The sequence below is a fragment of the Bradyrhizobium sp. Leo78 genome, assembly GCF_059512425.1.
In genome coordinates, this window is record NZ_JCAMOT010000033.1 from 1 (window position 1) to 56,519 (window position 56,519).

The window sequence follows — 56,519 nt, forward strand, 5'->3', positions numbered from 1 at the left end:
GCTCCTCCTTGCCGATCAGTTGACCTGTTACCCATGTCGCCGGTCTATTCTGTTACCTATGTAGCCGGTTAGGACCGTTTGCCCACCTCTCCCATAGGGAGAGGTCGCGCGAAGCGCGGGTGAGGGGTCGCGGTCCATCGTTAGAGCCGCGGCCCCTCACCCGATTTGCTGCGCAAATCGACCTCTCCCCGACGGGGAGAGGTAAGGCACCTCCGACGTGGCGCCAACGCGACCTGATCTCATCATGCTCTACACCTTCGCCTTCGCGGTATCGGGCACGACGCCGAACAATTGCGCCTGCTCGGCGCGCGCGTCCTCGACGATGCGGTCGGTGGCGCCCTCGATCGACTCGCGCAGCCGCGTCATGAACTCGTCGCGCCGCAAACCCGCCGGCAGCGGATCAAGGAATTCGACAACCAGCGTCCCAGGATAGCGCATGAAGGTGCGGCGCGGCCAGAACAGGCCGGAGTTGAGCGCGACCGGCAGGCACGGCACGCCGCTCTCGGCATAGATCTGCGCGACGCCAGTCTTGTAGCTCGGCGGCGCGCCAACCGGTCGCCGCGTGCCTTCCGGAAAGATCACGAGCTGGCGGCCGCGCTTCACTTCAGCCGCCGCGCGGCGCAGCGTCTTCACCAGCGAGCGCGGTCCGCCGCCGCGATCGATCGCGATCATGCCCGCCTTGATCAGGAACTGGCCGAACACCGGGATCCAGGTCAGCTCGCGCTTGAGCATGTAGAGCGGGTGGTCGAAGAAGCGCAAAAGCTGGAACGTCTCCCACATCGACTGGTGCTTGGCGGCCACGATCAAGGGCCCTTTCGGAATCTTCTCCACCCCTCGGAATTCGACCCGGATGTTGCAGACGACGCGCATCAGGAACAGCGTCGCGCTCGCCCACCATGCGGCCAGCGTCATCATCGCCCGGCGCGGCAACACGACGGTCGGGATCGCGATGATGCTTAAGCTCACCAGCACGAGATAGAACAGCACGTTGAAGATGAGCGAGCGCACGAAGATCGAAGACATCGAATTCCCGAACACGAGTTGGTCTGGTCAGTTCACCTGCGCGGTCGCGGGCCGGCGCGGCGCCTGCGCGCCGCCGGGTTGATCCAGGAATTCCGGCGTCAGGTCGAGACCGATTCTGGCCAGCCGCACCCGCACCTCCGCCGCGACATATTTGACGTATTCCGATAGCAGGAGGCGCAGCGTTCCGCCACTCATCCACCAGGGTTCGTCGCGCCATTTATCGCCGATCACCACGAACGGGATCAGCTCGACATCCGGCATCGCGTGCGACAGTTCGACGATCGCACGCGGCATGTGATAGTTCGAGGTGACCACGATCAGCGACTTGAAGCCGCGCTCACGCGCCCAGCGCCGCGTCTCCGCGGCATTGCTCCTGGTATTGACCGCGGAGCGGTCGAGATCGACGCAGCACCTGAGCAGTGCCTGATTGCTCTCGGGCAGCGAGCGGGAAATATCGCTCGCCGCATTGGTCGGGTGAACGCCTGAGATCAGCAGCCGCTTGCCGTAGCCGGCCGCCAGCAATTCCACGGCGTCGGAGATCCGCGAGGAACCGCCGGTCAACACCACGATGCCGTCGGCGTTATGCTCGGGCTGGGTTTCGACGCCGCGCAATTGCGACAGGAACGCGACGAAGCCGAACCCCGCGGCGACGAACAGCACCGCCAGCGGCGCGACGATCAGCGCGCGCAGCCATCCGCGCGGCCGCGCTGGCCGGCGCTCTTGCGATCGGTCGTCGAGTTCAGAGCTCATCGGATAATGGCTGTCCTTCCCCGGACGCAATTTTAGTGCGTTTTCGGGCGAAGTGGAGTCCGGCCGTTCCATCAGTCGACATCATCGAGCGTGGCGAACAGCGTCCGCCGTGAGGCCCAGGCCGTGATCGCGGCGATCAATACCGCCTGCAGCGCCAGCACCAGATAGCCGGACGGCCGCAGCGAGAAGGTGCCGAGCAGGGCTGCGAACTGGTCGCCGACCGGAGTGCCCGAGAACCAGCTCGCGATCGATTCAGAGAAGCCGAAGAACAGCATCGCGACGCCGCCGCCGATCAGCCCGCCCTCGAGGCCCAGCATCAGGAAGTGCCGCAGGAAACGGTTGGCAATGTAGCTGTCGGAGGCGCCGACGAAATGCAGCACCTCGACGATCGGCCGGTTGGCGGCCATCGCGCCGCGCGTGGCGAAGGAGACCGAGATGATCGTCGCGATGATCACGAGGGCCAGAATGCCGATGCCGGCGAACACGGTGGCGCCGCTCATCGAGCGCATGCGCTCGATCCAGGCGCGATGATCGTCGACGCTGGCGCCGGGGGCGGCCTGCGTGACCCGCGCTCGGAGCGCTGTGAGGTCGGGCGTGCCGCCGGGCTGCACCCGCGCCACGATGACGCGCGGCACCGGCAATTGCTCGATCGACAATCCGCTGCCGAGCCAAGGCTCGAGCAGTTTTGCGGATTCCTCCTTGCTGAACGGGCGGACTTCGACGATCCCACCTTGCGTCCGCATCGCCTCCGCCGCCGCTGATGTGTCGCGATCGAGATCGCGGCCGGGAGCCGGGCGGATCTGGATCGTGATCTCGCTTGCGACCTCCGACTGCCACTCGGCTGCGGATGCGCTGACCAGGAGCACCGTGCCCGTGGTCATCGAGGCGAGGAAGGTCATGATCGCCACGACAGCGACCAGCGCGCGGCCGGAGATCGAGGCGCGCGGCACGATCGGCGACATGTTGCGCGCGTTCGCCGACACCTGCGGGCGTTCATGCCCGAGGTCGACGAGCGGCACATGCTCTCGGCCGATCTTATTCATAGATGTGCAGCCGTCCCTGGTGCAGCACCAATCGCCGCGCCTCGTACTGGTCCATCAGCGTGATGTCGTGGGTGGCGATGATCACGGCAGTGCCGGACTTGTTCAACTCGATGAACAGGCGAAGCAGCCGCCGCCCGAGCGTCGGATCGACGCTGCCGGTCGGCTCGTCCGCCAGCAACAATTGCGGCCGCGAGATCACCGCGCGCGCGATCGCGGCGCGCTGCTTCTCGCCGCCCGACAGGATCGGCGGCAGCGCATCCATCCTTTCGCCGAGACCGACCCATTTCAAGAGATCGATCACCTCGCGCCGGTAGCTGGATTCGTCGCGGCCCATCACGCGGAACGGCAGCGCGACGTTCTCATAGGTCGTCATGTGGTCGAGCAGGCGAAAGTCCTGCAGCACGATACCGATGCGCTTGCGCAGGTTTGCGATCTGGTCCTTGCTCAGCAGCGAAACATCCTTGCCGAACAGATTCACCAATCCGCGCGTCGGCCGCAGCGACAGGAACAAGAGCCTGAGCAACGAGGTCTTGCCGGCGCCCGACGGGCCGGTGAGGAACTGGAAGGAATGAGCGGGGACGGCGAAGCTGAGGTCGCGCAGAATCTCCGGGCCCAGTCCGTAACGCAATCCGACATTTTCGAACCGAACCAAGCTCTAGCTCCGCTCGACATTGGGTTGGACGTTGGGTTCAACTGGGGCGGCGGCCGGGAACCTCGAACCTTGGCTCAATCCTCGCGCCCGCTTCCGGCTGGGCCGACGGGCCGAACAAAGCGTTTGTGCTTCGGTTATGGTTTCCGATTCGTTAACGGTCGCCTTGTAGCATCCCGGCGCATCCATAGTGGGGATTGGGCTCCATGCATATCGTTTGCCCGCATTGTACAACATCCTATGCGATCAAGCTGGAGACGTTAGGTCCGGCCGGGCGTACGGTGCGTTGTTCCCGCTGCAGGGAGGTCTGGCTGGCGCAGCCGGAGGATGCCGTCGACATCACGGCGCCGATGCCGGCGATGGCGGCGGCGAACAGGTCCGCCGCGTCCGATGCCGCCGCGGAATGGGAGGCGATGGCGCGGCAGGAGGAGGACGAGCGCACGCCTGTCGTCAACAGCCCCTCGATCTCGGCCGACTGGCCGGCGGACGATGCAGTCCGGCAGGACTGGCCGTCGGTCGCGCGGGAAGACGCCGAGGCTCACGTAGATGCCGAAGCCAAACCCCGCCGCCGGCTGCCAGGACTGTTCAAGCTGCCCACCCTGCCGCGCATCCGCATGCCCGCAACGAGCCTGCCCACCGCCTGCGCGGCGATGGCGGCGCTGATCGTGGCGCTGGTGGTGTGGCGCGGCGACGTCGTGCGCCTGTTACCGCAGACCGCGCTGTTCTACCGGCTGGCCGGGCTCGAGGTGAATCTGCGCGGGGTGGCGTTCAAGGACGTCAAAGTCAGTCACGAGACAGTGGACGGCAAGCCGGTGCTGGTGATCGAAGGCATGATCGTCGGCGAGACCCGAAAGCCGGTGGAACTGCCGCGGTTGCGCTTTGCGGTCCGGGACCCGCAGGGCGCGGAGATTTATGCGTGGAATGCGGTGCTGGAGCAGCCGGTGCTGAAGCCGGGCGAACGCGCCTTTTTCAAGTCCCGCCTTGCCTCGCCGCCCCCGGAAGGCCGCGACATCGATATCCGCTTCTTCAACAAGCGGGATCTGGCGGCCGGCGGCAAGGCTTAGAATACGAGACGTGTCTTGCGAAGGAGGTTAGCTCGATGCCGCGGGTGTTGATCGCCGACGACGAAGATTCGATGCGCTCGCTGGTGGCGCGCGCCATCGCCATGGACGGCCATGAGACCGTCACCGCGCAGGACGGCGCCGCCGCGCTCGAAATACTGGCGCGGGAGCAAGGCGCCTTCGATCTGCTGCTCACGGATATCCAGATGCCTGTCATGGACGGCATTGCACTGGCGCTCGCCAGCGCGCGCGACTTTCCGGAGTTGAAGATCCTGTTGATGACCGGCTTTGCCCATCAGCGCGAGCGCGCCTCCGGCCTCAATGCGATCGTGCACGACGTGGTGACCAAGCCGTTCTCGGTCGCCGATATCCGCACGGCGGTGGCGGATGCGCTCTCCGCGCGGAAGGTGGCGTAGGGTACGCTCTCCGTCATACCCCGCGCAGGCGGGGGTATCCAGTAAAGAGCAGTCTCTCGATTGAACTCGGGCGTCTCTGGAATACTGGATCGTCCGCCTTCGCGGACGATGACGACGGAGCGCGAGGCTCCCCCTCAATAATCCTTCAACAACCGCTCGATGTAGTCGAGTTCGAGCTGCGGCCGCGACGGGTCGGCGAGGCGGCGGCGGAGTTCTTCCAGGATTCGCCGCACGCGCTGCACGTCGATCTCGCCGGGGATCTTGACGGTGTAGTCGTCACCGAACTCGCGGCCGTGCAAGGGGCGCCCGAGCGGATCGGTCTGGTTGCCGCCGCTCTGCTGCCGGCCGACGCGGTTGCCGGGGCCGTCGCCCGCCTGCTCGCCCTCACCCTGCTGCATCGCCTCGGCGAGGCTCTGCGCGCCCTTGCGCAGCGCATCCAGCGCGCGGCCCTGCGAGTCCACCGCACCATCGGCATTGCCTTCGCCAAGCCGGCCGCTGGCATCGCCCATCGCGGAATCGGCCTGATCGAGCCCGTCCTCGCCGTCGCCCTGATCGCCCTCCTGGCCGCCCTGACCTTGCTGACCTTGCTGGCCCTGCTGTCCTTGTTGGCCGCGCTGGCCCTTCTCGCCACGCTGGCCGGGACCCATGCCGCGCTTGGCGAGCTCTTCCTGCAACTTCTGCAGCCGGTCGCGCAGCGCCTGCTGATCCTGCTGCAGGTCGCCCATGGACTGATCGCCCTGCTTGCCGCGCATGCGGTCGCGCCGCGAATCCTGGCCCTGCTTGAAGGTCTTGTCGCGCAACTGCTGCTGCTTGCGGATCATGTCGCCGAGTTCGTTCAGCGCCTGCTCCATGTCGTTGTCGCCGCTCTGGCCGGGCTGCGCCATCTGCAGGTTCTCCAGCATCTGCTGGAGCTGATCGAGCAACTGCCTTGCCGCGTCCTTGTCGCCGGAACGCGACAGCCGCTCCATGCGGTCGAGCATGTTCTTCAGGTCCTGCTGGCTCAGGACCTTGGCGTTGGGATCGAGCGGGCGCGCCAATTGCTGCGGGTTGTTGCGGAACTGCTCGGCGAGCTGGCGCATGAAATTGTCCAGCGCCGCGCGCAGATTGTCGGTGAGCTTCTTGATCTCCTCGTCGCTCGCGCCACGCTCCAGCGCCTGTTTCAAGGCGTCCTGCGCCGCGCGCAGCGCCTTGTCGATGTCGGTGATGTTGCCGTCCTCGATGGTGACGGCAAGCGCCCACAGGCTGGCGACGACCTCGCGCAGCGCGTTGTCGGTATGGGCGGCCTCGAGCTGCCGCGCCACGCTGTGCAGCCCGAGATAGGTGCCGGCCTCGGGCGTGAACATTTCCGGCGCGATCAACAGCGCGTCCAGCGCAGCGTAGACATCGGCGTTCTTGTTGGCGTTGAGCGCGAGAATGCGGCGCTGCTCGATCAACGCCCGCGCCAGCGGTTTCGTGAACAACCGCTCCGGCAGGCGCATGTTGAACGGTTCGCTCTTGGCCTCATTGCCGGCCTCGTCCTTTGCCGTCAGCGTCAGCGTCACATCCGCGCCGGCATAGGGGTCTTCGCTCAAATCCTTGACGGTCTGGCCGACGCCATTGCGGGTGCGCGCGTTCGGCAGCACGAGCGGGAATTGCGGCGGCTCGAACAGCGGCCGCACCTCTGCCGTCCTGGTTCCGGCATTCCCGGGGTCCTTCGGCGCATCGCCCGGACGCGCGACGAACTGCGCGCGCGCTTCGGTGATGCCGTAATCGTCCTCGAGCCGGTAGGACAATTGCAGCGAGCCGCGCGCCTGGCGCTCGGGATCCTTGGCCAGGGCGATCGACGGCGGACGGTCAGGCGTTGCGGTAAAACGCCACAGCGGCTGGCCGGCCGGCGCGCGGACATGCGCGGTGCCGTCGCCAGCAATCTTGAAATGCCGCTCGTTGGTGCCCTTCGGCGCCTCGCCGCTCGGGGCAACCTCGGTCACGCCGCCGCCGACCACGACGTCGATATTGCCGCCGCTGGAACGCACGAGCAGCGTGCTGCCGGCGGGAACCGCCAATGGCCCGCTCTCGGCGGCAGCCGCTTCCCGGTTCGCCGACGACAGGATGATCGGCGGCTTGCCGGTATAGTTCGGCGGCGTCACCCAGGCATCGACCCGGATATTGGTCGGCGCGAGCACGCCATTCCAATCGAAGGCGGAGGCGAAACGGAGAGAACGCTCATCGCCTGCGGCGATATAGGTGCCGACCAGCATCACGATCACCAGCGCCCGCAGGGCCCAGGGATCATGGATCGGAAGCCGCGGCGACGGCAGGCCGGCACGAATGCGCTTGAGCGAGGCCAGCGTGCGCTCGCGCTGTGCCTGCCACAGCGCCTGCGAGACCGGGTCCTGGCTCGTGAGCGTGTCGCTCAGCGCGGTCGCCGGGCGATGGCGGATGCCGGTGCCGCGATCGAGCCGGCTCAAGCCCTCCTCGCGCGTCGGCCAGCGGAAGCGAACCAGCGGAAACAGCGCGGAGAGCGCCAGCACCGCGAACAGGCCCACACCGACGAGGCGCACCGCAAGCGGCAGCGCCAGCCAGAGTCCCGCCCAGGAGACGACCAGGAACAATCCGATGACGGTCAGAAACCGGGCCAGATACGGCCATACGCGCTCCCACGCGATCGCGTATTGTGCCCGCTGCAGGGCTTCGTTCAATTTTAGCCGCGCGACGGCGTTATGCTCGCGCGCGGGTTCAGTGGGGTCGCCGCTCAATAAAATCTCCGGGTTGCCCGACACGTCACCTTACCACAAGGGCGGCAATGAGGCACCCGTTCCGTTCCGGCAACCCACACGTGGAATTACGCATAACACGAAGGCGTGACTGCGCGTGAGCGACCCCGTAACGTCGCCGCCACAACCCCAGATCATGATCCGAAATCGGGCCATGATCTCATTTTTGTTCGGGCATGGACAACCGGTTTCCATCTTTCCGGATCATGCTCTCTGAACTGCATGAGGAAACGTTATGGACCAAAAGACGCACGACAAAGGCCTGGAAATCCGCAAGGCCGTGCTCGGCGAGGCCTATGTCTCCAACGCGCTCAAGAACGTCGACAGCTTCAATAAGCCGTTCCAGGACCTGCTCAACGAATATTGCTGGGGCTCGGTATGGGGCCGCGAGGAATTGCCGCGCAAGACCCGCAGCATGCTCAACATCGCCATGATCTCGATCCTGAACCGGCCGCACGAATTGCGCGCGCACCTGAAGGGCGCGCTGACCAACGGCGTCACCCACGAAGAGATCCGCGAGATCCTGATGCAGGTCGCGATCTATGGCGGCATGCCCGCCGCCGTCGACAGCTTTCGTATCGCGCGCGAAGTGTTCGCCGAGATCGATAAGGGCTGACGTAGTTAGCTCCTCATGGTGAGGAGGCGCTCTTGCGCCGTCTCGAACCATGAGGCCCCGTCTGTGGCCTCATCCTTCGAGACGCGCGCGTTGCGCGCTCCTCAGGATGAGGAGCATCTCCAGAAATCCGGAGCAAAATCACCATGGAAATTGGATTCATCGGCCTCGGGAACATGGGTTTTCCGATGGCGCGCCGGCTGGTCGAGGCCGGGCATCAACTTACCGTGTTCGATACGCGCAAGGAGGCCGTCGAGCGGTTGACCGCGCGCGGCGCGCTAGCCGCGTCCTCGCCGAAGGCGATCGCCGACCGGGTCGAGACCGTGATGGCGAGCCTGCCCTCGCTGCAGGCCTCGCTCGAGGTCGCAACCGGCGCCGGCGGCGTGATCGAGGGCGAGCGCGTCAAGCGCTTCGTCGATCTCTCAACGGTCGGCTCGCAGATGGCGGTGCGCATCCATGACCTGTTGGCGAAGCGCGATATCGTGCAGATCGACAGCCCCGTCAGCGGCGGCGTCGGCGGCGCCGAGAAGGGAACGCTTGCAGTGATGGTCTCCGGTCCGCGCGCGGACTACGAGGTGCTGAAACCGGCGCTCGACGTGATCGGCAAGGTGTTCTTCATCGGCGAGAAGCCGGGCTCGGGGCAGACGATGAAGCTCGCCAACAATTTCCTGTCGGCGACTGCGATGGTTGCGACCTCGGAAGCGGTGGTGATGGGCGTGAAGTCCGGGCTCGATCCGGCCGTGATGATCGATGTCATCAATGCGGGCTCTGGCATGAATACGGCGAGCCGCGACAAGTTTCCGCGCTCGGTGCTGCCGCGCACGTTCGATTTCGGCTTCGCCACCGGCTTGATGGTGAAGGATGTGCGGCTGTGCCTGGACGAGATGAAGTCGCTCGGCCTGTCGATGGAAGTCGCCGAGGCCGTCGGCCGCCTCTGGGAAACCGTGATCCGCGAGACGGGACCGGACTCCGATTTCACCTCCGCGATCAAGCAGATTGAGAAGGCGGCGGGCGTCGTGGTCGGTGGCGCGCGAGCAAGCGGTTGAAGCGGAGCACACCCCAAACGCCTGTGGTTATGGATCCCCGCTTTCGCGGGACGACGCTGAACAAGGTGATGCTTGAATCAAAAGAAAGACCGCCTCTCGGCGGTCTTTCTGCATTTCAACGAAAGTGTTTTGTGTCGGTCGCTTTTGTGGCGCTAAGAGCGCAAGCGCTATTTTGAGTTGCGACGGCGCCTGACGTACCAATAGACGCCTGCAGCGACGAGGAAGGGAAGGCCAGCGCCAGCGGCCGGGCCCGGCGCGCCACGATACGTTCCCTGGCCGACATAGGTGTAGACTTGGTCGGGAGGGAAGAACAGCGTGGCCGTGAAGTACACACCGGCGGGCACCGCCGCCGCCATCAAGAGGAAAATCGCGAGAACCCAGCCTGGCAATGACATTGTTACACCCCGCTCAGCCGCATTTGATAATATTAATCTCACTCGAATTTAAATATCTGTCAATGAAGATTTAATATTTAAATGGCAGACATGCGAAAATGACGCAGGCATCTGAGGCAGAAAGTGAAAATACTACGCCCTCTCCGAGACTTATCAGTCACACCGACAAGCAGCGGGCACCGCTCCGCGGCTGTGAGATGGTGTGATCACCGTTCTGTTAAGGCAAAAGCTGCGCGGCGCGCCCGTCAGAGCCCAAAACGGTTCCCCCAAGCCTCCGCACTGCACCGGGAATTCGTCCGGGAGGCCCGGTTCTTGAAAACTTCCGCTGTCGCGCGGATTTTTCAATCGTTAGGCTGAATTATAAAGGCGTTAAATCGCGACGGGAATTTAAATGAATTAATTCCCGATCGCCACTCACAGCCACGGGGCGGGCTTGTCCATCGCGATCAGCGCCTCGACGTCGACGCGGGGGCGCACGATGGCATACTGATCGTCCTTGACCAGCACTTCCGGCACCAGGGGCCTGGTGTTGTAGCTGCCGGACTGCACCGCGCCATAGGCGCCGGCGGTCATGATCGCCAGGAGATCGCCGGGCTTGGGCTCGGGCAGCGAACGGTCGAGCGCGAGATAGTCGCCGCTTTCGCAGACCGGGCCGACCACGTCGGCAACCATCATCGGCGCGTCTTTCTTGGCCTGCCGCACCGGCAGGATGTCGTGATGCGCTTCGTACAGCGTCGGCCGGATCAGGTCGTTCATCGCGGCATCGATGATGACGAAGTTCTTGGCATCGCCATGCTTCACATAGATCACGCGGGTGAGGAGGATGCCGGCATTGCCGACGATCATCCGCCCCGGCTCGAACATCAGCGTGCAGCCAAGGTTATGCGTCACGCGCCTCACCATCGCGGCATAGGCGTCGGGTGCCGGCGGCGCCTCGCAGTCCATGTAATAGGGAATGCCAAGGCCGCCGCCGAAATCGATATGCGAGATGTTGTGGCCGTCGGCGCGCAAGGTCTGGACGAATTCGGCGAGGATCCGGAACGCCGTCTCCATCTTGCTGAGATCGGTGATCTGGCTGCCGATATGCATGTCGGCCCCGCGCACCTCGATGCCCGGCAGCTTCGCCGCGCGGGCATAGACGTCTCTCGCACGGGAGATCGGGATGCCGAACTTGTTCTCGGACTTGCCGGTCGAGATCTTGGCATGCGTCCCGGCATCGACGTCAGGATTGACGCGCACCGAAATGCGCGCGGTCTTGCCCATCTCGGCCGCAAGCCGCGACAGCAGTTCAAGCTCAGGCTCGGATTCGATATTGATGCAGAGGATGTCGGCGGAAAGCGCGGCGCGCAGCTCGGCCTCGGTCTTGCCGACGCCGGAGAAGACGATCTTCGAGGGTGGAATGCCCGCGGCAAGGGCTCGCTTCAATTCGCCGCCCGAGACCACGTCGGCGCCGGCGCCAAGCTTTGCCAAGGTGCGCAGGACCGACTGGTTGGAATTCGCCTTCATCGCGTAGCAGACGAGCACCTTCTCGCCGGCGAAGGCTTCGGTGAACACCCGGTAATGGCGCTCCAAGGTCGCGGTCGAATAGCAATAGAATGGCGTGCCCACGGTGTCGGCAAGCCTGGACAGGTCAACGGCTTCGGCGTGCAGCACGCCGTCGCGATAGTCGAAATGATTCATGGCGCGCTCAGTCGAGAAGCGGGTCGAGGACGAAGGATCGCTGACGACCCTTGGCCGCAGCCGGCGGCGCATCCGTTCCGTAGTTCGGATTGAACAGGCTGGGCTGGGCTGCCCGCTGGGTCTCGGTATCTTGCGGCGCGGCCGGCGTCTGCGCCGAGCTCGCGGTCGGCGGCAGGTCGAGCGGTCCCTTGCGTCCGCAGCCGCCAAGCGTCAGCGCGGCAACGCCGACAAGGATGAGAGCCCATCCCGACCGGGTCAGGCGGTGGTTACTGGTCACGACGAAATCCCCAATGCGGGCCGCACCATACAAACATTGATTTGCTCTGGCGAGCCCCCGGATAACCATGAGATTGCAGCGAAATTTGTCGTTCAGCCCAATTTTCGCTCTTTTTCCAGCCGCTTCGCCCAGGCCTTCGCCTGGGAAAGCACGTTCTTCGGCGCGGTGCCGCCGTAACTGATGCGGCTTTTCACCGATGATTCGACCGAGAGCACCTTCAGCGCGTCGGCAGTGATCTTTGGCTCGACCTCCTGCATCGCCTTCAGCGGCAGTTCGTGCAGGGCGACGGCCTGCTGCGAAGCCAGCGCCACGATGCGGCCGGTGACGTGATGGGCCTCGCGGAACGGCATTTTCAGGGTCCGCACCAGCCAGTCGGCGAGGTCGGTGGCGGTGGCATAGCCCTCGCCGGCCGCGGCTTTCATCCGCCCCTCGTCGGGCACGAGGTCTTCGACCATGCCGGTCATGGCGCGGATCGCGAGCGAGAGCGCGGCAAAGGCCTCCATCGCGCCCTGCTTGTCCTCCTGCATGTCCTTCTGATAGGCGAGCGGCAGGCCCTTCATCACTATCAGGAGCGCGGTGAGCGCGCCGATCACGCGGCCGGTCTTGGCGCGCACCAGTTCCGCCGCATCCGGGTTGCGCTTCTGCGGCATGATGGAGGAGCCGGTGGTGAACTTGTCGCTGAGGCGGACCAGGCCCACCAGCGGCGAGGTCCAGACCACGATCTCTTCCGCAAAACGCGACAGGTGCACAGCCGTGATCGCGGCAGCCGACAGGGTTTCCAGGACGAAATCGCGGTCGGAGACGGCGTCGAGCGAATTGGCCATCGGGCGGTCGAAGCCGAGCGCTTTTGCCGTCGCGGCCCGGTCGATCGGAAACGAGGTGCCGGCGAGCGCCGCGGCGCCGAGCGGCGATTCGTTCAGCCGCTTGCGAGCATCAGCGAAGCGGCCGCGGTCGCGCGCGGCCATCTCGACATAGGCGAGAAGATGATGCCCGAAGGTCACGGGCTGGGCGGTCTGCAGGTGGGTGAAGCCCGGCATGACCGTTCCGGCATGTTCCAGCGCGCGCTCGACCAACGCTTGTTGGAACGCGGCCAGCGCCGCGTCGGTCTCATCTATCGTGTCGCGGACATAGAGGCGGAAGTCGGTCGCAACCTGGTCGTTGCGGGAGCGCGCGGTGTGCAGCCGTCCGGCGGCCGGGCCGATTAGCTCGGACAGGCGGCTCTCGACGTTCATATGGATATCTTCGAGCGCGCGCTTGAAATCGAACGATCCCTTGTCGATTTCTGACAAAATCGTGTCTAGACCTTTGCCGATATTTTTCGCATCAGACGCGGTGATGATGCCTTGCGCGGCGAGCATCGCGGCGTGGGCCTTGGACGCAGCAATGTCCTGGGCGTAAAGGTGACGATCGACGTCGATGGAGACGTTGATTTCCTCCATGATCGCGTCGGGACGTTCGGAGAACCGACCGCCCCACATCTTGTTGCTCATGATTGCTCGCTCACGACTTCTTAAAACTTCAGGCCTGCCCTTGATCGCCCGACCGTCAAAACCGAACCGGCCACCGGCGCGGGCCCTGCTTAGCCATATCTGACGCGGAATGACAAACGATATGCCCGAAACTCCCCCGTCCCGTGGCGCAACGCGCCGGATCCCGCTCGTGATCGGCGCGGTGCTGGTGGGTGCGCTGATCGGCTATGCCGGCGTCTCCGGATTTGGCGGGCTGATGGGCCGCGGCCCGGCCGGCGATCCGGCCTGCAATGGCGCGGTCGATCTGGCGAAGAAGCTCGGCCCGCTGGCACACGGCGAGCTCGCCGCGCTGACGATGGCGACGAAACCCTTGCGGGTCCCGGACCTCGCCTTCGAGGACGCCGAGGGCAGGCCGAGGAAGCTGTCGGACTGGCGCGGCAAGACCGTGCTGGTGAACCTCTGGGCCACCTGGTGCGTACCCTGCCGCAAGGAGATGCCGGCGCTGGACGCGCTGCAGGCCAAGCTCGGCGGCAAGGATTTCGAGGTGGTGGCGATCAACATCGACACCCGCGACTTCGACAAGCCTAAGAATTTCCTGAAAGACGCCAATCTGACCCGGCTCGGCTATTTCAGTGATGCGAAAGCCAAGGTTTTCCAGGACCTTAAGAGCATAGGCAAGGCGCTTGGGATGCCCACCTCGATGCTCATCGACGGCAACGGCTGCGAGATCGCGACCATTGCGGGTCCGGCCGAATGGGCCAGCGATGACGCCGTGAAGCTGATCACGGCCGCCGTACAGCCGGCCGCGGCAGGAATCTAGGCGACGACGTTCAGATTGCCGCCGACGCCGGCGGCCAGGTTGGCCGTCGACGGGGCACCCAGGAGCGTCTGGACCGCGGATTTCTCGGCGTCCGCATTGGATTTGATGATCGAGGTCTGAATCTGCGACTGCAGGCCGCCGGCCTGCATGGCCAGAATGCCCGAGACCATGCTCATCATATCCATACGCGGTACTCCCCAATTCGGGCGCACCATAGGCGGCGGGGGTTAATGAAAGCTGGATTGAGGATGGATTGCCGGGTCAAGCCCGGCAATAACGACAAGTTAGCGCGTCGGGACCGGCTTCTCGCCGCGGTAGTCGTAGAAACCGCGCTGGGTCTTGCGGCCGAGCCAGCCGGCCTCGACATATTTCACCAAGAGCGGGCACGGCCGGTATTTTGAATCGGCGAGCCCCTCATGCAGCACCTGCATGATCGACAGACAGGTGTCCAGTCCGATGAAATCGGCGAGCTCCAGCGGGCCCATCGGATGGTGGGCACCGAGCTTCATCGCCGCGTCGATCGCCTCGACATTCCCGACGCCCTCGTAGAGCGTGTAGATCGCCTCGTTGATCATCGGCAGCAGGATGCGGTTGACGATGAAGGCCGGAAAATCCTCCGATACCGCGACCTGCTTGCCGAGCTTGCCGACGAACGTCTTGGCAGCGTCGAAGGTCGCATCATCAGTGGCGATGCCGCGGATCAGCTCGACCAACTCCATCAGCGGCACCGGATTCATGAAATGAATACCGATGAAACGCTCGGGGCGGTCGGTGGAGGCAGCGAGCCGCGTGATCGAGATCGAGGAGGAGTTGGAGGCGACGATCGCCTCCGGCTTCAGGACCGCGCAGAGATCGTGGAAGATCTTCCGCTTGGTCTCTTCCTTCTCGACCGCGGTCTCGATCACAAGATCGCAATCCGCCAGTTCGTCGAGGCTGTCAGTCGCGACGATCCGGGACAGCGCCTGCTTGCGCTGCTCCTCGGTGATGGACTTCTTGGCCACCTGGCGCGACAAATTGCCGTTGATGGTTGCGAGCGCCGATTTCACGCGATCGGCGGAAATGTCGTTGAGCAGCACGTCGAAGCCCGCAAGCGCCGCCACATGGGCAATGCCGTTACCCATCTGGCCCGAGCCGATTACGCCGACCTTCTTGATTGCGACCGTCATGTTGTCACCACCGGGACAGCGCGTCCATCGCGCCTCGCCCAAGTCCCCTACTACGTCCCCAATATCCGACAAGTCTTACGTTTGCGCATGATCTTTTTCGTAAACCGGCGCCCACTTAGCGCCGACGCGGCGCTCCGGGTACGGATCATGCTACGGGCGAAAGGTACCTGCTTCGCCGAAAAACGCCATTCAAAAACAAGAACACCGGCCGGGGCCGTACCATCCGGCCGGTGTTCTCTTTGCTTATTTTCCGAGCTTGCCGAGCGCTTCGGTCAGCTCCGGAACCGCCTGGTAGAGGTCGGCGACCAGGCCGTAATCGGCGACCTGGAAGATCGGCGCGTCCTCGTCCTTGTTGATCGCGACGATCACCTTGGAATCCTTCATGCCAGCCAGATGCTGGATCGCGCCGGAGATGCCGACCGCGACATAAAGTTCCGGCGCCACCACCTTGCCGGTCTGGCCAACCTGCCAGTCGTTCGGGGCATAGCCGGCGTCGACCGCCGCGCGCGAGGCGCCGACACCGGCACCGAGCTTGTCGGCCAGCGGTTCGATGTACTTGGCGAAATTTTCCCGGCTCTGCATGGCGCGGCCACCGGAAACGATGATCTTGGCCGAGGTCAGCTCCGGACGATCGCTCTTGGCGACCTCCTCGCCGAGGAAGCTGGAGAGACCGGGATCGGCCGCAGCCGCCACGGACTCGACCGAGGCGCTGCCGCCCTCGCCCGCCGCGGCGAAGGTTGAGGTGCGGACCGTGATCACCTTCTTGGCGTCCTTGGACTTCACTGTCTGGATCGCGTTACCGGCGTAGATCGGACGCTCGAAGGTATCAGGCGCGACCACCTTGATGATCTCGGAGACCTGCATGACGTCGAGCAGGGCCGCGACGCGCGGCATCACGTTCTTGAAGCGCGAGGTCGCGGGCGCAACGATCGCGTCATAGGACGGCGCCAGCGAGACGATCAGCGCGGCAAGCGGCTCGGCGAGATCGTGCGCATAGGCCTCGCCTTCGGCCACCAGCACCTTCTTGACGCCGGCGAGCTTCGCCGCCGCTTCGGCCGCAGCCTTGGTGCCCGCCCCGCCGCCGGCGACCAGCACATGCACGTCGCCGCCCAACTGGGTCGCCGCGGTCAGCGCCTTGTTGGTGACGTCCTTCAGCTTCTCGTGTTCGTGTTCGGCAATCAGCAATGTCGTCATTTAGAGAACCCCGGCTTCGGTCTTGAGCTTCGACACCAGTTCGGCGACGTCCTTGACCTTGACGCCCGCCTTGCGGCCTGCCGGTTCCGAAGTCTTGAGGATTTCGAGATGCGGTGTGAGATCGACGCCGTAATCGGCGGCGTTCTTCTCGTCGATCGGCTTCTTCTTCGCCTTCATGATGTTGGGCAACGAAGCATAGCGCGGCTCGTTGAGGCGAAGGTCGGTGGTGACGATCGCCGGGCCCTTCAGCTTCACGGTCTGCAGGCCGCCGTCGACCTCGCGCGTCACCTTGAAGTCAGAACCTTCGACCTCGAGCTTGGAGGCGAACGTCGCCTGCGACCAGCCGAGCAGCGCGGCCAGCATCTGGCCGGTCTGGTTGCTATCGTCGTCGATCGCCTGCTTGCCGAGGATGACGAGGCCGGGCTTCTCAGCCTCGACCACCGACTTCAGGAGCTTGGCGACTGCGAGCGGCTCCACCGTGCCCTCGGCCTTGACCAGGATGCCGCGATCGGCGCCCATCGCAAGGCCGGTGCGGATGGTCTCGGAGGCCTGCGCCGGGCCGATCGACACCACCACAACCTCGGTCGCCTTGCCGGCTTCCTTCAGCCGCAACGCTTCCTCGACCGCGATCTCGTCGAACGGGTTCATCGACATCTTGACGTTGGCGAGCTCCACGCCCGATCCATCGCTCTTGACGCGGACCTTGACGTTGTAGTCGACGACCCGCTTTACCGGCACAAGAACCTTCATCGATCCTCTTTCGCTTTGAAATTAGGGGGTTGATTGGCTTGGGCGCGGAACCTAAAGGTCCCGCTATCGGCGGTCAACGCGCGAAAGCCAAAAATCGGCCCCGTGGATCTCAGACCCATTCTAGCGGTTCTGGCCCGGCACCCACAACACATCACCGGCACCCTTGTCGTTCTGGAAACGGCTGGCGACAAACAGGAAATCCGACAGGCGGTTCATATATTGGATGCCAGCCTCGCTGACTGGCTCATCCGGCTTGGCCGCAAGTTCCACCATCATCCGTTCCGCCCGGCGGCAAATCGTACGGGCGAGGTGCAGATAGGCTGCCGCCGGGGTACCGCCGGGAAGTACGAACGAGGTTAACGGCGCCAGCTCGGCATTGAGCGTATCGATGTCGCGCTCGAGCCGCTCGACCTGGCTCGGCAGCATCCGCAAACGCTCCGCCTTGCCCTCGCGCTGGGGCACCGCGAGGTCGGCGCCAAGATCGAACAGATCGTTCTGGATCAGACCGAGCATGCGGTCGAGCGCGGGATTATCCGCAAGATGAAGCCGCACCACGCCGATCGCGGCATTGGTCTCGTCCACCGTGCCGTAGGCGCTGACGCGCAGATCATATTTCGCTCGCCGCTCGCCGCTTCCGAGCGCCGTCGTCCCGTCGTCGCCGGTGCGCGTATAGATCTTGTTGAGCACGACCATGTTCAGCTCCGGTATTGCGACCACCTCTTCCTTTGGGAGAGGTAGGAACTAGCGTCCCATCGCCCAGACCGCGAGCATCGCGATTACGATGGCGACGAATTGCAGCAAGACGCGCAGCCGCATCAATTTCTGCGAGGTGTTCGGCGAGCCACCACGCATCATGTTGGCAAGTCCGAGCAACAGGACTATCCCGACGGCGCCGACCGCGATCGGGAGGATGAACGTACTTAAGAAGGATGCCATCTACGCTACATAACACCGCGATATCTGAAGCGCCACATGGGGCAAGTGCAACGATCTGGCGTTTGGCGCGATTATATCGGAAGCTGGTGTGCGGCCTCGGCTGGCCGGATCAGGGTGGGAAGTGAAGCAGGTTCGCTACGTCTACCACGTCGTGATGGATGCGTTCTACACGTTCCTCGCCGACGACGGCTGGGCGATTGCGAGCCATATCGCGCTGTCGACCCTGATGGCGCTGTTCCCGTTCCTGATCGTGCTGACCTCCCTCGCCGGCTTTTTCGGCTCCAAGGAACTGGCCGACCAGGCTGCGAGCCTGCTGCTGCAGACCTGGCCCAAACAAGTCGCCGACACGCTGTCCAGCCAGGTCCACGACGTCCTGACGACCACGCGCGGTGACATCCTCACCGTCGGCGCGGCGCTCGCGGTCTATTTCGCCTCCAATGGCGTCGAGGCGCTGCGGGTGGCGTTGAACCGCGCCTACGCCGTCCCCGAGCGGCGCCGCTGGTACTGGCTCCGGCTTGAATCGATCGGCTACACCCTGATCGCCGCCGTCACCTCGCTCGCGATGGCGTTCCTGATCGTGCTCGGTCCGTTGATACTCGAGACGGCACGGCACTACATTCCGTTCTTCGTCGAGAGCAACGAGCGCATCCTCAACATTGCACGCTACGGCATCACGATCACCGCGTTGACCGTTGCGCTGTTCATCCTGCATGCCTGGCTGCCGGCGGGGCGCCGCAATTTCCTGCAGATCCTGCCCGGCATCATCTTCACCATGGTGGCCTCGCTGATATCAGGCATCGTGTTCGGCCAGTACCTGGCGCGCTTCGCTAAGAACTATGTCACGATGTATGCGGGGCTCGCGTCCGTGATCATCGCTTTGGTGTTCCTGTATTTCATCGCCGCGATCTTCGTCTATGGCGGCGAATTGAATGCGGCGATCATCAAGTCGCGCCTGCCGAAGGGCGTATCGCTTCAAGCAGCGCAGTCGCTAAAGCACGCGGACTCACAGGCTTGACCAGGAACGCGTCGGCGCCGGCCGCCCGCGATGCCGCCTCGTCCTCGCTGCGGCCGGAAATCCCGATGATCGGAATGCGGCCAAGCGGCGACTGAAGCGCGCGGATACGCCTGATCGCCTCCACCCCATCGATGCCGGGCAGCACCATATCCATCAGCACGGCGTCGAAGGCGCCCTGCTGAAGCCGCTCCGGCGCCGCTTCTCCATCGCCGATGAACTCCGCCTGATGGCCGAGCTCGGTGAGGATGGTGTTGAGCACGACGCGGCCGAACGGATTGTCCTCGACGCTGAGCAGCCGGAGCGCGCGCGGCGACCCGGCCGGGACGTCGCTCCCGGCATCGCCGTTGGATGCGGCCGGTTCGCCGGCGGACGCCAGCACGATCGTCAGCGTAAAGGTGGTGCCCCCGCCCCGCCGCTGCCTGGCGACGATGTCGCCGCCCATCGCCCGCGCAAGCTGCTTGACCGAGGATAGGCCGAGGCCTGCGCCGCCGAAGCGCGAGGCGACCCGGACATTGGCCTGCGAGAACGGACGGAACAGGCGCTTGATCTCGGCGAGCGAAAGCCCGATGCCGCTGTCGGAGACCGCGAAGGCGACCCCGACCTTGCCTTTCGCGGCGCGCGTCGGCGTAACCTCGAACGCGACTGTTCCCCGCTCGGTGAATTTGACCGCGTTGTCGATCAGGTTCTCCAGCGCCGCACGCAGCCGAATGGGATCGCCGACGGCGAAGGCCGGCAGCTTTTCGGAGATATCGACCGAGGGCTGCAGGCCCTTGGCCGCCGCCCGCCCGGCGAGTGAATTCCCGGCGTTGCGGGCAAGCGTGCGCAGGTCGAAAAAATCCTGCCGGATCTCAAGGCCGGGGCCACGGCTTCGCGCGGCATCGACGAACAGGGTGGCAAGGCTGGCCAGATGCTCGGCGCCGGCCTGGATGGTATCGACCCAGCGCCGCTCGCGCTCGTCGAGGTCGGAGGTCGCAAGCAGGTTGCTGATCGCGAGAATACCGGTAAGCGGGGTGCGCACCTCATGCGCGAAGGCCGCCAGCGCGGTCTCGACCACGCCGGGCCCCACCTTGGCAGGCGCGCGTCCGCGGCGTGCCTTTGCCGCCTTCAAGACACGCTTCCGCGACGGCGTCTTCTTGGGATGCCGAATGGTGCGCCCAACGCGCGATCTTGCCGCCATGATTCCCGTGAACCCTGCCCCGGCCGGCAGAATGGCATGCGAGGGTGGTGGGTGTCACGGAGACCTTTTTGGGCGACGGCGCCATTACGCGAAAGTGGGCTGAGGCCGTTTGGTTGAGCTCGATCTGGCCGCGAGGACCACCTCTCCCCATCGGGGAGAGGTGAAGCACCTAGGGTAACCCCACCAGACGGCGGATATCAGCGGGCGTCGCACCGCCGGCGCGCAGTTCCCGCAAGGCGGTTGCCTTGGTCGACTTCGACAGCTTCTGTCCGACCGAATCGCGGATCAGCCGGTGGTGCCGGTAAGCCGGCGAAGCGATGCCGAGCAGCGCCTGCAGCAGCCGGTGCACGCTGGTGGACCAGAACAGGTCCTGCCCCCTGATAACGTCAGTCACCCCTTGCAGGGCGTCGTCGATCACGACCGAGAGGTGATAGCTGGTTGGCGTCTCCTTGCGCGCCAGGATGACGTCACCCCACGCCTCCGGCCGGGCGATGACGGTTCCGTGCTCGCCGGCAGGTCCCGCCCCCTGTTCGGCCCAGCTCAGATCTTTCACCCGCGCGCGAGCCGCCGCCATGTTCAACCGCAGCGCGTAAGGCGCCCCCGACTCGATCAGCCGCCGCCGCTCCGGCGCCGGCAGCGATCGCGCGGCGCCCGGATAAAGCGGCGCGCCATCCGGATCGCGCGGCCATGGTCCTGCCGCCTCGCGCTCGGCGACCAGGCGCGCGATCTCAGCGCGGCTTTCAAAGCTCGGATAGAGCAGGCCCTCGGCGGTCAATCGCTCGACCGCCTCGCGATAAGCGTCAAGATGCTCCGACTGCCGCCGCACCGGCGTCTCCCAGGCGATGCCGAGCCAGGCGAGGTCCTCGTAGATCGCAGTCTCGAACTCCGCCCGGCAGCGCGTCGGATCGATGTCCTCGATCCGCAGCAGGAAGCGTCCCCCGGCCTCGCGCGCGAGGTCAAAATTCAACAACGCCGAAAAAGCGTGGCCGAGATGGAGATAACCGTTCGGGCTCGGCGCGAATCGGAAAACGGGTGGCGACATTGTATTGGAATTCGTCATTGCCGGGCTTGACCCGGCAATCCATCCTCTAGGACTCTTATCGATAGCAGATGGATGCGCGGGTCAAGCCCGCGCATGACGCGACGAGACTGTTCCTCCATGCTCATCCACTTCGAAACCCAATCGGACCTCGAAGACGCGATCAAAACTCTTGTGAAGCAGGACAAGCGGCTGAGGCCAGTCCTGGAGATCACCGGCATGCCGGCGCTGCGGCAGCGCGAGCCGGGCTTTGCCGGGCTTGCCGCGATCGTCTGCGGCCAGCAGCTTTCGACCGCGAGCGCCGCGGCGATCTGGGGCCGGGTCAGCAAGGCATTCGATCCCTTTCATCATGATGCGATCAGCAAGGCGCGCGCGGACCGGCTTGGCCGGCTCGGCCTGTCGGCGGCGAAGATCAAGACACTGAAGCACATCGCGCGCGAGCTCGCCGCCGAGCGGCTGAACCTCGACGTGCTCGCGAACGAAGACGCCGACATCGCCCACAACACGCTGACCGCGCTGCCCGGCATCGGACCATGGACCGCGGACATCTATCTGTTGTTCTGCCTCGGCCATGGCGACGCCTGGCCGGCGGGCGACCTCGCCGTGCAGGAAGCGGTCAAGATCGGGCTGGGACTGAAGGAACGGCCGACGGCAAAGCAGATGGCGCCGCTGGCCGAGCCCTGGCGCCCGCTGCGCGGCGCCGCGGCGCATCTGTGGTGGGCTTATTACCGTGTGCTGAAGAAGCGCGAAGGCGTGATTGCCGGCGCGAAAACGAGCGCAGGATCGTAGCCCGGGTGAAGCGCAAGCGTAACCCGGGGCCGGCGGCAAACGTCGATACTGGTGCCGGGTTGCGCTTCGCTCCACCCGGGCTACGGGGCTTCGTCACAGTTTTCGGCTGTCGTAGGCCCAATGGAGCAACGCTTGGCGTTGCCGTGGCCTGCAGGTCAGATCACCGGGTTCGCAACTGCGCTTGATCTGCGCGACATGTCGCCGGATCGCTTTCCAGCGCCTGATCTGCCGCGCATCCTCCATCGATATGCGACGGCCCATGTAATAGCGGCAATACCACTGAAACCAGCCGCGCGGATCGTCGGGGTGGATCCATCCTTTCTGTCGCCAGACCGAAAGAGGCTGGCTCGCGTTGACGCCGAAGTAGTTCAGCGAGCAGTCGCGTCTCGAAGGCGAAAGCCGGGCGCCGGCAAACCAGCTCGCCGGGAATTCCTTGCGGCAGTCCGTCATGTACTTGCCGCAGAAGATGCCGAGGGCCAGCAGCTGCTTCGGTGTGAGTTCGGGACGAAATTCCGGATCGAAATTGCGTCCGGCAGGTTCGGTGAGGACGTAGCGGTACCCCCGCTGCATCTTGTCGTTGACTGTAACGCTTACAGAGCGTCGGCGCATGATTGTGAGCCTCATGTCCTTTGACAAGCGCGGCGGGCGGCGAAAGTTCTCTGGACAGGCCCGTAGCCCGGGTGAAGCGCAGCGTAACCCGGGACCGATCGTCAATGTTGATGCAGATGTCCCGGGTTGCGCTGCGCTCCACCCGGGCTACGGGGCACTAGCCGCGCAGCCTGATGCGGTCTTCGCGGGCACAGGCGGTGACGAAGCTGGTCACGGCGCGGACGGCGGGCAGTTCGATCAGGTCGGGATGCGCGAGCAGCCAGAGGTCGGAGACGCTGCCGAGCTTCTGCGGCGCGACGCGCACCAGGTCCGGGCAGCTCTCGGCGACGAAGCAGGACAGCGCCGAGATGCCGAGCCCGGCGCGCGCGGCGGCCAGCATGTCGCCTTGCGACGAGCAGCGCATCACCACCGTTCCCTGCCGCGTAATGAAGTCGCTCCAGCGCGCCAGATGCGCGTTCGACGCCTGGTCGGCAAAACCGATCACGCTGTGACCCCGCCACTCCTCGCGCCGCTCCGGCAGCTTGCGCCGCGCGGCATAGTCGCGCGAGGCGTAGAACCCGGTGCCGAGCCGGCCTATTCTGCGCCGATCAGGTTTTCCTCGCCGGCATCGACCGGCCGCAGCACCACATCGGCCTCGCGGCGGCGCACGCTCGCCGGAAACGGATGGGTGATGATCTCGAGCTGGATACGGTCGTGATCGCGCAGGAACGGCCCCAGCCGCGGCATCAGCCAGTGCGCGGCCAAGGTCGCACCGATCGACAGCTTCACGACGCCTCTCGCCTGTTCGCCGGTTGCGGACGCCGCGACCTCGGCGCGCAGCGCTGCGGCCGCCATGGCGTCGGCATGCTCGCGAAACTTGCGGCCCTGCGAGGTCAGCGACAACCCGTCATTGGAGCGCGCGAACAGGCGGGTGCCGAGCTGCTTCTCCAGCGCCGCGATCTTGCGGCCGATGGTCGGGTGGCTGGCGCGCAGGCGGCGTGCGGCGCCGGCGAAACTCCTGGTGTCCGCGACGGCGACGAAGGTCTTGCACAGGTCCCAATCCATCCGGCAGCCTCGCATAGCCTGTTCATTTCTGCTGAAGCGACTGTTCAATATTGAACAGCGCCACCGCTTCGTCCAGCCCTATATTGACAGCGTCAAGATCAAGATGCCGCAGGCACCGGAGGACCCAGGAATGACGCTGCCCGCTTTTCTCGCCAATAGTCTCGAACTACCGGTGGTCGGCTCGCCGCTGTTCATCGTGTCAGGGCCCGATCTCGTGATCGCCCAGTGCAAGGCCGGTATCGTCGGCTCGTTTCCGGCGCTGAACGCCAGGCCGGCCGAGAAGCTCGACGAATGGCTGACGCAGATCGAGGACGAGCTCGGCGAGTACAAGGCGCGACATCCGGACAAGAAGGTCGCGCCCTACGCGGTGAACCAGATCTGCCATGCCTCCAACGACCGGCTGATGCGGGACATGGAAACCTGCGTGAAGCACAAGGTTCCTGTCATCATCACCTCGCTGCGGCCGCCGTCGGAAATCGTCGAGGCCGCGCATTCCTATGGCGGCGTGGTGTTTCACGACGTCATCAACGTCAAGCATGCACGGAAAGCCGCCGAGCAGGGCGTCGACGGCCTGATCCTGGTCTGCGCCGGCGCCGGCGGGCATGCCGGCACGCTGTCGCCGTTCGCGCTGGTGCGCGAAGTCAAGCAATGGTTCAAGGGCACCATCCTGCTGTCGGACGCGATCTCCGACGGCTGGAGCATCGCCTCCGCGCTCGCGCTTGGCGCCGACCTCGCCTACATGGGCACTCGCTTCATCGCCACGCAGGAAGCCAATGCCGATCCGCGCTACAAGCAGGCGCTGACTGAACATGGCGCCCACGACATCGTCTATTCGAACCTGTTCACCGGCGTGCACGGCAACTACCTCGGACCGTCGATCGTGGCCGCCGGTCTCGATCCGAACAATCTGCCTGTTGCCGACAAGTCGACGATGAACTTCGGCTCCGGCGGCAACATGAAGGCCAAGGCGTGGCGCGACATCTGGGGTTCGGGCCAGGGCATCGGCCAGATCACGGATGCGCCGCCGGTCGCCGAACTGGTGGAGCGGCTCAAGACGGAATTCACCGAAGCAAGCAGCGACTTCCAGAGACGCGCGAGCGCATGAATTCACCTCGCCCCGCTCTTCGCGGGGAGAGGTCGAAATTCAAGCTGCGCTTGAATTTCGGGTGAGGGGCTGCCTCCGCGAATGTCTCTGTCATCGTATTCGCGGAGAGAGCTCCTCACCCCAACCCTCTCCCCGCAAGAGCGGGGCGAGGGAAAGGCGCGATCAAGCGCCCTCAATTCAGAATAAAAATCTTTAGTCATCGGGAGAGAGACCATGAAGCTGCGGCACGCATTGGCCGTTCTGTTTACCTTGGGCGCGATCGCAACGGCCTTCGCCGAGGACAAGGAAGACATCCGCATCGGGCAGACCCTGCCCTATAGCGGTCCGCTGTCCGGCTTCGGCATCATCGGGCGGACGCAGGAAGCCTTCTTTGCCAAGGTCAATGCCGAAGGCGGCATCAACGGCCGCAAGGTGAAGTTCATCACGATGGACGACGCCTACTCTCCGCCCAAGACGGTCGAGCAGACCCGCAAGCTGGTCGAGCAGGAAGAGGTGCAGATGATATTCGGTTCGCTCGGCACCGCGACCAACAGCGCCGTGCACCGCTACCTCAACGGCAAGAAGGTCCCGCAACTGTTCCTCTTGAGCGGCGCCACCAAATGGGCCGACCCGAAGAACTTTCCCTGGACCATGCCCGGCATGGCCGCCTACGAATCCGAGGGCATCGTGTATGCCAAATATGTGTTGCAGGCCAAGCCCGACGCCAGGATCGCTATCCTCTCCCAGAACGACGATTTCGGCCGCGACTATGCCGCCGGCTTCAAGCGCGCGCTCGGACCCAAGGCCGCCAATATGATTGTCGCGGAGGCGAGCTATGAGACCAGCGCGCCGACAATCAGTTCGCAGCTCGCGACATTCAAGGCCTCCGGCGCCAACGTGCTGTTCGCCGTCGTGCTTGGGAAATTTACCTCGCAGTCGATCAAGGGCGTGGCCGAGCTCGGCTGGAAGCCCGAACTGTTCTTCGTGCCGACCTCGGCCTCCTCGATCTCGTTCCTGGAGCCGGCGGGACTGGAGAATGCAGTCGGCCTGATCTCCTCGAGCAATCAAAAGGACACGATGGATGTGCAGTGGGCCGATGACGCAGGTGTGAAACAATATTTTGCGTTCATGAAGCAGTATCTGCCGAATGCCGACCTGAACAATTCGAACTACGCCGCCGGCTACCACTATGCGACACTTCTGATGGCCGCGCTCAGGGCATGCAAGGACGATTTCAGCCGCGACAACATCCTGCGCCAGGCGACGTCGCTGCGCGAGGTCAAGCTGCCGCTATTGTTGCCGGGAATGACCGTTACGACCGGTCCGGATGATTACCTGCCGTTCCAGCAGTTGCAGTTGCGACGCTTCAACGGCAAGAGCTGGGTCGCTTTCGGCGAGATCCTGGACGACCGCTAGGCCTGTCGCGATAGATTGAGGGTGTGAGAATGATCATCAGCGGTGAACGCCGGATCGGCTATGGCGAGATCAACGAGCGCATCGGCCGCGCAGCATCCGGGTTGCGGGCGCTGGGCGTGCGCGATGGCCAGCCGGTCGCGATGATGTTGCGCAACGATTTTGCGCTGTTCGAGGCGGTGGCCGCCTCCGCCGCGCTCGGCAGCCCAATCGTACCGGTCAACTGGCACCTGAAGGCCGACGAGGTCGCCTATATCCTCGCCGATAGCGGCGCGGACGTCCTGATCTGTCATGCCGACCTGTTGCCGCAGATACGCGACGGGCTGCCCGCCGGGCTCAAGCTTCTGGTCGTAGCGACACCGCCCGAGATCGCCGCGGCCTATGGCGTCTCGCCGGCGGTGGCGCAGGTACCCGACGGCCTGACCGACTGGGACCGCTGGCGCGACACCCATGCGCCCTTGACCGATGCCCCGATCGGCGCTTCACCAATGTTCTACACCTCGGGCACCACAGGCCAGCCCAAGGGCGTGCGGCGCAAGCCGATGCCGCCCGAACTGCAGGCCGCGGCCGCCCGCGTCAGCGCGATCGCCTACGGCATCAAGCCGAACGACAACCAGATCGTTCTGATGAACGGGCCGATGTATCATTCGGCGCCGCACAGCTACGGCATGCTGGCGTTCCGCAGCGGCTGCACCATCGTGCTCGAACCGCGCTTCGATCCCGAGGATCTGCTGCAGCTCGTCGAGCGCCACCGCGTCACCCACATGCACATGGTGCCGACGATGTTCGTGCGGCTGCTGCGGCTGCCGGAGGAAACGAGACGACGCTACGACGTCTCCTCGCTGCGCTTCATCATTCACGGCGCCGCGCCCTGTCCGCAGGATGTGAAGCGCGCGATGATCGACTGGTGGGGACTGGTGGTGAACGAGTATCTGGGCTCCACCGAGACCGGGATCCCGATCTGGCATTCGGCGACAGAGGCGCTGGCAAAGCCCGGCACCGTCGGCCGCGTGATCGAAGGCGGCATCGTCAAGATCTTCCGCTCCGACGGGACGGAATGCGACGTCAACGAGCCCGGCGAGATCTTCATGCGGCAGACGGCAATCCCGGATTTCGACTATCACGGCAATGCCAAGGCGCGCGCCGAGGCCGGGCGTGAAGGCCTCGTCAGCGTCGGCGACGTCGGCTATCTCGATGCGGACGGCTATCTGTTCCTGTGCGACCGCAAGCGCGACATGGTGATCTCGGGCGGCGTCAACATCTATCCCGCCGAGATCGAGAACGCGCTGATCGGCATGGAAGGCGTGCGCGACTGCGCGGTGTTCGGCGTCGCCGACGACGAATATGGCGAGCGGCTGTTCGCCTGCATCGAGCCCGAGCCGGGCGCGACGCTGTCGGTCGCCGCCGTGCAGGATTTTCTGCGCAGCAAACTTGCCAACTTCAAGGTGCCGAAGGACATCCAGTTCATGGACGCGCTGCCGCGCGAAGCCACCGGCAAGATCTTCAAGCGCAAGCTGCGCGATCTGCATCGCGAAGGCACGCTCCGCGCAGCCGTTTGATGCGGCCGAGGCAAATGCGCTCTCACGCCTTTTCACGTGTGCGTTAGGAACGGCTTCGCCGCCCTTTCGCAGCCTCCATCCGCGCCCAACCTAGCAACGTTGTTTCATGCGTTGCCAATGGAGCGCGATCGGCGTGACGAAGTTCGGTCAGGTGCGCTGGGCTCAGAAGGATGGCAGCCCGCCGACGACGTCCCAAGCGGACGGTCCGGCGGGCGAAAGCGGCGTGCGGGTGTTCCGGGCGCTGTTCGACGGCGGGGCGCATTTCAACGCCACACCGGATCAGCACCTCGTCTTCGTTCAGATGTCACCCCATCTGCAGCTCGATTGCCGAATAGCCGGACGGCAGCTTCGGCACGAGACGACCCACGGCGCGCTCGCGATCTGTCCGGCCGGCATTGACTCGTCCGCCGATGCCGACGGCACCGCCGATATGCTGCTGGTCGCGGTCAAGCCGACCCAGCTTGCGCTTGCGGCCGCGGAAGATTACGCGCTCGAAGCAGAGCTGCCGGAACGGCTGTCGGGGTACGACCAAACGCTTCAGCAGGCGGCGCAGTCGCTGGCCGCGGAGAGTGCGCAAGGCTATCCCAATGGTCCGCTGTTCTGGAGCGAAGCCGCGAGCCGCTTCATCGGCCGCCTAGTCTCCCACTATACGTCGACGCCGCGACGCCCAGTTCGCGGCCGGCTCGGTCAACGCGCGCTGCAGCGGATCAGAGACTATGTGCTGATCAATCTCGCCGAGCCGATCGAGGTCGCCGATCTGGCCGCACTCGCCGGCCGCAGCTCGTTCCATTTCTCGCGCGTATTCACTCGATCGGTCGGCATGACGCCGTATCGCTACGTGGTCCATCTCCGCCTGCAGGCGGCGGCGCGGCATATGCGCGAAGGACGAATGGGTCTCGCGGAAATCGCTGTCGACACCGGGTTTGCAGATCAGAGCCATTTGTCGCGATGGGTCCGACGCGTGTACGGCGTCGCGCCCTCCGAGTTTACCTGAGCGAACCAGCAAAACCGCAGGAATCTTCACGAACGCAGGGCCCGCTTCTCCGTAAATCGGCAGACACGCCGAGCACTCCGCTCGCGCCGATCACAGGAGAGTGAAGCCATGTCTGCTACGATCGATGCCGCCGTTTGCGGCCTGAGCGAGGACTTGCCCGGGCTGGTGTCATTGCCCGGCGATGATCGCTATGCGGCGGCGACCAGTATCTGGGCCAAGCAGGTCGGCATCGCGCCCGGTGCGGTCGTGCATTGCCGAACCGCTGGGGATGTCCAGGATGCAATCCGGGCTGCGCGCGAGCGCGAGCTGCCACTGTCGGTCCGCGGCGGTGGCCACGACTGGGCGGGCCGTGCGCTCTGCGACGGCGCGGTGATCGACCTGAGCGGCATGCGCAAGGTGGTGCTGAGTGCCGACCGCCGCAGCGCCTCGATTGCGGGCGGCGCCCGCGCCGCCGATGTCATAGCTGTCACCGATCCACACGGGCTGGCGGTGGTGGCGGGATCGGTTTCGAGCGTCGGGATCGCCGGACTCACGCTCGGCGGCGGCTATGGTCCGCTGATCGGACGCTTCGGACTGGCGATCGACAACATGCTCGCCGCCGAGATCGTGCTGGCCGACGGCCGCATCGTGCATGCCGACAGCGAGAGCAACGCAGATCTGTTCTGGGCGCTGTGTGGCGGCGGCGGCAATTTCGGCGTGGTGACGGCGATGCGTCATCGCGTCCATGAACTGCCGAGCGTCCATTCCGGCATGCTCGTCTATCCCTTTTCCGAGGCCCGCGCGGTGCTCGAACGATGCGGCGCATTGATGGCGTCGGCGCCGGATGAGTTGACGGTGCAGCACACGCTCATGGTCGGTCCAAGCGGCGCGATCGTGGTCCTGGTCATTCCAACCTGGAGCGGCCGGCCCGAACAAGGTGAAGCAGGGCTTCAGCCGTTCGCGCGGTTGGGAACGCTGCTTGCGGGCGGAATCGAGCGGCAATCCTACGCAGCCCTGCTCGGCATGTTCGATCCCTACATCGCGAGCGGATTGCAGACCGTGATGGACAGTTGCTGGCTGCCGGCGCTCGACCGCGACGCCATCGACGTGTTCATCCACGCGATGGAAAACGCGGTCTCGCCGGGATGTGCGATCATTACCCACGAATTCCGCGGCGCGGCGTCCCGCGTCGCGGAGGCTGCGACGGCGTTCGGACTGCGTCGCGATCACCTGCTGGTCGAAATCCTGGCAAGCTTTCCGGATCGCTCCAACGCCAGCGACTGGCCGCGGCACCTGCACTGGACGCGCTCAACGCGCGAGCGCTTCGCCTCAGCGCTACCCGGCGGTTATCCGAACTTTCTCGGCAAGGATGAACTCGATCGCGCGAGACAGAGCTACGGCGGCAATGCCGGGCGGCTGATGGAGATCAAGCATCGCTACGATCCCGACAACGTCTTCTCTTCTGCCATTCCGCTGCCGCGTTCCGCTTAACGTTGAGGACGCGCATGCTGATTCATGTCGTTAGCACTGCTGTCGCGTTCATGCTGACGGCGTTCAGGGCAAAAAAGGTGGCCCCGTGTCTTCCTCGGGTCCACAATTTCAAACGGCTTGTCAGGCCGGCGTCCGCTTCATCGCAGCCGCCGGAAGCGAACAGCGTTTTAAACTATGTTGCCGTTGCAAAACGTCCATCGCCCGACGCAAAGATGGCGGCACGTCACGAGCCGGAGCCGCCGCCATGACATCGACCGACTTCGTCGTCGCCCGCAACGATCTCAAGCAATGCAAATTCATCGAGCAGACGGTGCCCGATGCCGCCGTGCTTCCAAGCGAGACATTGCTGGTCAAGGTGACGCGCTTTGCGCTGACCGCCAACAACATCACCTATGCGGTGCTCGGCGACGAGCTGAAATACTGGCAGCTCTTTCCTGCACCGGATGGGTTCGGCAACATTCCGGTGTGGGGATTTGGCGAGGTCATCGCCTCCCGCCATCCGAACGTTGCCGAGGGTGAACGGTTGTTCGGGTATTTCCCGATGGCGACGCACCTTGTGATCGAGGCCGCCGAAGTCAGCAAGCGCGGCCTGCGCGACGGCGCCGCACATCGGCAGGGCGTGGCGCCGGTCTACAATGCCTATGCACGTGTGAGCGGCAATCCGGCCTTTGCCGGACGGCAGGGCGACTACCAGGCCTTGCTGCGGCCATTGTTCATGCTGTCGTTCCTGGTCGACGACTTCCTCGCCGAGAACGGGTTTTTCGGCGCGGAAAGCGTGATGCTCTCCTCCGCCTCCAGCAAGACCGCCTTCGGGCTCGCGCATCTCTTGCACTCCAGAGGCATCAAGGTGATCGGCCTGACGTCGGGGGCAAATACCAACTTCGTGACATTGCTCGGCTGCTACGACGAGGTCATCACCTATGATCGCGTCGCGTCGCTGGCTGCCGATCGGCCGGCGGCGTTCGTCGACATGGCCGGCAACAGCGGCTTGTGCGAGGTGCTGCACCGGCACTTCGGCGCGCAGATGAAATATTCCGGGCGCGTCGGACTGACGCATCGACTCTCCTCCGAGAGCGAGCCGGAGTTGCCGGGCGCCAAGCCGAGCTGGTTCTCGGCGCCCGAGCAGATCCGTAGACGTGCCAAGGAGTGGGGACCGGGCGGAATCGAGGCGCGCCTGGGCCCCGCATGGGCCGGCTTCGCGCCGAAGCTTGAGCAATGGCTCAAGGTGAGCGAAGGCCGTGGTCCCGCAGCGGTGCAAGCAGCCTATCTCGACACCCTGAGCGGCCGCGTGCCGCCGGAACTGGGGCTTATTCTCTCGCTCTGGGAATAGCCGACATCCCGTCACGACCTTTCTGCGGCCTGCCGAATAGGTATAGGCTGCACGGGAACACGCCGCGGAGACGGCCGTGATGGGAAACGCTCATGCTCGACAAGACCGACGACATCTCGGTGGCCGCCGACACTTGGCTCGCGCGATTCGAGGACGCACTTCGCAAGCCCGGCGACGGCGCGCTCAATTTCCTTTTTCTCCCCGATAGTTTCTGGCGCGATATACTGGCGCTGAGCTGGAACATCCAGACCATCGACGGCGCGGACGCCATCATTGCCGAGTTGAAGCGGCATGCGGGCCGCGCGGCACCACGCCGCCTTGTGATCGATCCCGACCGCCGCGCCCCACGCAAGGTGATGCGGGCCGGCACCAATGCGATCGAGGCGATGTTCAAGTTCGAGACCACGATCGGTCGCGGCAGCGGCATCGTCCGCCTGATCCCTGACCCTACCGACGGCAACGCGCTCAAGGCCTGGACGCTGCTGACCGAGCTCGGCGAGCTCAAGGGCTTTGAGGAGCAGCTCGGCGTCAACCGCCCGCGCGGCAACGCCTATTCGCGTGACTTCCGCGGGCCGAACTGGCTCGACCTCCGCAAGGCGTCGACCGACTATGCCGACCGCGATCCGACCGTGCTCGTGGTCGGCGGCGGCCAGAGCGGGCTCTGCATCGCCGCACGGCTGAAGCAGTTGCAGGTCGATACGCTGATCGTCGATCGCGAGGAGCGCATCGGCGACAATTGGCGCAAGCGCTATCACGCGCTGACGCTGCACAACCAGGTGCAGGTCAACCACCTGCCCTATATGCACTTTCCGCCGAACTGGCCGACCTATATCCCGAAGGACAAGCTTGCCAACTGGTTCGAAGCCTATGTCGACGCCATGGAGCTGAACTTCTGGACCAGCACCGAGTTCGAGGGCGGGCACTACGACGCGAACGACGGCCGCTGGACGGTGACGCTGCGCGGCGCCGATGGCTCGAAACGCCAGATGCATCCGCGCCATGTGGTGCTGGCCACCGGCGTCAGCGGGATTCCGAGCGTGCCTGATATCCCCGGCCTGAAGGATTTTTCCGGCAAGATCCTGCATTCCAGCGGCTATGACGACGGCGAGAACTGGAAGGGCAAGCGCGCCATCGTCATCGGCACCGGCAACAGTGGCCACGACATCGCCCAGGACCTCTATTCCAGCGGCGCCGACGTGACGCTGGTGCAGCGCAGCCCGACGCTGGTGGTCAGCATCGAGCCGTCGGCGCAGCTCGTCTACGCGCCCTACAATGAGGGAACGCTCGACGACAACGACCTGATCGCGATGTCGATGCCGCTCAAGCTGGGGCGCAAGAGCCACGCGATGGTGACGGAGAAATCGAAAGCGCTCGACAAGGACCTGCTCGAGGGCCTTAAGCGCGTCGGCTTCAAGCTCGACTACGGCGAGGATAACACCGGCTGGCAGTTCAAATATCTCACCCGCGGCGGCGGCTATTATTTCAACGTCGGCTGCTCCGATCTGATCGTCAAAGGCGAGATCGCGCTGAAGCAGTTTGCCGATATCGAGACGTTCGTTGCCGCCGGCGCCAGGATGAAGAACGGCGAACTCCTTCCCGCCGATCTCGTGGTGCTCGCGACCGGCTACAAGCGCCAGGAGGAACTGGTGAAGAAGCTGTTCGGCGCCGACGTCGCCGACCGCGTCGGCACGATCTGGGGCTTTGGCGAGGAGCAGGAGCTCCGCAACATGTACACCCGCACGCACCAGCCGGGCCTCTGGCTGATCGCCGGCGGACTGGCGCAATGCCGGATCGGCTCGAAGCATCTGGCGCTGCAGATCAAGGCGATCGAGGAAGGCCTGCTGCCGCGCGACGTCGGGCCGCGGGCGATGTTTGCGTAGTTTACACCGTCATTCCGGTGCGCGCGAAGCGCGAGCCCGGAATCCATAACCACCATCATGAGTATGGATTCCGGGCCTGCGCCTTGCGGCGCATCCCGGAATGAAAACGACCTTGGGGAGGAAAACACATGTCGACCATCCTCGGCTCCGGCGAGCATCGCTACCGCGTGGTGCAGAACTGGGCCAAGCTACCCGACGGGTGGCAGCTCACCGACGTCGCCTCCGTCGCGGTCGACAGCAAGGACCGCATCTACGTCTTCAATCGCGGCGAGCATCCGATGATCGTGTTCGACCGCGACGGCAATTTCCTGCGGAGCTGGGGCGAAGGCCTGTTCTCCCGCGCCCACGGCCTGCACATCGACGCCGATGACAATCTCTATTGCACCGATGACGGCGACCACACTGTGCGCAAATGCTCGAGCGAGGGCAAGGTGCTGCTCACGATCGGCATCCCAGCTAAGCCCGCGCCGTTCATGAGCGGAGAGCCGTTCAACCGCTGCACCCACACCGCGCTGTCGCCAAAGGGCGAGATCTATATCTCAGACGGCTACGGCAACGCCCGTGTCCACAAATTCACGCCCGACGGCAAGCTGATGAAGAGCTGGGGCGCGCCCGGCACCGATCCCGGACAGTTCAACATCGTTCACAACATCGCGACCGACGCCGACGGCTTTGTCTATGTCGCCGACCGCGAGAACCATCGCGTGCAGGTGTTCGACGGCAACGGCAAATACGAGACGCAGTGGAACAATCTGCACCGTCCCTGCGCGCTCTGCTGTTGCGGCGGCAAGCAACCGAACTTCGTGATCGGCGAACTCGGTCCCGGCATGGCGGTCAACCGCAAGGTACCTAATCTTGGACCCCGGCTGACCATCGTCGATGCCAAGGGCAATCGCATCGCGCGGCTCGGCGGCGAAACCGGCCCGGGCGTGGAGACCGGCAAATTCCTGGCGCCGCACGGCATCGCGCTCGACTCCAAAGGCGACATCTATGTCGGCGAGGTCGGCGTCACCGACTGGAAGACCAGCTTTCCCGAGACCGAGATGCCGGCCGAGGTAAGGGTGGCGCGCTGCCTGCAGAAGCTGGAGAAGATCGTAACGTAGCTAGAGTTTGATGAGCTAAGGTTGAACTGTATCCGCCGTGGGCGCTGCCTCTTTTCACCTCTCCCATAGGGAGAGGTCGGCGCGCAGCGCCGGGTGAGGGGATCTGCTCTATCGAGGGACCGCAACCCCTCACCCGCGCCTCCGGCGCGACCTCTCCCTTCGGGAGAGGTGAACTTGCGGCTAAGCCGATTCAACCAAATGACGTCGCGCTTGAGAGCATGATCCGGAAAAGTGGGGACCGGTTTTTCCTCGCGACAATGGCGAAGCGTTTGCGCGAAGATCATGCTCGAACAAAGAGCCGCGATCAGATATCGCCGATCACCTCGCGCCGGCGCTGCTCGGATTCCTCGGCATAACGCCGCATCGCGTGCGCCTCGTTGAGAACGCCGATCGGACAGCGTTCCGCACCCTCCTCGACCACGGCGAGCGATTCCGCTTCCGCGGCGTCGAACACCGCAATTGCCTCCTGGATGTTCATGGACGGATGCAGCACCACGTCGCTGTGGCGCAGGATGCCGAGGAGGCCGTTGTGCATATCGATATCGGGCGCATGCGCGTCCGCGATCAATGCCAACCCGGCGTAACGCCCCTCGCCATCGACCGCGACCACCTGGGTTTTGGAGCCGAGCGGGAACTGCTTGCGGAACTGCGCTATTGGCACGTCCGCATTCACGGTCGTCATGTCCCGGCGCATCAATTTGTCCACCGTGAGATCGCGGATCCAGCCGACATCGGCGGCGCTGCGGATGGTCTCGCCGCGCAGATGCAAGCGCCAAGTCGCAAATGAATAGCCGAACAGTTCCCGCGTGATCATCGTGGAAATGATAACGGAGACCAGCACCGCCGTGGTGAGCCAGAGATTGCCGGTCGATTCCAGCGCGATGAAGGACATCGTCAGCGGTCCGCCGATGACCGACGCCGACAACGCGCTCATGCAGATCACCGCATAGACGTCCGGATCGAGTTGGAGGCCCGGCCACAACATGTCGCAACCGGCGGCGAACAGCCGGCCGCCCAGTGCGCCCATGAACAGCGTGGCGAAGAACAGGCCGCCGCGAAATCCGCTGCCGAGCGAGACGATCGAGGCCACCGCTTTCAGGAACAGCACGCCGGCCATGAAGGCGAACGGTATGGACACGATGCCGCCGAGATGCAGCGCGCCATGACCCGAGGACATCACCTGCGGCGTCAGCAGCGCCATCAGTCCGACCGCGAAGCCGCCGAGCGCCGTACGCAATGGCGGCCAGAGCCCTGTCTTTCCGAGCAGCGTCTCGCACAGCGTGACGCCGCGCATGATGGCGATGCCGAACAGCGCCGCCAGCACGCCGAGCAGCGCGGCGATGGCGAGGTCGCGCCCCAGCACGTCGCCGGCGGCATCGACGCCGACCCCCAGCGTCAGCACGCTGAAGGAATGGGCGACAAAATAGCCGGCAACCGCGGCGACCCCGACCGGCGCCAGGCTCGCGGGCGTATAGCCGCCGATCACAAGTTCGAAAGCATAGAAGGCGCCGGCCAGCGGCGCGCCGAAGGCGCCGGCGATCGCCGCCGCCGCTCCACAGCCGACCATGATGCGCTGATCGATGCGCCGCAGGTGGAAGGCGCGGCCGACCGAAGCTGCGATGCCGCTGGAGAGCTGCGTATAACCCGCCTCGAGCCCGACCGAGGCGCCGACGCCGGAGGACCAGATCGTCTGCAGGGCGACGATCACGCTGCCGCGGAACGACATCCGCCCGCCGTAAAGGGCATTGGCCTCGATCGGATCGATCTCGCGCTTCGGCCGCCAGCGCGCCAGCGCGAGGAAGGCCAGGCCCAGCAATAGCCCACCCAGGCTCGGAACCAGCACGGCGCGCAGCGGATCGAGGCTGATCTGGCTGGAGAGCCGCTCGCCGAACGGCAGGTCGAACAGGGCGACGTGCAGGACCGACACCGCGCCACTCATGGCCGCCACCACCAGCCCGCCAATGGTTCCGGTCAGTGCCGCCAGGACCACCAGGCTGGTTTCATGCGCGCGGACGAAGGCGCGCAGCCGGCGTGGAGCCTCGAGATAGCGGGACTTGGTGAGCATTGCAGAGGCCGCCGACGCAGGAGGTATCTGCGGCCTCGTTTACGGGCCTTGCAAGCGGGTGGCAATCACGGCGGGATCATGGCAGCGTGGAATACGATAAACGGCTCAACGCTCTTCACAATCCCGTCACGCTGCATGTAGTATGTCAGTACATGCTGCTTCGCAGCGATATGGAGGCCGGGAGCGTTACTTGAACGCACATGTCTCGCAAGGCGGTTGGCCGGTACTGGTCCTGAACGCGGACTTTCGGCCGCTGAGTTACTATCCCCTGTCGCTATGGTCGTGGCAGGACGCGATCAAGGCAGTCTTCCTCGATCGCGTAAATATCGTCGAGTATTACGACCGGGCGGTCCGGAGCCCCTCCTTCGAAATCCAGCTCCCCAGCGTCGTCTCGCTGAAATCCTTCGTCAAGCCGACCACGCATCCCGCATTCACGCGTTTCAACGTTTTCCTGCGCGATCGTTTCGCCTGCCAATACTGTAATTCGCCCGACGATCTCACCTTCGATCACATCATCCCGCGCAGCAAAGGCGGCCAGACGACTTGGGAGAATGTGGTCGCGGCCTGCTCGCCCTGTAACCTCAGGAAGGGCAACCTGACGACGCAGCAGGCCAAGATGTTTCCGAAGCAGACGCCGTTCGCACCGACCGTGCACCAGCTCCACCGCAACGGCCGCCTGTTCCCGCCAAACTATCTGCACGATAGCTGGCTCGACTACCTGTACTGGGACACCGAGCTGGATCCGTAAGGGTGCGGCCGTATCGGCTTATGACCGATTTGCTGACTTCTGGAGAATGTCCCACTGCCGCCTGTGAATGAGTGACCTCGCCGGCCAGATTATCCCTCACTACGAAAAGCACGCAGCAGCGTGGGACCGCGACCGTCGGAACGCCTATTGGAAACGACAAGGTCTGGCACGACCGCTTCATCAGCCGACTAGCCAAGAACGCCACGGTGCTTGATCTCGGCTGCGGTCCAGGGCAACCGGTTGCGCAGCAGATGATTGAACGAGGACTGCGCGTGACCGGCGTCGACTCCTCACCGACGATGATCTCGTTCTGCCGTGATCGCCTGCCCGATCAAGAATGGATTGTTGCGGATATGCGGCGATTGTCGCTCGGTCGGCGGTTCGACGGCATTCTCGCGTGGGACAGCTTCTTTCATCTTAATCACGACGACCAGCGAAGAATGTTTGCGGTTTTTGCCGACCACGCCTCTGTCGGAACGATATTGATGTTCAATACCGGACCGCAGCACTGTGAGAGCGTCGGCGAATACAGGGGCGATCCGCTGTATCACGCGAGCCTATCACCTGCCGAATACGAGGTGTTTACCGCGCGTTTTGGGTTCGGCGTGCTGGAACACGCGACGAACGATGCGCAGGCAGGCGGACGAACGGTGTACCTCTGTCAAAGGAATGACTTCGGGTAATGTCGCCTGCTGGGCCCCTAAGCTGAACCGCGCTTCCGCTTTCATCATGTCGGCTGTCCGAACCAGGGCGGATGTCGCCGTGCACCTGCCCTGACCGCCGCTTCTGAACACAAAGGGACATCCCGCATTGGTCAGTATCACTGACCTCTGCGTGGCGGCGCGGCAACAACCACTTCACAAAATCGCGCCGTGCCGGTTTTCGCCATATCTACGGCGTTTCGCCTGACAATCGTGGTCCTCGGTTATTCGCATGCTCAGCTTCTGCTTTGAAAAACTACGCCGGCTGGAGTGGCAACTGACCTCAGCCGGGACAGTGACGACGCGTGAAGGTAGCGGCGGCTGAGCCACGGACGTCCGAGTGGGGATCGGCAGGGCCGAATGCGGTTCCGGCTTCCTCCAGAAAGGTTGTCAAAATGCATCTCGCCAGCCGGTTTGCTGCTGCAACAGCCGCGTTCATTTTCGCAACAGTTGGATCGCCAGCCCACGCGGCGTCGGGCCCGTGCGGGGAGATGGTCGGGATATCGGTCTTGCCCTCGCCGTTCGCTCCTTGGAAGGGGGCGCCGCTGCGCGTCATGATCGTCAGCGAAAAGCCGCTCGAGGGTGTGATGTCGCTGGTCGCGCCCGATGGAAGCGTCGCGGCCAAATCGTCTGATCGGCACGGCGGTGCGCCATACTCCTGGTTTGCCGAGGTCGCCGCGCCGGCCGCGGGGACGTGGCACGCCACGCTCGCGCTCGACCACCCGACGGCGGATTGCAGCACGATCACACACGATATCTCCGTGAGCGCGCGCAAGCCGGACCCTGTGGCTATTCCCGCCGGCCGCTTCTGGAAGGTGCGCAACAGCTGGAATCACGAGACGGAAGCCTTGTTCTCGGCGTGGATCGAGAAACTGTTCGACGCGCCGCCCGATCAGGATCTGTCCTGGAAAGCCTGGCATGAAGTCCTGCGCGACCGGTCACGCAACTTCCTGTTCAACTATCTTGGTCGTGGCGAAGACAACGTGAAGACCGGCCTTCGCCCCGACTGCGCCGACTTCGTGTACTTCCTGCGCGCCTATTTTGCCTACAAGGTCGGGCTGCCGTTCGGCTATTCCAACTGCTCACGCGGCACCGGCGGCAGGGCGCCCAAATGCTACCAGTGGTTCGACATGGAGCATCCGGAGATGACACGTCCGCCGGCGCCGCCCGAACAGGAGATCGCGCCGGCGACGATCGCCGACGCCACGCTGCCTGGGCAAACGCCGAGGATCCTGAACATGTTCGGCGGCGCCCCGTCGGCCCAGACACCAGTTCCCGTTGCGGCTCCGCCGAAGCCGCAGCCAAAGCCGCCGACGACGTTCAGCGAATATCTGCGGGATGTCGGCGACGTCGTGCACACGGGCGCCGTGCGGGTCGCCGCGAGCGACGAAAACACCGATTTCTACACCGTTCCGCTGGCGCAAGAGACGCTCCGCCCGGGCACGGTGTACGCCGATCCCTATGGACACGTGTTGATGCTCGTTCATCGCGTGCCGGAGATGGACGGCAAGCCGGGCGTCTTCCTCGCCGTCGATGCCGAGCCGGACGGGTCGATCACGCGAAAGCGCTTCTGGCGTGGCAATTTCCTGTTCGTGCACGATCCTGCGCTCGGCAGCCCGGGTTTCAAGCACTTCCGGCCGATCGCGCGCGACAAAGGCGGTTCGTTGCGGCGGTTGGCCAACGCCGAAATCACCAGCAATCCGCAGTACGCCGATTTTTCGCTCGATCAGTCAAAGATGAGTGCCGAGGACTTTTACGATCGCATGGATGACGTGATGTCGCCCGAGCCGCTCGATCCCGTGAAAGCGATGACGGACGCCATCGCGAGTTTGAACGAGCAGGTGAAGACGCGTGTGACCTCGGTCGAAAACGGACGAAAATATCAAGAGAAGCAGGCTGGCGACGTGGCCATGCCCAACGGCCCCTCGATCTTCGAGACGTCAGGAGCCTGGGAGGATTACTCCACGCCGGCGCGCGATTTCCGCCTGTTGATCGCGATGGACGTCGTGCGGGGCTATCCTGATCGCGTCGTGCGGCGGGGGGCGCGCTACGCGATGCCGAACGGCAGGGACATCGCGGATGTGAAGAACGAGCTGCAAGGGGTGCTAGCGTCCGAACTCGCCTCGCGAAAAATATCCTACACCCGCAGCGACGGCTCGCAGTGGACGCTGTCGCTCAAGGAGGTCCTCGATCGGGCCCCGAGCTTCGAGATGGCCTATAACCCGAACGACTGCGTCGAGGTGAGGTGGGGCGCGCCTGACAACAGCGAGGAGGCTTCCACGTGCAAGCGGCATGCGCCGCAGGCACAGCGCGCAAAGATGTCGTCGGAATATCGCAACTGGTTCCGCGAGCGGCACTGGCCGACGCACACCTGAATCGCGGTACAGGGCATATCAAGGCCAAACAAGACTCGCGCTTGCGTTCCTAAGCCGAAGAAACGTTTTGGCTGATTAGACACTGTCATGAGTCCCGACACATGTCGTGCTAGGACTCATGACAAAAGCACGTGTCACGTTTCCCGCCTTCAATAATCTCGACCATAGACGCACTTGGCCATCGACCGCAGCGGAACGCCGAACCTGTTGTGAAGGTCATACTCTACGAACGCCTCGAGGCGGCTGTGCGGCTGCTGCGGAGGCCAGGCAAAATAGGGCGTGAAGAAGACCGGCTGCTGCCATTCGATGAGGTTGACCCGGCGATACGCCGAGGGCGCCAGCATCCGCTGTTTCACCGCCCGCTCACACCAATGACCGAACGTGGATGCCTGTGCGCCGCAAGCCGGGGCAAGCGAAAGCACCAATGCTGCGAGCGCTGACATGGCCTTCATTTGACTGCTCCTCGTGAGGATGACAACGCAGGAGATTGCGCCAGTCTTTCATGGACGTCTACCAAGATGTCGTGGCGGCTGTGTCGCACCAGTCGGCAATCACCTTGGCCGCCGGTCCACAAAAAGGCTGTAGCGCATCTGCGCAGTTAATCTCGAAAATTTTAATCCAGTGATGTGAGCCAGTTCACGTCGAACCCGCACGTTTGGTCCCAGCGTCGCGTGGGGCACTTCAACGTGGGAGAGAAAGATGCGTAGCTTCCTTCTTGCTCTCGCGACGTCCGCGACCGTCCTCGCAACTGGCGTAACCCCGGTCGCAGCTAGCGAGTACCGGTATTGCCTCCAAGGCGAAGAGTTTGCCGGCACCGGCGATTGTAGCTTCACCAACTACCAGCAATGTCAGGCTACCGCATCAGGCCGCATGGCCTATTGCGCTGCCAATCCCGACTTTGCGACCGTCCCGATAATTCGTGTCAGGCCGCACCACCGCTGACGCCGCGTGCGTCGCAAGCAAATCAGATGGCTTGGTCCGCTGTGCATCATAAGGCGAGATCGATCATGTGATCGCAGCGGCCAAGTCTGGTATTGGGCCGGTAGCCGACGTGCTGGTAGGCAGCTCGAGAATGTGCGGGCAACCGGAACGAAACCGCCTCGAGTGAAGGCGTCCACTCATCCAATGGTTGTTGCATTTGGCGTCACCCGCTACTGTGGTGGCCGCCACAACGGGGATCTGTCTTTGACGGCCGGATGTTCATCATACCTCGATCTTTATAGACGGCTGCAGCAATCATGGTCCGCCGAGACCAGCAGCAAATGGCAGTGCGACAACCCGGCAGCAGGGCAATGCGCAGTCACCGCCTTGGTGGTTCAGGACATCCTCGGTGGAGATATCCTGAAGACAAACGTTGATGGAGCGTGGCATTTCTACAATTGCCTCGATGGACGCAGAGTTGATTTCACGGCGGGCCAATTCGTTAGTCCCATCGGCTACGACGATATCGTCAGCAACAGAGACGAAGCCTTTAACGAGACCTCGGCAAGCCAATATGAGCTTCTTCGTTCCTGTGTGACCCTTCTTGGTAGGGAACGTAGTCCAGCACTTGCCGAAAGGCGGTTTGCTGAGCGACGACAAGAATTCATCGGCCTCGATCGCGGCGCGCGCTTCAAACTGATCTATCAGACCAATCTTTGGGGAGCAAAATCGTCTGTATCGGGCGTCGGCTCTGAAATCACTGCGACGCAGAAGCTTCGCGAGGAATTGTCGGATTTGCTGCGCGGCCTGGGTGTGAGAACGTTGCTGGATCTGCCCTGCGGCGACTTCTCATGGATGGCTGAGACTGACCTGGCTGACATTCGATATCTTGGCGCCGATATTGTATCTGAAGTCATCGAGGCCAATTTGTTGAAGCATAGCAAGGGCGACCGGGAATTTCGGCGCTTGGACATCGTCGAAGACCCAATTCCACGACACGATCTTGTCTTGTGCAGGGATTGTTTCGTGCATTTCTCATTTGCTCAGATCAACCGCGCGATCGACAACATCAAGCGATCCGGAAGCAAATGGCTGCTGACGACGACGTTCCCGGGCATTCGCCAGAACCGGGATATTGAAGATGGAGACTGGCGGCCGCTGAACCTTCGATCTGCTCCATTTCTGTTTCCTAGTCCGGATACAACAATCAATGAGGGTTGCACGGAAGCCAGCGGCGACTATTCGGACAAGTCCCTGGCCTTGTGGCGTATCGACAGTTTGCCTGTCCCCCATGAGCGATAACCGAAACGGAATCATTGAGGCTTCCGGTGACAGTCTTTTGGGTCTCAGGACAGTAAATCTAGCAAGGCGAACTGCCCTTCGGGCCAATAGCGGCTATCATCTACGTAGGAGATCGAGGGCCTCGTCTGCGCACACCTCCACACTGCGATGTGCTGTGTCGGTCGGGAATTTCCTCGTCTCTCGCAATCGTGCAAAACACGAAACTGCTCTCCTGCATTTCGGGCTTCATATCTCTCAATAGCGTCTTAAGGTTGAGTTCACCTGCCACAGTCGTATCCATTTCAATAACTCTGGGCCCACCTCTAATGCGAGGATTTGGCTGACACCTTAATCCCCCATAAGCTTGCCTTTCTTCCCCGGAATACCAGCCACCGTCCCCGCGTGGAAGGAAGGGGCGTCGACGCCGCCGGAACGATCGGCTGCCCTCGCTCCGCAACTGCGCTAGAGTGCAGGACTGGCCTGATCGTCAGGAGCCCGCATGTCTACGGCAATCTCAACACTCGGCGGCGTCGGCCTCTTCCTGCTTGGCATGACCGTGATGACGGACGGCCTGAAGGCGCTGGCCGGGTCCGCCCTGCGCACGGTGCTAGCCAAGGCGGCGGCGACGCCGCTGCACGGCTCGTTCTGGGGCGCTATCGTCACGCTTCTGGTGCAGTCCTCCAGCGCAACGACCATGACGACGATCGGTCTCGTCAGCGCAGGTCTGCTCACGTTCCAGCAGGGGTTGGGCCTGGTCTTCGGGGCGAATGTCGGCACCACGGGGTCCGGCTGGCTGGTCGCCCTCATCGGCGTCCGCGTCTCGCTCACGGCCGCTGCGCTGCCGATGATCTTTGTTGGCGCGTTGACCAAGCTTCTGGCCCGCGGGCGAATATCCGGGATGGGCGCCGCTCTGGCCGGGTTCGGGCTTGTGCTGTTTGGGTTGACGACCCTGCAGCAGGGCATGGGCGGGCTGGCCGAACGATTGCACCCGGCGGACCTGCCTGCCGTTCTCGCCGGTCCCGACGGGCGGTGGTGGTCGAGCCTGTTCGGCGTGCTGGTGCTGGTCGTGGTTGGGCTGGTGATGACTGCGCTGATGCAGTCGTCAACGGCCGCCGTCGCGGTCACACTGTCCGCCTACTTCGCCGGCGCGGTCGGGCTGGACCAGGCCTGTGCGCTGATCATTGGCCAGAACATCGGAACAGCGACGAGTTCCGCCCTGGCCGCGATTGGCGCCAGCACCACCGCCAAGCGGCTGGCCATCGCTTATGTCCTTTTCAAGCTTATCGCCGCCGTTATCGCGCTGGCGCTTTTCCCCGTCGTCATCCCTCTACTCGTGCGCGCCTCGAGCACCGTCGATGGCGTCACGCTGCTGGCCTTGTATCACACGGCATACAATGTTGTCGGCGTGGTGGTCCTGCTGCCGCTGATCAACTGGTTCACGCGACTGGTCGAGCGTATTCTGCCCGAGCGTGGCTCGCCGCTCACGCGGTGCCTCGACCCTTCCGCGCTTGAGACCCCGATCGTGGCGGTGGAAGCGGTGCGGCGAACGATTGCACGCGCGCTCGTAACGGTATGCAGTTCGATCGAGGCGGCACTGGCCGGCCGTGCTGAACCAATCCGACTGGGGAAGGACACCGCATCGGTGCAGGATGCTGCAGACGCCTTGCGTCAGGCACAGATATTCCTGTCTGATGTGACCGGACCGCCTGAGAACGACGACGAGCAACAGCGTCTCACGAGCACACTGCACGCACTCGACCATGCGTCTCGACTGACGGAGATGGCGAATAGCGGAATCAATTTCGGTTCGGTGACTGGCGGACCGGAGGACATCCGCGCCGGAGAGCTATGTGCAGAAGCGATGCGAAGCGCGGCCGCGATTGCGCGCGGGGTGGGGGCGCCAGCCCGCGCCGACGGATCGCCGCAGGTCACAGCCTCGCATGGCGACGTCATGGCCGGTCCGCGCGCGGTCTCCACTGACGAGGCCATGCCCGAGCTCGAGCGTTGCGCGACGCAACTTGGCGAAATGCTGCGCACCCACCGCAGCGCGACGCTGGGCGCGGTCGCCAATGGAACGCTGACCGCCGACGCGGCGCTCGTTCGCGTCGAAACGGTTCGAAGCCTCGAAGCGCTGTCGCGTCACGCCTGGCGCTCCGCAGCCCATCTCGTCGGTCGCGGCTAAACCCGAGCGATGGCCTCCGGCGCCCGGTCGCGCGCCTAGGGCTCAGTCTCCGTCGCTGCGGTGGCGCTCGAGGCATACAACGAGCTCGCATAGTAAGTGCGGAATGAAAACCGCGTCAGCACGCCAATGGCGGAAGCGAGCGGTACCGCGACCAACAGGCCCACGAACCCGAACAAATAGCCGAAGGCGAACAGCGCGAACATCACCCAAACCGGATTCAGATGCACACGACGGCCCACCAGATTTGGCGCCAGGACGTAGTCGGCCAGCGCTTGTCCGACAATGAAAACGGCCAACACGAGCCAAATCGGCTTCCAGTCCGGCGAGAATTGAGCAATCGCGATGCACACAGATACCACCAGGCCCGAAAGCGCACCGAGATACGGGATGAAGCTGATCAAGCCGGCCACGACGCCTACCAGGATCCCGTGTTCGAGACCGATCAGTTTCAATGCCGCTGCGTAGTACACCGCGAGCACGAGGCAGAGGAAGCTCTGCCCGCGGACAAATCCGCTGATCGTCTTATCGACCTCGCGTGCAAGCATCCGAACCGTTTCACGATGTGCCGGCGGAACCCAATTGTCGACCGTCGCAATCATTTTGTCCCAATCGTAGAGCAGGTAGCAGGCAACGATCGGCGTGACGATGCCAAGCGAGACGATCGAGATCAGAGCCCGTCCCCCGGACCACAGCGATCGGAGGATGGTGTCGAACCAACTGGTAGCCATTCTCGTCAGCTCGCCGATCGAGCGTTCGGTGTGGTTCAGTCCCTCTCCGACGATCCTGCTTACCCACGGTCGGTCCGGATCGGTTGCCAACGTATGCACCCGTCGGACATAGAGCGGCAGGTGTTCGGCGAAATACCAGAGCTCACGGACGATGACGGGCACTATCAGAACCATCGCGATGCTGATCAGCGCAACGACGAACGCGATAATGGCAAGCGTGGCCACGAGCCGGTTCACCCCCAAGCGCTCGATGCGAGAAGCCAGGGGATTGAACAGATACGCAAGCGCCATGCCGGCGACGAATGGCAGCAGAACTTCGCGCAACAAGATCACGACCGCGGTGATTGCCGCGAAAGTCGCAATCCAAAACACGAGGGGCCGGGTGCGGCGGACGCCGATCGAGCCCATTGCGATTGGTCGTTTCGACAATTCGCCGGTCATGTGTTGAACACGGTCCGTTGGCGATTTCTTAAACTTGCACGTTTGGCCTACCGCTTACGTGCTTGCGATGGATCCGGATGGCGACCGGATCAGGCAGGACGTGGATATGGTCACGTAGCGCGTCATTCTCGGCCGATGGTCGTCTTGCAGCGCTGCCCGCACCGATAGGTCAGAGGCGCTGCCTCTCCTCCACATCAGGTCGCGCGGCCTTGGCGGCCTGCGAACAGGCCGTAGACAAAGAGTACGACGACTGCGCCCACCACGCCACCAAGGAAACCTGCAGATTCACCGGGCTGATACCATCCAACGGACTGGCCCAGGTAAGTCGCGACGAATGCGCCGACGATCCCCAAGATGGTCGTCAGAATAAAGCCCTTCGGCTCCGTCTTGTCGCCAGGCATGATGAATTTGGCAATCACTCCAACGATAAAGCCAATGATGATCGTCCAAAGGATGCTCATCTCATTGCCCCTGTGTTGAAACCGCCGATCGACAAATCTGCATTCCGGCGGCCCCCACGCCAGTTTCCTTGATACAGATCAACGGACCGACTTCATTTTCCTGACGACCGCCTCTTCGAGGAGATCGAGCAAAGCGCGCGCGGCCGACAGCAATCTCGCGATTGCATCAAATTTTAGAGATAGATCGAAGCGACTTTTCAAGGATTTGCGTTAGGTATCGGGTCATGAGCACCCCGACCTACACACTCTGCTCGCGCGCGCTGACGCTGCGGGCTGACTGAACCAACACGTAACTCCCTTCCCAATCCCGCGAAGCAATGGCCGCAGGCGTCCTCGTCTGCGAACGGCGGAACTTTGCCCGTGAACAGGACCGACGATGACCGTCTCTTACTTGAGCTTCCGCGTGCCCTACTCGGCCAACCGGGACTGCGTGATCGTCATCAAGCCCCAGAGGGAGGCTTATCAAGCAGTCTGCGTCGACGCAGCGACCAGGCGGACCATCGACAGTCCATCTGTTCAGCGTGACTCCAGCGGCGCCCGGCCACAGATCTCGCCCGCCGATGTCATCGGCCGGATCGGCAGCTATCGCCTGGCCTCCGCCGCTGTCGACCTGGAGGCGGACGAATTGGCCGACCGCAGCCGCCGGATCTCCAGCCAATTGCGCTCGCGCCGGCGTCTGTAGCGCAGGAATTTGCCGGACCGTCTTACGGCTTCCAGGAGAGCCGCATGGTGTCGGCGCGGCGGATTCCGAAATGGCCGCTGATTTTCGGCGGCACATCCAGGTTGAGCTGCGGTATGCGGCCAGCGATTGCGCTGAGGCTTTCCTCCAATTCGGCGCGGGCGATCGCCTCGCCGATGCACCGATGCGCGCCATAGCCGAAGATCGGATGCAGCCGTGGCTGGTCGGTGCGATGAATATCGAAGGTGTCAGGACGATCATAGGCCATCTCGTCGCGCATGGCCGACATGGTCGATAGCGTGACAAGCTGGCCGGCCGGGATGACAGTTCCGCCAACATCGACATCCTCGCTTGTGACCCTTGCGACCGCCCCGACGCTGGGTTCGAAGCGCATCGCTTCGGTGACCGCGCCCGAAACCAGAGCGGGATCACGACACACCTCCGCCCATTGCTCGCGATGCTGAAGCAGAAGAGCGACCTGTACTGCGATCGCGACCCTGGTGGTATCGGTGCCACCGACGATCAGTTGGAAAATCTGGTAAAGCATCTCCTCGGGGGACATTTCACCGGCTTCGCCAGCGGCAGCCAGGAACGCGGACAGGAAATCCCCGCGCGGGCTGCGGCGACGTTCGCCGAGGATCTTGTCGACGTACTCGCGTAGCCTTTGCCCCGCCCTCTCGATCTCGACGAGATCGTCCGGACTGAGCCCAAGACTGAAGGCCTTGGTCACCTCATAGACCAGCAGCGTAAACTCCGGGATGTCCTCGCGCGGGAGTCCGAGAAGATCGGCAATGATGCGGGCGGGTATCTTGGCCGCGAATTCGTCGAGCAAATTGACCTCGCCATCGCCGTACCAATCCTCGATGATATCTTCGGCCGTACGGCGAATGCTTGGACGCATCTCAGCAATTGCGCGGGCAGCAAATAATCGTGAGAACGGCGCACGACGGCGCCGATGTACATCGCCGTCGGCCGTCAGCATGCCATAGTCGAACACATCGAAGATCGTCCCGCTGTCGAAGCCCTGCATCCTGGGAAAGCTCGTTCCGGTGGGGCGGAAGCGTAGATCCTTGCTCAGACGGTCAACATCGGAAAAGCGCAGCACGAAATATCCGCCGGTTTCGTGCAGCACCACGGGGTATTCCTTGCGGTAGGCACGGAATACACCGTGAGGATCCGCTTCAAGCTCCTGCAGGGTAACCGTCGGGACTTCGTTGCTGGCGAAGCCGACGGAAAGTTTCTTGGCGCTGATCTCTGCCCTCATCGTACAGTCTCCGCCTTTCTAACATGCCCCGGTCTACGAAAGGGGAATGTTGGTCGCGGGGAGTTTCAGCTCGATTTCGCAGGATCATTAGTCTGTTACGTTCGTAACGCGCCCGATCGGTCGCCGCGTCCCATTTCACGGAGGGCTCACCTCGAACGCGAGCAGCACGTTGCCGGGCACGCCGCTCCATTGCGCGTAGCCTGAATTGACATAGAGCATGCCGTCCGCAATCACCGGACCGGGCCCGTCAATGGCGCCGCCGTGTGCCGGGACGCTGTTCACCGTCTCATAGTCGCGCGCGGTGTCGAATTCCCAGAGCAGACGCGCATCGTCGGTCGCGTAGGCGCGCAGATAGCCGCTCACGCCGCCAGAGAAGACAGCACCAGGAATGGCGCTAACCGCCGCGGAAAGGGCTGGACTGCATCGCTCGCGCTCACCACAGGAGACCGGCGCCACCTGCATGCTGACCTTGCCATCAGCCAGATTCAGCCCGAACAGACCGCCGCCGGCGTTCGGATCAAGGCGCCTTGTGCCATCGCGAAGAAACCGCACGTCGGAGTTCGCGACATAGATCCGCTGCTGATCAGCGGCGGAGCCCCACTCGCTGCCGCCCAGCGGCCCTCCCTTGCCGACCCGCGTTTGCCAGATGATCTTGCCCTCATCATCGGGATCGAAAGCGTGGACTATCCCTGACTTCTGCCCGATCACCAGCATGCGGCGCCCGTCCGGCAAGCTCACCAGGATTGGCGATTGGCCGAAATCGTGGTCCGGACCGGGATCTTCCGGACAGTTGGTCTTGTCGTACCCGTAGCAGGCGACGACATAGCTGTCCTTGGGGGTTGCCTGCCGATGCCACAACATCCGGCCGGACTTCAGGTCGAATGCGACGATGGCGTCGCTCGTATCCGCCGGCGGGTTCGAATAGGAATTGCTTGTCGCGACGTACAGGGCTTGGCGCTTCACATCGATCGTCGGCGCGGACCACACCGAGGCGCCGGACGGACCGTAAAGCTGCACCCCCGTGGCATTCCTGGTCGTCGGACTTGGCGCATCCGGAATCGTGTACGACTTCCAGATCGGCGCGCCGGTCGCCGCGTCCAGGGCCACCACGCTGCCGCGAAACGTGCAGCATTCGTAAGCGGGCCGCGATCCCGTCGCTTCCTCGATGGAGGAGACCGGAACGTAGAGGACGCCGGAAAACAGAGCCGGCGTTCCGGTAATCCGGGCGGCGGGATGGTCTTCCACCTTCTGCTTCCAGATCAGTGCGCCCGTTGTTGCGTTGACGGCGTAGGCATTGGCACGGATATCGCCGAAGAAAATCGCGAACTCATTCTTGCCCGGCAGCGGACCGAAGCTGATCGCGGTGCGTACTGGCGCGTCCGTCGCAAACGTCCAGAACGTGCAGCCGCTCCTGGCGTCGAGCGCGTGCACCTTGCTATCGGCGCCGCCGACAAACAGCATGCCGCCGATCACGGCGGGCTGGGCATTGACAGTGGAGACACCCGGAAAGCCGAACGCCCATTTCAGGCGCAACCGAGGCACCTCGTCCGCCGTCAGGCCCGCCATCTCGGCGGCTTGAAACCGGCTGTTGTTGATATCAGCGCCCCAACCGGTCCATCGCGGCCGGTCGAACGCCCCGTCGAAGCCGCGGGCGGCTTCCACGCAGTGCCCCGCTGCGTCGGCCTTGGCGGCAGGAGCGCTGTCGCCAACCTGTCTCCCCGTGACGAAGGAGGCGATCGCTTTGCGCTCATCATCGGTTCGGTCCTTGACCATGGGAGCCATGCTCCCCGACGTGATGGCTCTGAGCACATGCTCGAACGCCATCGACTGCAATGCGGCGCGGTTGGGAATGCGGCTCTGCGGGTCGCTGGCATCGTGGCACTGGGCGCAGTGCTGCGCATAAAGCTCGGCACCGGACTGCGCCGCGGTGGCGGGAAGACAGGACCAGATCAAGAGGCCAACGGCCGCAGCGCTCGATCTCATGAGGCTCCCCCCCTGGGCGCGACGATCTGAACTTATCGTCTCGGAAAGATCTGCAACCTGGGGATGATAGCGTGATCGGGAAACCTCGACCAGTCAGAACCGGCGCTGGGGCCATGACCACCGGCGCATGTTGTTGGGCGAGCAGCGAGGCGAGCGGAACTCCAGGTGCAGTGAACTCGTTCAGACTGGACGCCGCGCCACTACCGACTGATCCTGGGTGGACGGAGCGACAATCCGGATACGCCGCGAATGACCTGAAACCACTTGCAAAGGAGGTTTTGCCATGCCGACGACAGCCGAGAAAGACCACGTCTACAAGATCCTGGACCTCGTCGGATCATCCGAGAAGAGCATCGAGGATGCGATCCAGAATGCCATTGCCCGCGCTGCCAAGACCATTCGCGAGATGAAGTGGTTCGAAGTCGTGCAGACGCGAGGCCATATCGAGAATGGCGCCGTTCGCCACTACCAGGTCACGCTGCGGGTTGGATTCACATTGGAGGAGTGAGTCCGGACATCCGGCGCGCCACATAACCATTCTTGCGCCAAGTCAAAGATGTGAGGTAGCCCCCGTGCGACAGATTCATGTTTTCGTTTGACGCTCAACGTCGTCGGGAGGCTAAGTGCAGATGGAAGAACGGTCCGGCGCCCCTTTGATCCCGCAAACCGGCGCGCCGGATACGCTTGCGCAGGTCCGCACGCTGCCCGAGCTGCTGCGTTGGCGCGTCCGGGCAACGCCTGATACGGAAGCCTACCGGCATTTCGATGCAGCCGCCGGGCGCTGGGTCAGCCATTCCTGGCACCAGATCGACCTGGAGTTCGACCGCTGGCGGCGCGCACTCGCCGCCGAGGGGTTCGCAGCCGGCGAGCGCGTCGCCATCCTGATGCCAAATGGCATCGAACATATCGCGATGGACCAGGCCGCATTGTCGCGCGGCCTGGTGCCGGTGCCGATGCACGCGATCGATAATCCCGAAAGCATCGTCTACATCCTGAAGGATTCCGCGGCGTCGCTGCTGCTGGTCGACACCATCGACCGTTGGCGGATCCTCGCAAGCGCCGGCGCGCCGACGGATACGCTCAAGCGTGTCGTCTGCGTCGATCTGCAAGGTACCGAAAACCCGGCAATGATGGATTATCGCCTCATGGCGCTGAAATCCTGGCTGGAGCGCGGACAGGCGGCCGAGGCCGTCACAGACGACGTCGCGTTGCAGCCGGATGATCTTGCCGCGATCGTCTACACCTCCGGCACGACCGGGCGCCCCAAAGGCGTCATGCTCTCGCACGGCAACATCGTGGCGAACATCAAGGCGATCCACGCGCGCATCGCCGCCAGCCCAAATGATGTCTTCCTGTCCTTCCTACCGCTGTCGCATACGTTCGAGCGTACCGGCGGCTACTACTATCCGATCGCCGCCGGCGCCTGCGTCGCCTATGCGCGATCGGTGCAGCAGCTCTCCGATGATTTGAAGCAGGTGCGGCCGACCGTGCTGATCTCGGTGCCGCGGATCTATGAGCGCATCTATGCCCTGATCATGCAGCACAGCGAGGCGGCCGGCCGCTTCGAACGCGAATTGCTCGATCTTACCGTTGCCGTCGGCGGACGGCGCTTTGACGCGAGGCAACAAGGCCGCAGCCCGTCGCTGTTCGACCGGATGCTCTGGCCGCTGCTCAAGCGCCTGGTCGCCGACAAGGTGCTGGCTCAGTTCGGCGGGCGGCTGCGCGTCGCCGTCAGTGGCGGCGCGGCGATCGGCGAGCGCGTGATCCGGCTGTTCCTCGCGCTCGGACTGGACATCCTGCAGGGCTATGGCATGACCGAGACGTCACCCGTCGTCTCCGTCAATACCGCAGATGACAACGATCCCCGCTCGGTCGGCCGGCCGCTCGACGGTATCGAAGTCAGCATCAGTGAGGATCAGGAGCTATTGGTGCGGGGGCCCAACGTGATGCTCGGCTATTGGCACCGTCCGGACGAGACGCGCCGAATCAAGCAAGCCGACGGATGGCTGCATACCGGCGATCAGGCCCGCATCGAAGGCGGCCGCATCAGCATCACCGGCCGCATCAAGGACATCCTGGTGACCTCGACCGGCGAGAAGATCGCGCCCGTCGATCTCGAAACCGCGATCCTCGCCGATCCCTTGTTCGAGCAGGCCATGGTGATCGGCGAGAATCGTCCTTTCCTCGCGGCGCTCGTGGTGCTGAATGCGAAAAGCTGGGAGCGGGAGAAGGCCAGACTCGCGGGCAGCGGCGCGGACGCAGAAACCGCGTTCCTCGTCAAACGGATCGCCGAGGCCGTCAAAGCCTACCCGGCCTATGCGACACCGCGCGCGGTATGGTGGACGCTGGAGCCATGGACCATTGCTGCCGGCCTGCTAACGCCGACGCTGAAGAACAAGCGCCCGGCGCTCGAGCATCGCTTCGCGGCCGAGATCGAACAAATCTACACGCGCAAGCCACAGGGTGGATCGCGTCCTGCACCTGCGCACGCGATCGAAGGATCGGCCGATAGCCGGTGAGGTGTACATGCGCTGTCATTCCGGGGCGATGCGCAGCATCGAGCCCGGCATCCATTTTCCCACCAACACCTGCGGCCCGATGGATTCCGGGCTCGTGCCGACGCGCGCCCCGGAATGACGGCGGTGACTGTTGGCGCGAACGAATGACGAATTCACTTTCGGCTTTCGTCGCGCTCAGCCGGCTGCTTGACTCGCCTCGCTCCTTGTTGATGAAGTGCTTCGAGTGGCGCCGCGCCACACCATCCAAGACACAGACCAAGCGGCTGCAAGCAGCCCACTAAAAATGGAAACGCCCTCATGCTGATCCCGATCGCCGACGTGCCGCGCTGGTATGCTGAACGCCAGCCGGCGGATACGATCGCCATTCGTCATGGACAGGATACGCTGACGTGGGAGCAACTCGAGCGCGGTGCCAATGCCCGTGCGCGGGCGTTTGCGGCCAAGGGCGTCAAGCCCGGCGACTTCGTCGCGATCGGGCTGCCCAACAGCAACGCATTCTTCGAGACCACCTTTGCGGTATGGAAGTGCGGCGCGACGCCGACCTCGCTGTCCTGGCGATTGCCGCGCGGCGAAGCGGCCGCGGTGCTCGATATCCTCAAGCCCGCGCTGGTGGTGGGCGGCGAACCCGATTGGAATGCGCCGAACTCGCTGCCAATCGGCTTCGTGCCCGAAGGATTTTCCGACGAGCCGCTCGCGGCTCCCGTCTCGCGCTATTGGAAGGCAATGACGAGTGGCGGCTCGACCGGCCGGCCGAAAGTGATCCTCGATCATCTGCCCGCCGTGGTCGATACCACCATGGCGCCACCGCTCAGCATCCCGCTAGGCGCCTCGCTGCTCAATCCGGGGCCGCTGTATCACAACGCGCCATTCATCGTTTCGCATTTTGCCTTGTTCGGCGGCGGACGCCTCACCGGCCTGACCAAGTTCGATGCCGAGGAGACGCTGCGGCAGATCGAGGCCGAGCGCGTGCAATGGGTCAATTTCGTGCCGACCATGATGCACCGGATCTGGTCGCTGCCGGACGAGGTGCGCAACCGCTACGATCTCTCCAGCCTGCAGGTCGTGTTCCACATGGCCGCGCCGATGCCGCCATGGTTGAAGGAGAAATGGATCGAGTGGCTCGGGCCGGAGCGGATCTGGGAGCTCTATGGCGGCACCGAACGGCAGGGCTCCTGCATCATCTCCGGCGTCGAATGGCTCGCGCACAAGGGCTCGGTCGGCAAGATCGGCGAGACTGCGCGCCTGCGCATCATTGGCGAGGACGGCAATGACGTCGCTCCCGGCGAGACCGGCGAGATCTATTTCCTGCCCAATGATGGCGCCGGCACTACCTATCACTATCTCGGCGCCGAACCGAAGCGCCGCGCCGACGGCTGGGAGTCGCTTGGCGACATCGGCCGGCTGGATGAAGATGGCTATCTCTATCTCGGCGACCGGCTCGCCGACATGATCCTGCGCGGCGGCGCCAACATCTATCCGGCGGAGGTCGAGGCTGCGGTGTGTGCGCATCCCGACGTGCGCTCCTGCGTGGTGGTCGGCCTGCCCGACCCCGAATTCGGCCAGCGCATCCATGCGATCATCGAGTGCGATCCGGCGGTCAACGCGCAGGCGATCACCGATGGTATGAGCGATTTCCTCGCCGACAGGCTGAGCCGCTACAAGCATCCGGAGAGCTTTGAAATCGTGGACGCGCAGGTGCGCGACGATTCCGGCAAGGTCCGCCGCACGCTGTTGCGCGACGAGCGCGCCGCATGGCTGAAGGAGAATCGCCCATTCCGGATCATGCCGTCGCGCGTGCAGGCGAAGGCGGAGTGACTTCGAGACAATTTCTGCATGCCTCGCGTTCAACACGCGCCGTCATTCCGGGGCGCGCGTCTGCGCGAGCCCGGAATCCATTTCTCCACCTGCGCATGAGGCCTGATGGATTCTCTGATGTGCAATTGCACATCATAGCTCGCGACTTCGTCGCGCCCCGGAATGACAGCGAATGGACTGGCTAAAGCGCGATGAGATGAGGATGAAGCATCATCGCGCTTTAGGTTATTGTTTGAGCATGATCTTTTCGGAAAACCGCGTCACACTTTTCCGGATCATGCTCTAGCCGAGCAACTCCAGCGTTCTCGGATCGGCTTCGCCGCCATAATATTTCTTCAGCGCAGCGGGAAATTCCGGAGCGGCCGACGCGGCGGCGAACAAGGTCATCGAGGAGCGGAACTTCAGATCATCGGGGCTGCCGAGAATATCCCGGATGGTCTTGCCTTCGACCGCGTTGACCAGACGCGTGCACTCCAGGAGCCGCGGTCCCAGGATATCATGCTGGAGATAGGCGATCGCCTCGTCGCGGGAAGCGATCGCAAAACGCTGCGCCATCGCGCTGAACCCGAGGCCGGCAAGCTGTGGGAAGATGAACCACATCCAGTGGCTTTGCTTGCGGCCGCGGCTGAGCTCCGCCACAACCTGCCGATAAACCGGAGCCTGTGCATCGACAAAGCGCGCGAGATCAAAGCGGTCGCTCATAAACTCCTCCCTGATGGGCCGACAAGCTCGGCGAGACGATCGAGCAGCGGCCGCTGGCCTTCGAGGATCTTCGCATGCGCGGCCGCGAGATCGAACCATTCGGCGCGGTCGATCTCAGGGAATGCCTGCATCTTCCCGCTTCTCGGTGGCCACTCGATCTCGAACATATTACTCCTGATAGCATGCACATCGAGATCGCCTTCGACGGCGAAGGCGATTACGCGCTTTCCGGCACGCTGGCGGATCTCGCCCAGCGGCTCAAACGGCTGATCAAGGACGACGCCGGTCTCCTCGGCAAATTCACGACGGGCCACGGCGATTGCATCCTCTTCCCCGTCCATCTCGCCCTTCGGGATCGACCACGCGCCCTCGTCCTTGCGGCGCCAGTAAGGCCCGCCGGGATGCACGAGCAGAACTTCCAGCCGCGCCCCCGAACGGCGATACATCAGGATGCCCGCACTTGCGGGCGCGCGACGTTCCGCCTTCAACGATCTTTGCTCCCGCGACACATACCCGCTCGGGCGTAACCCGCTAGCCAGACCCGATGCTATCCCCGGATGCGTTCGGTTTCAAAATTGTCAGCACCGGCGGGGCTGACGCATTTGTAGTCGTTCCAAACGATGAAGCCGGCTCGCGCTGGGCTCATTTCGTTGTTATATTGCCTCCGGGACGATCGACCGGACATTGACTATTGGGTGCGGCGTTAGTCGAAGGAAACGCGATTCTTACGGAGATCCTTCATGTCTTCCTTGACCGAATGGAAAGTGCCACCGGCGCACCAGCCCAGTTCCGGCAACTACAAATTCGACCTCGACCGCACGCTTACCGCCGTGGTGGGACTGCACTCCATCATCCCGTCCGACGCGTTCAGCGCGGAGACGCTCGGCACGGAGCGCGCCGGCAACGGTGTCCTGATCGACGACGGGCTGGTGCTGACGATCGGCTATCTCATCACTGAAGCGGAAACCGTGTGGCTGCATCTTGGCGACGGTCGTGTGATCGAGGGCCATCCGCTCGGCTTCGATTTCGAATCCGGCTTCGGCCTGGTGCAGGCGCTGGGACGGCCGGGCATCGAGCCAATGCCGATCGGCTCCTCCGCCGCGACGA

General features: G+C 63.8%; 53 protein-coding genes and 1 pseudogene (1 of these 54 running past the window's edge). 26 read left to right on the top strand and 28 right to left on the bottom strand.

What is annotated here, in order from left to right; genetic code table 11:
• Positions 1-249 precede the first annotated feature (249 nt).
• The 4 genes from AC5ZG1_RS31480 to ftsE all read right to left on the bottom strand — a co-directional run bounded on the left by AC5ZG1_RS31480 (position 250) and on the right by ftsE (position 3,468).
• Complete coding sequence (locus AC5ZG1_RS31480) at positions 250-1,023, bottom strand: lysophospholipid acyltransferase family protein (protein ID WP_456640907.1); 774 nt, start codon at positions 1,021-1,023, stop codon at positions 250-252.
• 27 nt (positions 1,024-1,050) lie between these two features.
• Positions 1,051-1,773 (bottom strand): YdcF family protein, encoded by a 723-nt coding sequence (locus AC5ZG1_RS31485; RefSeq protein ID WP_496135119.1) that lies wholly within the window; start codon positions 1,771-1,773, stop codon positions 1,051-1,053.
• Between the two features lie 71 nt (positions 1,774-1,844).
• Positions 1,845-2,816, bottom strand: a complete 972-nt coding sequence (locus AC5ZG1_RS31490; RefSeq protein ID WP_028163763.1) for a cell division protein FtsX — start codon at positions 2,814-2,816, stop codon at positions 1,845-1,847.
• A complete protein-coding gene (gene ftsE, locus AC5ZG1_RS31495; protein WP_130229349.1) occupies positions 2,809-3,468 on the bottom strand; it encodes a cell division ATP-binding protein FtsE in 660 nt (219 codons plus the stop codon). Before ftsE ends, AC5ZG1_RS31490 begins: the two co-directional genes overlap by 8 nt.
• 203 nt (positions 3,469-3,671) lie before the next feature.
• On the opposite strand from ftsE, the gene AC5ZG1_RS31500 reads away from it, so the two are divergent.
• Positions 3,672-4,529, top strand: a complete 858-nt coding sequence (locus tag AC5ZG1_RS31500; protein WP_496135120.1) for an MJ0042-type zinc finger domain-containing protein — start codon at positions 3,672-3,674, stop codon at positions 4,527-4,529.
• A 35-nt stretch (positions 4,530-4,564) separates the two neighbouring features.
• A complete protein-coding gene (locus AC5ZG1_RS31505) occupies positions 4,565-4,942 on the top strand; it encodes a response regulator (RefSeq protein ID WP_496135121.1) in 378 nt (125 codons plus the stop codon).
• A gap of 134 nt (positions 4,943-5,076) precedes the next feature.
• Here AC5ZG1_RS31505 and AC5ZG1_RS31510 read toward each other — a convergent pair whose 3' ends face one another.
• Complete coding sequence (locus AC5ZG1_RS31510; protein WP_496135122.1) at positions 5,077-7,677, bottom strand: TIGR02302 family protein; 2,601 nt, start codon at positions 7,675-7,677, stop codon at positions 5,077-5,079.
• A gap of 253 nt (positions 7,678-7,930) precedes the next feature.
• Between AC5ZG1_RS31510 and AC5ZG1_RS31515 the strand changes: the two genes are divergently transcribed.
• Together AC5ZG1_RS31515 and AC5ZG1_RS31520 are read left to right on the top strand one after the other, a co-directional pair.
• Positions 7,931-8,311 (top strand): carboxymuconolactone decarboxylase family protein, encoded by a 381-nt coding sequence (locus tag AC5ZG1_RS31515; protein ID WP_496135123.1) that lies wholly within the window; start codon positions 7,931-7,933, stop codon positions 8,309-8,311.
• A gap of 143 nt (positions 8,312-8,454) precedes the next feature.
• A complete protein-coding gene (locus AC5ZG1_RS31520) occupies positions 8,455-9,354 on the top strand; it encodes an NAD(P)-dependent oxidoreductase (protein WP_496135124.1) in 900 nt (299 codons plus the stop codon).
• Between the two features lie 167 nt (positions 9,355-9,521).
• Here the strand turns inward: AC5ZG1_RS31520 and AC5ZG1_RS31525 are convergent, their stop codons facing one another.
• The 4 genes from AC5ZG1_RS31525 to argH all read right to left on the bottom strand — a co-directional run bounded on the left by AC5ZG1_RS31525 (position 9,522) and on the right by argH (position 13,196).
• On the bottom strand, positions 9,522-9,749 hold the full coding sequence (locus tag AC5ZG1_RS31525; protein WP_028163770.1) for a hypothetical protein: 228 nt from the start codon (positions 9,747-9,749) through the stop codon (positions 9,522-9,524).
• Positions 9,750-10,163: 414 nt separating this feature from the next.
• The gene (gene lysA, locus AC5ZG1_RS31530; RefSeq protein WP_496135125.1) at positions 10,164-11,429 is read right to left on the bottom strand and encodes a diaminopimelate decarboxylase; all 1,266 of its coding nucleotides are present in this window, start codon (positions 11,427-11,429) and stop codon (positions 10,164-10,166) included.
• Positions 11,430-11,436: 7 nt separating this feature from the next.
• Positions 11,437-11,706, bottom strand: coding sequence for an LPS translocon maturation chaperone LptM (lptM, locus tag AC5ZG1_RS31535; RefSeq protein WP_028163772.1), 270 nt, complete (start codon positions 11,704-11,706; stop codon positions 11,437-11,439).
• Positions 11,707-11,798: 92 nt separating this feature from the next.
• The gene (argH, locus tag AC5ZG1_RS31540; protein WP_496135126.1) at positions 11,799-13,196 is read right to left on the bottom strand and encodes an argininosuccinate lyase; all 1,398 of its coding nucleotides are present in this window, start codon (positions 13,194-13,196) and stop codon (positions 11,799-11,801) included.
• Between the two features lie 121 nt (positions 13,197-13,317).
• Here argH and tlpA point away from each other — a divergent pair, with 121 nt between their 5' ends.
• On the top strand, positions 13,318-13,995 hold the full coding sequence (gene tlpA / locus AC5ZG1_RS31545; RefSeq protein WP_496135127.1) for a thiol:disulfide interchange protein TlpA: 678 nt from the start codon (positions 13,318-13,320) through the stop codon (positions 13,993-13,995).
• Here the strand turns inward: tlpA and AC5ZG1_RS31550 are convergent.
• The 6 genes from AC5ZG1_RS31550 to AC5ZG1_RS31575 form a co-directional block, all read right to left on the bottom strand.
• Positions 13,992-14,180 (bottom strand): hypothetical protein, encoded by a 189-nt coding sequence (locus AC5ZG1_RS31550; RefSeq protein ID WP_496135128.1) that lies wholly within the window; start codon positions 14,178-14,180, stop codon positions 13,992-13,994. The two genes, tlpA and AC5ZG1_RS31550, sit on opposite strands and share 4 nt — an antisense overlap.
• A 99-nt stretch (positions 14,181-14,279) precedes the next feature.
• On the bottom strand, positions 14,280-15,161 hold the full coding sequence (locus AC5ZG1_RS31555; RefSeq protein ID WP_028163776.1) for a 3-hydroxybutyryl-CoA dehydrogenase: 882 nt from the start codon (positions 15,159-15,161) through the stop codon (positions 14,280-14,282).
• Between the two features lie 243 nt (positions 15,162-15,404).
• Positions 15,405-16,355, bottom strand: coding sequence for an electron transfer flavoprotein subunit alpha/FixB family protein (locus AC5ZG1_RS31560; RefSeq protein WP_130229358.1), 951 nt, complete (start codon positions 16,353-16,355; stop codon positions 15,405-15,407).
• A complete protein-coding gene (locus AC5ZG1_RS31565) occupies positions 16,356-17,105 on the bottom strand; it encodes an electron transfer flavoprotein subunit beta/FixA family protein (protein WP_028163778.1) in 750 nt (249 codons plus the stop codon). It lies immediately after the preceding gene.
• Between the two features lie 120 nt (positions 17,106-17,225).
• Positions 17,226-17,798: a cob(I)yrinic acid a,c-diamide adenosyltransferase gene (locus AC5ZG1_RS31570; protein WP_496135129.1), complete on the bottom strand. Its 573-nt coding sequence runs from the start codon at positions 17,796-17,798 to the stop codon at positions 17,226-17,228.
• Positions 17,799-17,846: 48 nt separating this feature from the next.
• Positions 17,847-18,041: a twin transmembrane helix small protein gene (locus AC5ZG1_RS31575; RefSeq protein WP_208827699.1), complete on the bottom strand. Its 195-nt coding sequence runs from the start codon at positions 18,039-18,041 to the stop codon at positions 17,847-17,849.
• A 121-nt stretch (positions 18,042-18,162) separates the two neighbouring features.
• Here AC5ZG1_RS31575 and AC5ZG1_RS31580 point away from each other — a divergent pair, with 121 nt between their 5' ends.
• Positions 18,163-19,056 (top strand): YihY/virulence factor BrkB family protein, encoded by an 894-nt coding sequence (locus AC5ZG1_RS31580; RefSeq protein WP_496135130.1) that lies wholly within the window; start codon positions 18,163-18,165, stop codon positions 19,054-19,056.
• Here AC5ZG1_RS31580 and AC5ZG1_RS31585 read toward each other — a convergent pair.
• Complete coding sequence (locus AC5ZG1_RS31585; RefSeq protein ID WP_496135131.1) at positions 18,983-20,233, bottom strand: ATP-binding protein; 1,251 nt, start codon at positions 20,231-20,233, stop codon at positions 18,983-18,985. The genes AC5ZG1_RS31580 and AC5ZG1_RS31585 overlap by 74 nt on opposite strands.
• A 169-nt stretch (positions 20,234-20,402) precedes the next feature.
• Complete coding sequence (gene gluQRS / locus AC5ZG1_RS31590; protein WP_496135132.1) at positions 20,403-21,275, bottom strand: tRNA glutamyl-Q(34) synthetase GluQRS; 873 nt, start codon at positions 21,273-21,275, stop codon at positions 20,403-20,405.
• 117 nt (positions 21,276-21,392) lie between these two features.
• Here gluQRS and AC5ZG1_RS31595 point away from each other — a divergent pair, with 117 nt between their 5' ends.
• The gene (locus AC5ZG1_RS31595) at positions 21,393-22,061 is read left to right on the top strand and encodes a DNA-3-methyladenine glycosylase family protein (protein ID WP_130229751.1); all 669 of its coding nucleotides are present in this window, start codon (positions 21,393-21,395) and stop codon (positions 22,059-22,061) included.
• A gap of 93 nt (positions 22,062-22,154) precedes the next feature.
• Here AC5ZG1_RS31595 and AC5ZG1_RS31600 read toward each other — a convergent pair whose 3' ends face one another.
• Both AC5ZG1_RS31600 and AC5ZG1_RS31605 read right to left on the bottom strand, forming a co-directional pair.
• The gene (locus AC5ZG1_RS31600; protein WP_456640896.1) at positions 22,155-22,670 is read right to left on the bottom strand and encodes a hypothetical protein; all 516 of its coding nucleotides are present in this window, start codon (positions 22,668-22,670) and stop codon (positions 22,155-22,157) included.
• Between the two features lie 157 nt (positions 22,671-22,827).
• A pseudogene (locus AC5ZG1_RS31605) lies at positions 22,828-23,714 on the bottom strand (LysR family transcriptional regulator).
• 130 nt (positions 23,715-23,844) lie between these two features.
• Between AC5ZG1_RS31605 and AC5ZG1_RS31610 the strand changes: the two are divergent.
• The 8 genes from AC5ZG1_RS31610 to AC5ZG1_RS31645 all read left to right on the top strand — a co-directional run bounded on the left by AC5ZG1_RS31610 (position 23,845) and on the right by AC5ZG1_RS31645 (position 34,547).
• Positions 23,845-24,819: an NAD(P)H-dependent flavin oxidoreductase gene (locus AC5ZG1_RS31610; protein WP_496135133.1), complete on the top strand. Its 975-nt coding sequence runs from the start codon at positions 23,845-23,847 to the stop codon at positions 24,817-24,819.
• Between the two features lie 213 nt (positions 24,820-25,032).
• Positions 25,033-26,214, top strand: a complete 1,182-nt coding sequence (locus tag AC5ZG1_RS31615; protein ID WP_496135134.1) for an ABC transporter substrate-binding protein — start codon at positions 25,033-25,035, stop codon at positions 26,212-26,214.
• Between the two features lie 29 nt (positions 26,215-26,243).
• Complete coding sequence (locus AC5ZG1_RS31620) at positions 26,244-27,770, top strand: acyl-CoA synthetase (RefSeq protein WP_496135135.1); 1,527 nt, start codon at positions 26,244-26,246, stop codon at positions 27,768-27,770.
• 133 nt (positions 27,771-27,903) lie between these two features.
• Complete coding sequence (locus AC5ZG1_RS31625; protein WP_456640891.1) at positions 27,904-28,764, top strand: helix-turn-helix domain-containing protein; 861 nt, start codon at positions 27,904-27,906, stop codon at positions 28,762-28,764.
• A gap of 108 nt (positions 28,765-28,872) precedes the next feature.
• Complete coding sequence (locus tag AC5ZG1_RS31630; protein WP_456640890.1) at positions 28,873-30,234, top strand: FAD-binding oxidoreductase; 1,362 nt, start codon at positions 28,873-28,875, stop codon at positions 30,232-30,234.
• Between the two features lie 244 nt (positions 30,235-30,478).
• Positions 30,479-31,564, top strand: a complete 1,086-nt coding sequence (locus AC5ZG1_RS31635) for a DUF2855 family protein (protein ID WP_130229743.1) — start codon at positions 30,479-30,481, stop codon at positions 31,562-31,564.
• Positions 31,565-31,656: 92 nt separating this feature from the next.
• Positions 31,657-33,444 (top strand): NAD(P)/FAD-dependent oxidoreductase, encoded by a 1,788-nt coding sequence (locus AC5ZG1_RS31640; protein ID WP_496135136.1) that lies wholly within the window; start codon positions 31,657-31,659, stop codon positions 33,442-33,444.
• 128 nt (positions 33,445-33,572) lie between these two features.
• Positions 33,573-34,547, top strand: coding sequence for a peptidyl-alpha-hydroxyglycine alpha-amidating lyase family protein (locus AC5ZG1_RS31645; protein WP_496135137.1), 975 nt, complete (start codon positions 33,573-33,575; stop codon positions 34,545-34,547).
• 304 nt (positions 34,548-34,851) lie between these two features.
• Here AC5ZG1_RS31645 and AC5ZG1_RS31650 read toward each other — a convergent pair whose 3' ends face one another.
• Positions 34,852-36,612 (bottom strand): chloride channel protein, encoded by a 1,761-nt coding sequence (locus AC5ZG1_RS31650; RefSeq protein WP_496135138.1) that lies wholly within the window; start codon positions 36,610-36,612, stop codon positions 34,852-34,854.
• A 190-nt stretch (positions 36,613-36,802) separates the two neighbouring features.
• Here AC5ZG1_RS31650 and AC5ZG1_RS31655 point away from each other — a divergent pair, with 190 nt between their 5' ends.
• The 3 genes from AC5ZG1_RS31655 (at position 36,803) to AC5ZG1_RS31665 (ending at position 40,436) form a co-directional block, all read left to right on the top strand.
• Positions 36,803-37,360: an HNH endonuclease gene (locus AC5ZG1_RS31655; protein WP_028163793.1), complete on the top strand. Its 558-nt coding sequence runs from the start codon at positions 36,803-36,805 to the stop codon at positions 37,358-37,360.
• A gap of 71 nt (positions 37,361-37,431) precedes the next feature.
• On the top strand, positions 37,432-38,043 hold the full coding sequence (locus tag AC5ZG1_RS31660) for a class I SAM-dependent methyltransferase (RefSeq protein WP_496135139.1): 612 nt from the start codon (positions 37,432-37,434) through the stop codon (positions 38,041-38,043).
• Between the two features lie 413 nt (positions 38,044-38,456).
• The gene (locus AC5ZG1_RS31665; RefSeq protein ID WP_496135141.1) at positions 38,457-40,436 is read left to right on the top strand and encodes a hypothetical protein; all 1,980 of its coding nucleotides are present in this window, start codon (positions 38,457-38,459) and stop codon (positions 40,434-40,436) included.
• 149 nt (positions 40,437-40,585) lie between these two features.
• Here the strand turns inward: AC5ZG1_RS31665 and AC5ZG1_RS31670 are convergent, their stop codons facing one another.
• A complete protein-coding gene (locus AC5ZG1_RS31670; protein ID WP_496135142.1) occupies positions 40,586-40,888 on the bottom strand; it encodes a hypothetical protein in 303 nt (100 codons plus the stop codon).
• A gap of 247 nt (positions 40,889-41,135) precedes the next feature.
• Here AC5ZG1_RS31670 and AC5ZG1_RS31675 point away from each other — a divergent pair, with 247 nt between their 5' ends.
• Together AC5ZG1_RS31675 and AC5ZG1_RS31680 are read left to right on the top strand one after the other, a co-directional pair.
• Positions 41,136-41,378: a DUF3551 domain-containing protein gene (locus tag AC5ZG1_RS31675; RefSeq protein ID WP_496135143.1), complete on the top strand. Its 243-nt coding sequence runs from the start codon at positions 41,136-41,138 to the stop codon at positions 41,376-41,378.
• Between the two features lie 183 nt (positions 41,379-41,561).
• Positions 41,562-42,659 (top strand): class I SAM-dependent methyltransferase, encoded by a 1,098-nt coding sequence (locus tag AC5ZG1_RS31680; protein ID WP_496135144.1) that lies wholly within the window; start codon positions 41,562-41,564, stop codon positions 42,657-42,659.
• Between the two features lie 100 nt (positions 42,660-42,759).
• Here the strand turns inward: AC5ZG1_RS31680 and AC5ZG1_RS31685 are convergent, their stop codons facing one another.
• Complete coding sequence (locus tag AC5ZG1_RS31685) at positions 42,760-42,939, bottom strand: ACT domain-containing protein (protein ID WP_130229109.1); 180 nt, start codon at positions 42,937-42,939, stop codon at positions 42,760-42,762.
• Between the two features lie 198 nt (positions 42,940-43,137).
• On the opposite strand from AC5ZG1_RS31685, the gene AC5ZG1_RS31690 reads away from it, so the two are divergent.
• Positions 43,138-44,820 (top strand): Na/Pi cotransporter family protein, encoded by a 1,683-nt coding sequence (locus AC5ZG1_RS31690; RefSeq protein ID WP_496135145.1) that lies wholly within the window; start codon positions 43,138-43,140, stop codon positions 44,818-44,820.
• 35 nt (positions 44,821-44,855) lie between these two features.
• On the opposite strand, the gene AC5ZG1_RS31695 is transcribed toward AC5ZG1_RS31690, so the two are convergent.
• Together AC5ZG1_RS31695 and AC5ZG1_RS31700 are read right to left on the bottom strand one after the other, a co-directional pair.
• The gene (locus AC5ZG1_RS31695) at positions 44,856-45,977 is read right to left on the bottom strand and encodes an AI-2E family transporter (protein ID WP_496135146.1); all 1,122 of its coding nucleotides are present in this window, start codon (positions 45,975-45,977) and stop codon (positions 44,856-44,858) included.
• A gap of 206 nt (positions 45,978-46,183) precedes the next feature.
• A complete protein-coding gene (locus tag AC5ZG1_RS31700) occupies positions 46,184-46,450 on the bottom strand; it encodes a GlsB/YeaQ/YmgE family stress response membrane protein (RefSeq protein ID WP_028164462.1) in 267 nt (88 codons plus the stop codon).
• A 376-nt stretch (positions 46,451-46,826) separates the two neighbouring features.
• On the opposite strand from AC5ZG1_RS31700, the gene AC5ZG1_RS31705 reads away from it, so the two are divergent.
• Entirely contained in the window at positions 46,827-47,132 is a 306-nt protein-coding gene (locus tag AC5ZG1_RS31705) for a hypothetical protein (RefSeq protein ID WP_496135147.1), read from the top strand.
• Positions 47,133-47,154: 22 nt separating this feature from the next.
• On the opposite strand, the gene AC5ZG1_RS31710 is transcribed toward AC5ZG1_RS31705, so the two are convergent.
• Together AC5ZG1_RS31710 and AC5ZG1_RS31715 are read right to left on the bottom strand one after the other, a co-directional pair.
• Positions 47,155-48,393 (bottom strand): cytochrome P450, encoded by a 1,239-nt coding sequence (locus AC5ZG1_RS31710; protein ID WP_456640877.1) that lies wholly within the window; start codon positions 48,391-48,393, stop codon positions 47,155-47,157.
• Between the two features lie 135 nt (positions 48,394-48,528).
• Positions 48,529-50,376 carry an outer membrane protein assembly factor BamB family protein gene (locus AC5ZG1_RS31715; protein ID WP_496135148.1) on the bottom strand — a complete coding sequence of 616 codons (1,848 nt, stop codon included), beginning with the start codon at positions 50,374-50,376 and terminating at the stop codon, positions 48,529-48,531.
• Between the two features lie 283 nt (positions 50,377-50,659).
• Between AC5ZG1_RS31715 and AC5ZG1_RS31720 the strand changes: the two genes are divergently transcribed.
• The 3 genes from AC5ZG1_RS31720 to AC5ZG1_RS31730 all read left to right on the top strand — a co-directional run bounded on the left by AC5ZG1_RS31720 (position 50,660) and on the right by AC5ZG1_RS31730 (position 54,710).
• Entirely contained in the window at positions 50,660-50,884 is a 225-nt protein-coding gene (locus AC5ZG1_RS31720) for a dodecin (protein ID WP_028164458.1), read from the top strand.
• A gap of 121 nt (positions 50,885-51,005) precedes the next feature.
• Entirely contained in the window at positions 51,006-52,895 is a 1,890-nt protein-coding gene (locus AC5ZG1_RS31725; RefSeq protein WP_496135149.1) for an AMP-dependent synthetase/ligase, read from the top strand.
• Between the two features lie 297 nt (positions 52,896-53,192).
• Positions 53,193-54,710: an AMP-binding protein gene (locus AC5ZG1_RS31730; protein ID WP_496135150.1), complete on the top strand. Its 1,518-nt coding sequence runs from the start codon at positions 53,193-53,195 to the stop codon at positions 54,708-54,710.
• Between the two features lie 282 nt (positions 54,711-54,992).
• Here AC5ZG1_RS31730 and AC5ZG1_RS31735 read toward each other — a convergent pair whose 3' ends face one another.
• Together AC5ZG1_RS31735 and AC5ZG1_RS31740 are read right to left on the bottom strand one after the other, a co-directional pair.
• On the bottom strand, positions 54,993-55,412 hold the full coding sequence (locus AC5ZG1_RS31735) for a DUF1810 domain-containing protein (protein ID WP_456640873.1): 420 nt from the start codon (positions 55,410-55,412) through the stop codon (positions 54,993-54,995).
• Complete coding sequence (locus AC5ZG1_RS31740) at positions 55,409-55,900, bottom strand: NUDIX hydrolase (RefSeq protein ID WP_283813312.1); 492 nt, start codon at positions 55,898-55,900, stop codon at positions 55,409-55,411. The genes AC5ZG1_RS31735 and AC5ZG1_RS31740 overlap by 4 nt, the downstream gene beginning before the upstream one ends.
• Positions 55,901-56,152: 252 nt before the next feature.
• Here AC5ZG1_RS31740 and AC5ZG1_RS31745 point away from each other — a divergent pair, with 252 nt between their 5' ends.
• Positions 56,153-56,519, top strand: the 5' portion of a protein-coding gene (locus tag AC5ZG1_RS31745; RefSeq protein WP_130229116.1) for a S1C family serine protease. 605 nt of this gene lie beyond the right edge of the window; only the first 367 of its 972 coding nucleotides appear in the window; the start codon lies at positions 56,153-56,155; its stop codon lies beyond the right edge, outside the window.

Bases quoted from the DNA above. Each gene is read 5' to 3' on its own strand.
- AC5ZG1_RS31480 (WP_456640907.1), bottom strand. From the start codon at position 1,023: ATGTCTTCGATCTTCGTGCGCTCGCTCATCTTCAACGTGCTGTTCTAT.
- AC5ZG1_RS31485 (WP_496135119.1), bottom strand. From the start codon at position 1,773: ATGAGCTCTGAACTCGACGACCGATCGCAAGAGCGCCGGCCAGCGCGG.
- AC5ZG1_RS31490 (WP_028163763.1), bottom strand. From the start codon at position 2,816: ATGAATAAGATCGGCCGAGAGCATGTGCCGCTCGTCGACCTCGGGCAT.
- AC5ZG1_RS31500 (WP_496135120.1), top strand. From the start codon at position 3,672: ATGCATATCGTTTGCCCGCATTGTACAACATCCTATGCGATCAAGCTG.
- AC5ZG1_RS31505 (WP_496135121.1), top strand. From the start codon at position 4,565: ATGCCGCGGGTGTTGATCGCCGACGACGAAGATTCGATGCGCTCGCTG.
- AC5ZG1_RS31515 (WP_496135123.1), top strand. From the start codon at position 7,931: ATGGACCAAAAGACGCACGACAAAGGCCTGGAAATCCGCAAGGCCGTG.
- AC5ZG1_RS31520 (WP_496135124.1), top strand. From the start codon at position 8,455: ATGGAAATTGGATTCATCGGCCTCGGGAACATGGGTTTTCCGATGGCG.
- AC5ZG1_RS31525 (WP_028163770.1), bottom strand. From the start codon at position 9,749: ATGTCATTGCCAGGCTGGGTTCTCGCGATTTTCCTCTTGATGGCGGCG.
- lysA (WP_496135125.1), bottom strand. From the start codon at position 11,429: ATGAATCATTTCGACTATCGCGACGGCGTGCTGCACGCCGAAGCCGTT.
- argH (WP_496135126.1), bottom strand. From the start codon at position 13,196: ATGAGCAACAAGATGTGGGGCGGTCGGTTCTCCGAACGTCCCGACGCG.
- tlpA (WP_496135127.1), top strand. From the start codon at position 13,318: ATGCCCGAAACTCCCCCGTCCCGTGGCGCAACGCGCCGGATCCCGCTC.
- AC5ZG1_RS31550 (WP_496135128.1), bottom strand. From the start codon at position 14,180: ATGGATATGATGAGCATGGTCTCGGGCATTCTGGCCATGCAGGCCGGC.
- AC5ZG1_RS31555 (WP_028163776.1), bottom strand. From the start codon at position 15,161: ATGACGGTCGCAATCAAGAAGGTCGGCGTAATCGGCTCGGGCCAGATG.
- AC5ZG1_RS31560 (WP_130229358.1), bottom strand. From the start codon at position 16,355: ATGACGACATTGCTGATTGCCGAACACGAACACGAGAAGCTGAAGGAC.
- AC5ZG1_RS31565 (WP_028163778.1), bottom strand. From the start codon at position 17,105: ATGAAGGTTCTTGTGCCGGTAAAGCGGGTCGTCGACTACAACGTCAAG.
- AC5ZG1_RS31570 (WP_496135129.1), bottom strand. From the start codon at position 17,798: ATGGTCGTGCTCAACAAGATCTATACGCGCACCGGCGACGACGGGACG.
- AC5ZG1_RS31575 (WP_208827699.1), bottom strand. From the start codon at position 18,041: ATGGCATCCTTCTTAAGTACGTTCATCCTCCCGATCGCGGTCGGCGCC.
- AC5ZG1_RS31585 (WP_496135131.1), bottom strand. From the start codon at position 20,233: ATGGCGGCAAGATCGCGCGTTGGGCGCACCATTCGGCATCCCAAGAAG.
- gluQRS (WP_496135132.1), bottom strand. From the start codon at position 21,275: ATGTCGCCACCCGTTTTCCGATTCGCGCCGAGCCCGAACGGTTATCTC.
- AC5ZG1_RS31595 (WP_130229751.1), top strand. From the start codon at position 21,393: ATGCTCATCCACTTCGAAACCCAATCGGACCTCGAAGACGCGATCAAA.
- AC5ZG1_RS31600 (WP_456640896.1), bottom strand. From the start codon at position 22,670: ATGCGCCGACGCTCTGTAAGCGTTACAGTCAACGACAAGATGCAGCGG.
- AC5ZG1_RS31610 (WP_496135133.1), top strand. From the start codon at position 23,845: ATGACGCTGCCCGCTTTTCTCGCCAATAGTCTCGAACTACCGGTGGTC.
- AC5ZG1_RS31615 (WP_496135134.1), top strand. From the start codon at position 25,033: ATGAAGCTGCGGCACGCATTGGCCGTTCTGTTTACCTTGGGCGCGATC.
- AC5ZG1_RS31620 (WP_496135135.1), top strand. From the start codon at position 26,244: ATGATCATCAGCGGTGAACGCCGGATCGGCTATGGCGAGATCAACGAG.
- AC5ZG1_RS31630 (WP_456640890.1), top strand. From the start codon at position 28,873: ATGTCTGCTACGATCGATGCCGCCGTTTGCGGCCTGAGCGAGGACTTG.
- AC5ZG1_RS31635 (WP_130229743.1), top strand. From the start codon at position 30,479: ATGACATCGACCGACTTCGTCGTCGCCCGCAACGATCTCAAGCAATGC.
- AC5ZG1_RS31640 (WP_496135136.1), top strand. From the start codon at position 31,657: ATGCTCGACAAGACCGACGACATCTCGGTGGCCGCCGACACTTGGCTC.
- AC5ZG1_RS31645 (WP_496135137.1), top strand. From the start codon at position 33,573: ATGTCGACCATCCTCGGCTCCGGCGAGCATCGCTACCGCGTGGTGCAG.
- AC5ZG1_RS31650 (WP_496135138.1), bottom strand. From the start codon at position 36,612: ATGCTCACCAAGTCCCGCTATCTCGAGGCTCCACGCCGGCTGCGCGCC.
- AC5ZG1_RS31665 (WP_496135141.1), top strand. From the start codon at position 38,457: ATGCATCTCGCCAGCCGGTTTGCTGCTGCAACAGCCGCGTTCATTTTC.
- AC5ZG1_RS31670 (WP_496135142.1), bottom strand. From the start codon at position 40,888: ATGAAGGCCATGTCAGCGCTCGCAGCATTGGTGCTTTCGCTTGCCCCG.
- AC5ZG1_RS31675 (WP_496135143.1), top strand. From the start codon at position 41,136: ATGCGTAGCTTCCTTCTTGCTCTCGCGACGTCCGCGACCGTCCTCGCA.
- AC5ZG1_RS31680 (WP_496135144.1), top strand. From the start codon at position 41,562: ATGGTTGTTGCATTTGGCGTCACCCGCTACTGTGGTGGCCGCCACAAC.
- AC5ZG1_RS31685 (WP_130229109.1), bottom strand. From the start codon at position 42,939: ATGGATACGACTGTGGCAGGTGAACTCAACCTTAAGACGCTATTGAGA.
- AC5ZG1_RS31690 (WP_496135145.1), top strand. From the start codon at position 43,138: ATGTCTACGGCAATCTCAACACTCGGCGGCGTCGGCCTCTTCCTGCTT.
- AC5ZG1_RS31700 (WP_028164462.1), bottom strand. From the start codon at position 46,450: ATGAGCATCCTTTGGACGATCATCATTGGCTTTATCGTTGGAGTGATT.
- AC5ZG1_RS31705 (WP_496135147.1), top strand. From the start codon at position 46,827: ATGACCGTCTCTTACTTGAGCTTCCGCGTGCCCTACTCGGCCAACCGG.
- AC5ZG1_RS31710 (WP_456640877.1), bottom strand. From the start codon at position 48,393: ATGAGGGCAGAGATCAGCGCCAAGAAACTTTCCGTCGGCTTCGCCAGC.
- AC5ZG1_RS31715 (WP_496135148.1), bottom strand. From the start codon at position 50,376: ATGAGATCGAGCGCTGCGGCCGTTGGCCTCTTGATCTGGTCCTGTCTT.
- AC5ZG1_RS31720 (WP_028164458.1), top strand. From the start codon at position 50,660: ATGCCGACGACAGCCGAGAAAGACCACGTCTACAAGATCCTGGACCTC.
- AC5ZG1_RS31725 (WP_496135149.1), top strand. From the start codon at position 51,006: ATGGAAGAACGGTCCGGCGCCCCTTTGATCCCGCAAACCGGCGCGCCG.
- AC5ZG1_RS31730 (WP_496135150.1), top strand. From the start codon at position 53,193: ATGCTGATCCCGATCGCCGACGTGCCGCGCTGGTATGCTGAACGCCAG.
- AC5ZG1_RS31735 (WP_456640873.1), bottom strand. From the start codon at position 55,412: ATGAGCGACCGCTTTGATCTCGCGCGCTTTGTCGATGCACAGGCTCCG.